Below are 56,847 nucleotides of genomic sequence, written 5' to 3' on the forward strand. Positions count from 1 at the left end.
CAAACGCCCCTAAGCGGCAATCTGACGTTCAATCGTCGGGCATGACCAGAAGGTCGATGCCCTCCTCTTTCACGTCACCTTGCTCGCTCTGGGTCGTTTTCGCTGACGTATGCTCGACCTGCAACGTAATTCAGCCCCAAGTAAAAAGGCCGAAGCCCTCATCCGGGGCTTCGGCCTTTATTTTTGCAGCGTCCAAGCGCAGTTTATCGATTCTCAATTAACCCGATATTCTTGAGCTCGATGGAGATGAGGCCGTTGGGCTCATTGACGAACTCGATGTACTCGGAGTTCGAACCCATCTCGGCCGGGAAGCTGATCTCGATGCCCGTGTCGGTACGGATCTTGTGATTGCGCACGGCCGCGCGCTCAACTTGCTTGCGCTCCACGGGAACGCGCTCAGGCACCTTCTCCTCAGTCAGTGCCGCGCGCACGCTCTCCTTGATAACTGGTTCGTCCTCAAAGACCTCATCGACGATATCCCAAGGCGGCAGCTCCTCGTCATCCTCGACTTTCTCGGCAACGGCAGCCTTAACCTTGGCGAGCGCCACGGCCGTGTTGGCACCGTGCTCCTCGGCGACTTCCTCGACCACACGCGTCACGGTGTCGATGACCTCCTTGCCCGATACCCCCGTGTCGCACTGCAGCAGGCCATCGGGAATGAGCATGCGATCCTCGCCGGCAATCTTGCGCTTCTTATCCACATAGCCGATCTCCATGGTGCTTGCACGCACGATTGCATAGCTCGGCACCTTTTGCGAGGGGTTCGGCAGAATGGCGTAGTGGCGCGCGATGTCGTTGCGCACCTCCCCCTCTTCGCGGCCCACTTCGTGCATAAAAGCCTGCTTGGAGCCCAGCAGCATCACGGCAAACCAGCGGGCATCCTCATCGTCGTCAAAATCAGCCACGAGCACGTCGGTGGACTCGGCTTTCTCGGCTTTGGTGAGCTCGGAGGAGATAAACTCCGCAATCTGCTGCGACAGGTCCACGAACTCGCGCTCGCCAAAGAAATAGCCCTTGAGCTCACCACCAAACGCAGAGTTCTCGGCAAACGTGGCGCGTTTGTTGTCGGCCGAGGTACGAGCGCGCCGCAGGTGCGTGGTTACGAAATTACGCACGGTGCGGCTCTCGATATCGAGCTCGCGCTGGCTCATAACGTTGACGGCAGAGTCAAAGTCCAGGATATGCAGAATCGCGTGATTGATTTTCATATACGGCATTCCGTTCTAGATCGATTTCGGCACGAACCAGTATAGCGGTCGATCCCGCCCCAGGCGCATCGAAGATTGGTGCATCGGGGACAGGTTGCTTTGCACCAATGGTTAGCGCAGGAGCTCGGACTGCCAAGCCTCGAGCTGTTCTGCCAAGCTCTTGCCGGCAGCGGGCATGTCGATCTGGGGACGTTTGGGCAGAAGCGCACACTTAAGAATCGCAACGATAGTCTGCGAGACAAAGCGTCGCGTATCCTTGTCAAAGCCTTGCGCAGCCTGGAGCATCACGGGCAGGCTCTCGCGTAGATTCCCAGCGATATCCGCAAACCGCTCAGCACCCGTAGCCTCAAGCACGGAGAACAACGCATCTACAAAACGCTCGCGCTCGTTAGGCGACACCGCAAGCAGCATCTCGCGAATGGAGCCATCAACGTATCGAGCACCGGCGGACAGGCGCTCACAGTACACGAAGTCGCGACCATCAACCACCCAGCTAAAGGGATTATGCTGAAGCAGGCTGAACTCGGTGCTCTCAACGATGGCATAGTCCTCCTGTGTCTCGAACATCATGCCAAAGATCGACGACCGAGGTAGCGTCTTGTCGATTCGACCGGATAGATCGGCGAAGGCGTTGCCGCTCAGAAACTCCTCGACGAAGCCCGGGCCATCATGGGAATACGCCCTTTCGATTCGCTCACGGGCGACATCGGGGCACATCGCCGCACCGTACACCGCAAGGTTTCCACCCTTGGAATGACCTCCGCACAAAAGCGGCCCGTCAATCGCATCCGCCGCCTCGTCTACATAACGCGCCGCGGATTCCTGGGCCGGCACAGGACACCGGAACGCCATGTTAAAGTCCTCTTTCCAGCCCACAATCGTGCTGTCGGTCCCCCGGAAGGCAAGATAGCTAAACCCCGCCGGAAATCGGAACGTCATGGCCGCAAACTGCTCCGTTGTCTCGGCATCACTCACGCTACGATAGCCGCAAACACGAACGCCACGGTAGCGAGGGCTTGCTGCCACAGCCTCCAACAGGGCACGACTCCCCTCCGGATCCCACAGGTCGCCAATCATGTCTTGGTAGCACTCGGCGCGCAGCAGCTCGCGTACGTCTAGGCCCTGCCAGTTCGTCAGCTCCGCCATATCACCCGGCAAACGCAAATAGGACAACCACGCAAAGACCAGGCTATCCACCGCGCAGAACGGCCGTTCCTCAAACGGATCAAACGCCGTCTGGGCATAGGTCAAAAAATTAGGCGAATCCGACATGGCCCTCCCATCAACTATGGTGCATTGGGGTGGTGCAAAGTAACCTGACCCCCATTACAGTCTGAAATAGGCCATCGATAAATTTCGATGGCGAGCATTCGGCGCATTGCCTACGATACGGGCAAGCCCCGAGGGGCCGCCGATCGGGCGCCTCCGGATGGCCGTCTGCCCCTGCCCCGTAGAGGGCCCGGGGGGTGTTGCCACCGGGGGCGCTCGCCGCTCCGGACGACTGATAGGAAACTGCCGGGCGCAAGCGCCACGGCCAGGTAATGTGGGTGTCGCGGGGAGGGGTTCCGATCGGCCTACCGATTGGAGGATACCACCGTGGCACCAACTAGAATGCCGGAAGCCGTCATCGGGCTCGATGTCGGGAAATCGTCTCACTGGGCATGTGTCGCGACCCGAGACGGCGAGGTGCTGCTGAGCGCCCCCGTCGCGAACAGGGAGGGCGACCTGGACTCGCTGTTCGTCCGCTTCCCCGACGCGCTCGTGGTCGTCGACCAGTCGCGCAACATAGGCGCCCTCGCGCTCGCCCGCGCCAGGGCAGCCGGGATGTCGGCGGCGTACCTGCCGGGACTCGCGGCGCACGGGGCCGCCAGGCTCTTCGCCGGCGACGCCAAGACCGACGAGCGAGACGCGATGGTCATCGCGAAGACGGCGCTCGGCATCCCCGACGCGCTCCTGCCGGTCGGGGACCCGGGCCCGACGATCGCGGCGGCGAGGGCGCTGGCTGCCCAGAGGAACTTCCTGACCTGCGAGAACACTAGGAACAAGAACCGGCTGCGCAGCATCCTGCTGGAATCGTGCCCCGACTTCGAGGCGCTGGTCGACCTGTCCGACGGGCCCCAGCTGAGGCTCATGGCATCCCTCGGCGGGGCCTGGTCGGTGGCCGACGCCGGGCCCCGCAGGGCGGCGGCGCTCACGCGCGGGGCGGCGCGCGGCAAGATCGAGGCCCTCGTCCGCTCGACGGCCTCCTCGACAAGGCCGGACGCGGCGGCCGTCGCCGCCGAGGACCGGGCGGTGAAGCTGCTCGCGCGCAGGATATCCGAGAACTCGGCGGAGATCGAGGCGATCACGGCGGAGATCTCCGCCCTGCTCGAGGGCGACGATACCTACCGATGCCTCCTGACGGTGCCGGGCATCGGGCCCAAAACCGCTTCCGAGCTCGCGATCTCCATCGACATCAAAGACTTCCCCAGTCACGACAGACTCGCGTCGTACTGCGGCCTGGCGCCGCGCAACCGCCAGTCGGGAACCTCGATCTCCTCGGTGACGGCATCGCGCCAAGGAAACAAGAGGCTGAAGAACCTGCTCATATTCTCATGCAACTGCCTTACCCGGACAGAGGGGAGATGGGGTGACTACTACACCAGGTGCCGAGAGCGGGGCATGTCGCACGGCAAGGCGCTCAAGGCGCTGGCGCGAAAGAGGCTGAAGGTCATCTACGCGGTCATGCGGGACAGGGTGCCCTACGCAGCCTAGCCGAAGCGCACCGAGCAGATTGGAGCCCACCGGCCGAGAGGCTTGGCGTCAGCATGCCGCGATTCAGTCGCGCGGGCAGCATTTCCCAGTTGACAAAACTATAGGAACACCCCCCTCGCACTAAAAAGGCGCCCGGACCGTGTGGCCCGGACGCCTTTCATTGTAGCCTGTTGCCCAAACGAGCCGAATTTAGCAGGAGAAGTCGACGCTGTCGATGATGTCCTTGAGGGCCTTGGCGGAGGCGGTGAGCTCATGCTGCTCGTCATCGTTCAGCGGCACGGGGACGCGGCAGACGACGCCGTCGCGGCCAACGACCGTCGGCATGGAGATGGCCAGATCGGACAGGCCATACTCGCCCACCATGAGCGAGGAAACGGGCAGAACGGTCTGCTCATCACGCATAACAGCGGTGCAGATGCGCTTAACGGCCATGGCGACGCCGTAGTAGGTGGCGTGCTTCTTCTCGATGATGGTGTAGGCGGAGTTCTTAACGTCCTCGGCGATACGCTTCTCGGCAGCCTCGTGCTCCAGATGACCGTGAAGCTCGCAGAAGGTGTTCAGCGGAACGCCAGCAACCTGAGCGCTGGACCAAGCGACAAACTCGGAGTCGCCGTGCTCGCCCATGACATAGGCCTGGACATCGCGCGGGTCAACCTCGACGTGGGCACCAAGCATCTGCTGCAGACGGCCAGTGTCGAGCACGGTGCCGGAGCCGATGACATGGCCCTCGGGCAGGCCGGACATCTTGATGGCAGCATAGGTCAGAACATCAACCGGGTTGGAGACGATTAGCAGAATGCCGTCGAAGCCGGACTTCTTAATCTCGGGGATAATGGACTTAAAGATGTTAACGTTCTTGTTGACCAGGTCCAGGCGGGTCTCACCGGGCTTCTGGGCAGCGCCAGCGGTGACGACGATCATGGCGGCGTCGGCGACATCGGAATAATCGCCGGCGTAGATCTTCATCGGCTCGGCAAACGTCATGCCGTGCGCGATATCCAGAGCCTCACCCTCGGCGCGGTTCTTGTCCACGTCGATGAGGACCATCTCGGAGAACAGACCGCTCTGCATCAGAGCGAACGCCGAAGACGAACCGACGAAGCCGCAGCCGACAATAGCGACCTTCTTCTCGTTAACCATTAGAAACTCCCATCTCTCTCCACAAACAAGCCGCCCGGGAACGACCCGAGCGGCTTGCCGTAATCCCAATACATCCAATCGGGACTTTGATTATGCTCCTATTCGCAGCCAAAAATCGACCGTTTACCGAAATTGTTTGCAGAATTCGTAAAATAACTGCACGAAATCGGTTTCGAGCTATTGACGAGTCGAAATAGGTTTCTAATACAGGCCCGCCTCGCGAATGGCCTCGACAGCCAAAGCGATCTGATCGGGCGGCAGGACCAGCGCCATGCGCACGTGCCCCTCGCCCGAAGGACCAAAGCTCGCGCCCGGCGTCACCACAACGCCGGCCTTCTCCATGAGCTCCTCGCAAAACGCCATGGAATCGGTGCGACCACCGGGAAGCTTGGCCCACACAAACATAGAGCCATGCGCGTTGGGGCGCTCCCAGCCCAAGCCCTCAAGACCGTCGCACAGGGCGTCGCGGCGCTCCTGGTACTTCAGACGCTGCGCCTCGACTTCATCGCGCGGACCGTTCAGGCAGGCGATGGCGGCCTTCTGGATCGGGAAGAACATGCCAAAGTCGATCTGGCTGCGCAGCTTGGCAAAGGCAGAGACCACGTCCTCTCGGCCGACCAAAAAGCCGATGCGGGCACCGGTGACGTTAAACGACTTGGAAAGCGAGAAGAACTCGACGCCCACCTCGAGCGCACCGGGATACTGCAAGAAGCTGCCGCCGGGCTCGCCGTCAAACACGATGTCGGAGTATGCGTTGTCGTGAACGATGAGCAGGTCGTGCTCGCGGGCAAAAGCGATGATCTCCTCGTAGACCTCGGGCGTGCCCACCGAGCCCACCGGGTTCGCGGGCAGCGACACGATCATATACTTGGCACGATCGGCAACCTCGGGATCGATACCCGCCACATAGGGCAGGTAATTGTGCTCGGCAATCAGCGGATAGTACTCGAGCTTGGCATCGGCGATCTTGGCACCCGCCTCAAAGACCGGGTAGCACGGATCGGGCACCAGGATGGTGTCACCCGGGTCGAGCAGGGCCAGTCCCAAATGACCCACGCCTTCCTGCGTGCCGTTGCACGACTGCACCATGGACGGCGTAATGCCCGAAACGCCAAAGCGACGCTCATAGTAATCGCACACGGCCTGCTTGAGTTCGGGCAGGTCACGCAGGGCATACTTCCACATCTCGGGATCTTGGGCTGCTTGCGTGAGCGCCTCGACCACGTGGTCGTACGGCTTAAAGTCGGGCGTGCCCACGCTCATGTTGTAAATGGTCTTGCCCTGAGCCTTCAGCGCGAGAAGCTTGTTGTTGAGCGAGGCGAAGACCTCCGCGCCAAAGCGGTCGAGACGCTGCGATGCCTGCATGGTGCCACCTTTCGATATGAAAAACGCGGCGCTCCGACAAGAGCGCCGCGCGATACGGGCCATCAGATTGCAAAAGTGTAACGCTTGCAACCCCCGTATTGGTTCAATTTAGCCAACCTTAGTCAATCGGATTGAGCGCGTCGATCTGCGCAAGCCACAAACGTGAGCTGGCGTCACTCGGCATACGCCAATCGCCGCGCGGGCTGAGCGTCACCGAGCCCACCTTGGGACCATCTGGCAGGCAGCTGCGCTTAAACTGTTGGGCAAAGAAGCGACGATAGAACGTACGCAACCACGTGTGGACGGTCTTGGCGTCGTAGACGCCCTCGAAGCTCTTGAGCGCCATGCGGTAGATCTTGCCCGGCTCAAAGCCAAAACGCAGCAGGTAATAGAGGAAGTAATCGTGCAGCTCGTACGGCCCCACCAAATCCTCGGTCTTCTGTGCAATCTCGCCATCGCCCGTGGGCGGCAGAAGCTCGGGGGACACCGGCGTATCGAGGATGTCGAGCAAGACCTCGGCAATACGCCCGCCAAAGACATCGGCGGCATAGCGCACCAAGTGACGCACGAGCGTCTTGGGCACGCTCGCGTTGACGGCGTACATGCTCATGTGGTCGCCGTTATAGGTAGCCCAGCCGAGCGCCAGCTCCGACAGGTCGCCCGTGCCGATGACAAAACCACCAGCCTGGTTGGCCAGATCCATCAGAATCTGCGTACGCTCGCGGGCCTGGCTGTTCTCGTAGGTCACGTCCTGCACGGTCGGATCGTGCTCAATGTCCTTGAAGTGCTGCTCCACAGCCGCGTGGATCGAAACCTCGCGGAAGCTCACACCCAAGTCGCGGGCAAGCGACTCGGCATTGGACTTGGTGCGGTGCGTGGTGCCAAAGCCGGGCATGGACACGGCTGTGATACCGGTGCGCGGCAGCCCCAGTGCATCGAAGGCACGCACGGTCACAAGCAGTGCCAGCGTAGAGTCCAGGCCACCCGAAAGACCGATCACCGCAGCCTTGGTACCCGTATGGGCAAGGCGGGTCTTGAGACCGGCGGTCTGCAGGTCGAGGATGGTCTCGCAGCGCTCTGCCAAGTCGCCGTGGTCGGCCGGCACAAAGGGCGCGCGGGGGAAGACACGGTCAATGTCGAGTGCATCGCGCAGGACAGGCTCGTCTGCCAGCACGCCCTCAAACGAAAACTCAACGGTTGTGGCCTCCGGCGCATCGTCCGTGCGCGTCCACGTCGTCGAGCGACGGCGCTCGGCAACCAGACGGTCGAGGTCGACATCGGCAACCGCTATATCGCAGGTAAGGAGCTTCGTCGCCGCCAGCTTAGAGCCGTTTTCGTAGACGAGGTTCTCGCCCGCAAAGACCATATCGGTCGTGGACTCGCCCTCACTCGCATCCGCGTAGGCATAGGCGCAGTACAGGCGCGCACTCTGATTGGAGATGAGGCTGCGGCGATAGTCTGCCTTACCGATAATCTCGTCCGAGGCCGACGGGTTGAGGATCACCGTCGCACCGGCAAGCGCCATCTCGGTCGAAGGGGGCGCCGGCACCCACAGGTCCTCGCAAACTTCAACGCCCAGCACCAGGTCCTCGGCGCCCTCATCACAGCAGCGGTAGACAAGCCCCGAACCCAGCGGAACCGGACCCTGACCGGCAAACTCGACCCACACAGGATCTGCAGGCGCCGGAGCAAACCAGCGGCGCTCGTAGAACTCGCCATAGTTGGGCAGATACTTCTTGGCCGTGAGGCCCAAAAGCTCGCCCGCGCAGCACACGGCGGCGCAGTTGTAGATATTCTCGGCAACTGCAACGGGAAGACCGATGGTAAAGACAATCGGCAGCTCACGAGTCTCATCGAGGATATGCACCAAAGCAGCCTCGCAGGCATGCAGTAACGTGCGGTTATGGAACAGATCGGCCGCGGTATAGCCGCACAAGTTGAGCTCGGGCAGCACCAGCGCGCGAACGCCGCGCTCAACAGCCGCGCGAACAGCCGCTAACGCAACCTCGGCATTGCCCTCGACATCGGCCACGCGAATCCGCGGCGAAGCCGCCGCCACACGCAAAAAGCCATCGTTCTTAACTTGACCATTTAGAAAATCGTTCATGCGAGCTCCAACATATCCGTTTAGCCGCGGTGAGCGGCGGCGATAAAGTCCGCTTCCATTGTACTGTCAAGTTCAATCAGTGCTGATGGGACGGGCTCATGCTTAAAACTGAAAAAGGGAAGCAAGGGCGACGTTTAGCAGTAGAACGAGATCTCGTCCACAAGGAAAAATGCCTTCCATTTAGAGCAGATCAATTCATGCTGAGCGGCGATAATTTCACAGAGGTCGTCAAGCGTGCTCCGGGGGATTTTCGCTTTGTTATTAGCGACAATGCAACCTCCCCTGCGAGTCAGCCAGATTTTGGCCGAGTTATCTGAAGGTGCCCCCTTGCAAACATGGACATGGATTGGCTCGCCCGCTTCGTTGGACCAAAAGAAGACCCTATAGCCGCCAATAAGAAAAAGGCTAGGCAACTTTAGCTCCTCCGTTTGCGGCGTAGCGATACAGCAGATGGGCGTTATTGCTCAGAAAAGTCTCAAATCCTCGCTTCTCCTCGTCGGTGAAATGCCCCTCCCACATGGTCCAATTGTATGAAGGCAACTCACAACGAGCGGAGTCGAAGCCCTCTGCCGTCGGTCGCTCAAAATGCACGATAACCTTTTCGGTATCGCCATCTGTAATCAGGTCAGAATGAATGACCTCGGTACCGTCTTCGAATGTCATATACGGGTACATCACGTAAACCACCTCGCAATCGTAAGTCCAGTTTAGCATCAAGCTATTTCGCCAAAGACAGCAAGCCCCCCTTGATGAGTTGATGGTATCTGTTACCGACTCCAGCCAGACAACCGATGGCTCGAGGCCGAGCATGGGCGGCAAGGCAAACAGCAATGCGCCGGAAATGGGCACAGCCGACGGCGGCAACAGTAGCTCGAGCGGTTCCGCATCTGGCACGGCATCGGCCAACTAGGTGCCGCATCCCCAGATAGACAATCTGGACAACAGACGTGAACCGGCGACAGAATTTGAAAATCTCTCTTGAAGAATCTCGCTTAAAAACTAAAATGCACTATAAGATGCTCAGATTTAGTTCTCGCAGATTGGACTAGTCCATTGTAGTTTTCCATTAGACAATTCGGCAATTCAATTTAAGCCGTAAAAAGGCTAGTCCATTCGGCACGGCGATAATAGGCCCCCACAGGGAGGTTTTATTATGTCAACTGATGATTTGCGCTCTATTTTGTCTAAATATGGAATCGATGCATCTGATTCTCTCATCAATAGCATTCCTGAAACATCTTATGCCGAGGAGCATAAGGCTGAACAGGATTTGATTCCCATCCGCTACTAACACCGCTGTCCAAGTAGCCATTCATTCGATTTGAGCCTATTGTCGTCGTGCCCCTATTACGGGAAGACACCATGGAAATCACTACATTCATTGATGGACATCCGAAACGCGTCGATGTCCAAAAGCAGGCAAAAGCCTTCTATCTTGGCCCCAATATTTTCATTCGACCATTTGATGACAATAATTCTCTGGTCATAGATTCATGGAACAATATCATCGATATAGCCCCGAAAGATGCAATCGATCCTTCAACGCGCCTATGCAGGATAGCGGGTCGATATTTTCCGAAAACAAATGATTCTAAATCCGAGCTAGAGTCAATTGCTTTCGACTCCGAATACCATGAACTTCAACGCGGAATTAACGTCATATCACTTTGTCCGACCTTCTCTTGTAATTTGGCGTGCACGTATTGCTTCGAACGCGCCTTCGACCTGCAAGAACCACAAAGCGCCGAAAATAACATGTCGTCGATGCTTGAAGAGGCAGCTGTTTTCGTTCAGGAAGCGAAGCGTCTATACCCAAACAACCCAACCGTTATAGAACTATTCGGCGGAGAACCGTTGCAGCACAAGACCAGGAACTTTGTTTCCAATGTCCTCAAACTTGCTCGCGAAGAGAGTGTTGGAGTTTCGATAGTTACGAATGGCTACGACCTCCTCTCGTTTTTAGATCTGTTCGTTTTGTTTAGGGACGTATTGAAGAGCGTTAGCGTCACCCTAGACGGAACGGCACAAATTCACAACACGGCCCGTGTAACTAAAAACGGAAAAGGGTCATTCGAAGCAATTAAACGCTCCGTTGATGCCATGACAGAACTGCGACTCCCCATCCGCGTGTGCAGCAATGTCAGTAAACTTTCAATAGATTCACTTGAACAGCTGATTCTTTTTGTTAAAAACTCTGGATGGACTACATCGCCGTTCTTTCAATTTGAAATTGGACGAGTTTACGACCGATATGCAACAAATAGAAACAACGAAGTCTATGAATACGAGATACAGCGTAAATTAATCGAAATTTTCGAAAACTATCGGCCGAAGTGGTTGATATCGGGATTTATGAAGTCAACCGAATTTCCGTCTAAGATTCTCGGAGTTGACTTTGGACAGAATGAATACGGTAAAGAACGATTCGCATACTGCTGGGCCACCTCAAACATTATTCGCGGATACTACTTAAGCCCCGATATGCAGCGCTATCGTTGCACGACAACAGTCGGAAACCACAAATTCAGGCTTCCTGAAAATGAGCAGTCCGTCAACACGTCACATTCATGGCTCAACCCCATCGAGCATCGTAGTGAGAAGTGCCTGCAATGTCCAATTGGCGGTTACTGCAATGGCGGATGCCAAGTTGAAAGGCACTTCAAATCCGCCGAAGCCATTTGTGACTATGAATTAACTAATTTTCTGAAGTTCGTTGATTGCGTAGCCATACCGCGAATCCACGAGCTGCTTTGCAATCCCTCTGGAGGTTCTCAGCCGTGCCGGTAGTCCTTTGTATCATTGGTATCCTTGCCCAGCAGGGAATGGTCGCTCTTACCACCATCGCCATCGCGAGTGCTGCCTGCGACGTATCCTCAGGCATTGACCCCACTCGCTCGATTATCGTGTTCTGCGTCCTGTTGGCTTCCGTCAGCATCCCCGAGATGTTCATTGAATTCGAAAAAGAACGGTCAAAGTACTGGTTTCTCAATAAGGCCGTAAGTCATGCCGCGACTTCAAACTATGGCGCAACTAGCGCCTTCTTTAACAAGCGCATTAAAACGGAAAAGGAGCCCTATATCGACACGGAGCTCTGGATTGTCATTTCAGATAACGTCGCCTATGCGGCTGATGCATTTACGACCTTAATTAATATCATTTTTAATACAGCGGCGACAGCCAGTGTATTGGACAGCTCCTTTGCCGTGGCAATCGTTTTGTCGGGCGGAATATCTCTATCCACAGCACTGATTTCGTTTCGTTTAGTAAGGAAACCAGCATCAGAATCGCAAATTGCACGGTCGCGCCTTTTTTCTGCAATACGAAAGTGCATCCCGAATTCGTGGATCGGAAACTCCCGTTGCTTTAGAGATTGGAGCACGTATTATCTCGCAAGAGAAAACACCTCGAAGCGGGCACAGATCAGCCTTACGCTCGCTCGAGGTGGACTCTCTACCCTCGCAACAGTGGCAAGCACTATCCCGTTTATCGTTGCGATTTTCCATTACTGTTTGGTCCATGCAGGCAGCCCCGCCCCGCTAACAGCCCTTATAGCCATTCTTCCAAGGCAGGTATCGATTCTTCAAAACATCAACGTGATAGTTGTATATGCAATCCAGCTCTCCGAAAGGACAACGAGGACAGCATTAGTTCGAGACAACCTGATTCTCACCAACGAAGAAAAACGCCAACATGGACTCATTAAGTGGGACAAGCTACGGGTTATCCCAGCAGAAGGGGTAGAGAGCAGCGTTGTTCCCAAGAATATGGCCGATATTGAAACCGCTACTCGAAATTTCTCCCCAGGGAGAACGACGCTACGAGGAGCCAATGGCAGCGGGAAAAGCACACTCTTAGCACTGCTCAAAGAAAGATTGGGAGATAGGGCTTTTCTTCTTCCCGCCCACCCAATGCTTTATTTCACAGAACTTGACACACAAGAGGCATCAAGCGGACAAGCGGTCACTCGAATACTCAAGCTCTTGGAGTCTGGCTATCTAGAAGAGAACTGCAACGTGGTTCTTTTAGATGAGTGGGACGCCAACCTTGACGAAATAGCGCGAGCGGACCAGGACATATTAATCGATGATATTGCCCGATCAAAATGCGTCATCGAAGTGCTCCACAACTCTCGTAAGAACAAATAGGCCGCCTTTGCACACTCTTTTCGTACGTTTCTGGGTCAGATTCCGTGCGAAATTACCGCATATCGAAACGGGCACCGAGCCCAACGCTAAAAAGACAGACGAAACGAAGCCCCATGGCTTTGGTGAGTTGGTGGTGTTGCGGGCGAGTCCATCTTCGGTCCACACGAGATGGGTACCCTTGGGGCTAGACAACCTGTCATAGCACTAAACGAACCGGGAGGACCCCGTATGACATCCAAGTACACCGACGCGCCGCGTACACGCGTCATGACACCGGCCGCGCTCAACAACGGCGTTCACGAAAACCATTCCATCGGACAGACCATGGCCATCGCGCCCAAAAAGGGCCTGTTCGACGACATTTCCATTCCCCAGATCGTCGCCGGCGCCGCAGCCGCCGCCACGAGCGTGGCGCTTGCTTCAAAGATCGGCATTGCCGGCTCGGTGATTGGTGCCGCTGTGAGCTCAGTCATCACTGTTGTGTCCTCGCAGGTCTACCGCCACTTTATCTCCGCCAGCGCCGAAGCAATCAAGGGCACGCACGCCGACGTCGACTACCCCGCCGGCGCCTATGAGCCCGTTGAGCCCAATGTCGAGGAGCACCTAGGTGGCGCCGCGACCACGCAGGAGATGCGCCAGGTTGCGGGACGCGCGACCACGACGCGCGTCGCCCCCAACAGTCTGCGCGCCAAGGCGGCGGCAGAGCGCAGCCAGACACAAAAGAAGGTCATCGTCTTCTCGATCGCCATCGCCATCGTCGCGGTCATCGCCTGCGCCGGCGCCATCCTTATCACCACTGCCGGTGAGGGTCTGGGCGAGCGTCCCGAGCCAATCCTGTCGTCGCGCACGACCGAGAGCGATGCAAATGGCAACACTCAGCCGCAGGATCAGCAGGCACAGACGGACGACACGCAAGACAGTCCTACCTCTGCCAATTCGTCCTCGAACACCCAAAACCAATCGCAGGGCACCGATTCCTCTACGGCCAACAGTGGCACGCCGTCCGGCACGACCGACTCAAGCCAAACGACTGACGGCTCGCAGCCGAGTACGGGCGACCAGACAAGCAGCGACAACACGTCGGGAACGGGCGCAGCAGACAACAGCAACACCAACAGCTCGAGCGGAACCGCGTCCGGCACGGCATCTGACAGCTCGAGCCAAGGCACGGCATCGGGCAACTAAGCACGTTTGTCTCTCATAGATAACCGACCTGTATAACGGGCGCGAACCGGCAACGGTCGCGCCCGTTTGCCTTGGGCGCCGAGGTGGCACGCCCCGTGCGATGGTAAGATGCTTTGGTGTGTAAAGAGGAGATTTGCCATGAGCAAGACAATAGTTAGGCCCACGCTATCGCTGGGCAACCACATCTATCTGTATCGCCTGCTGCGCGACGCAATCGGATGCGGCAAGCAAACGTTTATGACGCAGGTCGAGGAGGCACTCGCCGCTGGTGACATGACTGCTTATGACCTGGGCTTTGAGTCCACGCGCGAGCTGCTCGAGGAGCTCAACGACTGCATTAAGCTGACCGTCTTTAAGGGCGGTCGCCTGTATGCCACCGTCATCGCCAACGAGGCCTGGGATGCCGCCCTTGCCAAGGGCGAGGACAAGCCCAAGGCAGCCAAGGGCGCCAAGCAGTCCTACAAAAAGAAAAAGCGCGGCGAGAAGGACCTCAAGGCAGTGCGTCCCAAGCACGTTAAGCGCCCCGAGCCCGAAGCTATGGTTGAAGCCGCACCGGAACCCGAGCCCGAGACAGAGATCGAAGTCGCTATTGAGGTAACAGCAAAAGCCGAAACCGAAATCGCCGCCACGACCGATCCCGAAGTCATATCCGAGCAGGAAGCCACCGCTGAGCTCAACGAGGCTCCCAAGTCGACAACCGAAGAAGCCGCTGACCAACCCGAGACGCCTGCGTTCCAAAACAGCGATGTCTTTGGCAACGAGGGCGAGGACGATCAGTCCGACGAGCCCGCAGATCAAGACGCTACCGAGTCGGCGCCGGAGCCCGAGACGCCGCAGCCCGCCATCTCGCTCACGGTCGTCTATGACCCCGAGAACGTAAACGCCGGCATAACCACCATGGCATCCACGCCCATCGAGGCAAAGTCGAGCGTCGAGAACGAGAACGCGACGCAGGTTGAGGTTGAAACCGCAGCTGTAATCGCGCCCGTCACCGAGGAGCCCGCAGATTCCACGACCAGGCCGGAAGCGACGCCGGAGCCCGCACCCGTCATCGAGAACGTGCCCGCCGCTGCTTTCGACCAAATTCCCGCACCGGCACCCACAGCGGCCCCAACCCCCGCACCCGTAGCGCCCGCCATCCCCGAGGACTTCCCCATCGATTTCGCAACCGAGGTCTTCTGCCCCGGCCCGCTTCTGCACCAACTGTCGACCTATCTCCCCTACGGCGCCGACACCCTCGGCATTGTCGGCGAGTACTACTGGATCGCCCGCGAACGCGGCACCATCGAGGCCGCGCGAAACCGCGCAATCTTCCCCCTGCGGTACACGCAGGCCGGCGAGCGCCGCGAGGTTGCCGTGCGCATCCGCCGCAACACCACCGGCGGTCTCGGAGCCGCCTGGACCATCGATAAAGTCGAAGAACCCGAGCAGTAACGACAAACGGCTCAAATCCAAATCAGGATTTGAGCCGTTTTTATTTGTTGATGTTGCGTAACCAACAGCGAGCGGGCCGCAAGTGCCCCAGGTTGCCGTGAAAGAGGAGCGACGCGTACTTCGGTACGCGAGCGACGGTTTGAACGGCAAGATGGGGTGCTTGCGGCCCGCGCAGCGTCGAGCAGTTACGCGGTTTGGTAAAACCGCGTAACAAATTAGTCACGCGTCAGCTTGCGGTGAATACGATGCGGCTGGGCTGCGTCCTCGCCCAAGCGCTCGATGCGGTTGGCTTGATAGGCCTCAAAGTTGCCCTCGAACCAATACCAGTTGCCCGGATTCTCGTCGGTGCCCTCCCACGCCAGAATGTGCGTGGCGACGCGGTCCAGGAACATACGGTCGTGGCTAATGACCACCGAGCAGCCCGGGAACTCGAGCAGCGCCGCCTCGAGCGAGGACAGCGTCTCGACGTCGAGGTCGTTCGTGGGCTCGTCGAGGAGCAGCAGGTTGCCGCCCTGCTTGAGCGTAAGCGCCAAGTTCAGACGGTTGCGCTCGCCACCGGAGAGTACGCCAGCGCGCTTCTGCTGGTCCTGGCCCTTAAAGCCAAAGCTCGCCACATAAGCACGGCTCGGAACCTCGGTCTCGCCGACCATCATGTGGTCCAGGCCATCCGAGACGACCTCCCACAAGTTCTTATCGGGGTCGATGCCGGAACGGTTCTGGTCGACATAGGAGATCTTGACGGTCTCACCCACCTCAAGTTCGCCCGAAGTCAGCGGCTCCAGACCCACAATCGTCTTGAACAGCGTGGTCTTGCCCACACCATTGGGGCCGATGACGCCCACGATGCCGTTGCGCGGCAGGGTAAACGAAAGGTCGTCGATGAGCACGCGGCCATCGAACTCCTTGTGCAGATGATGGGCCTCGAGCACCTTGTTGCCCAGACGCGGGCCCACAGGGATGCGGATGTCGGTCCAGTCGAGCTTCTGGCTTGCGCGGGCCTCGGCCTCCATCTCCTCGTAGCGAGCCAGACGGGCCTTGTTCTTGGCCTGGCGAGCCTTGGGCGAGCTGCGTACCCACTCGAGCTCGGCCTCCATGCGCTTGGCGAGCTTGGCGTCACGGTTGCCCTGGGCCTCGATACGCGCGGCCTTGGTCTCCAGATACGTGGAGTAGTTGCCCTTGTAGGGATAAAGGTGACCGCGGTCGACCTCGCAGATCCACTCGGCAACGTTATCCAAGAAGTAGCGATCGTGTGTGACGGCAAGCACCGCGCCCTGGTAGTTGTGCAGGAAGTGCTCGAGCCACAGGATCGACTCGGCGTCCAAGTGGTTCGTGGGCTCGTCGAGCAGCAGCAGATCGGGAGCCTCGAGCAGCAGCTTGCACAGGGCCACGCGGCGACGCTCGCCGCCAGAGAGCACGTTAACCGGCATGTCGGAATCGGGCAGCTGCAGGGCGTCCATGGCCTGGCCGAGCTTGGAATCGATATCCCAGCCGTCGGCGGCATCGATCTCGTCCTGGAGCTTGCCCATCTCGACCATGAGGGCGTCCATGTCGCAGTCCGGGTCGCACATCTCCTCGCCGATCTTATTGAAGCGATCGACCTTGGCGATCATATCGCCAAACGCCATGCGCACGTTCTCGATAACGGTCTTGTCGTCGTCGAGCGGCGGCTCCTGCTGCAGGATGCCCACGGTGTAGCCGGGGGTGAGCTTGGCATCGCCGTTGGAGACCTCCTCGATGCCGGCCATGATCTTGAGCAGGGTCGACTTGCCCATGCCGTTGGGACCCACGACGCCGATCTTGGCACCGGGGTAGAAGCTCAGGGTCACGTCGTCAAGGATTACCTTGTCGCCATGGGCCTTGCGAGCCTGATACATCTGGTAGATAAACTCCGCCATATGTCTGTTCTATCCTTTCTACCTGCTGTTTCCCTATTCTTGATTCGCTTTAGTGGAAACGAAATGAGGGAACGAGCTCTGAAACGTAACGAAAAAGGGGCATGGTTGCCCACACCCCCTAATACTACCTGGGAAAAGTCCCCCGGAACATACTATGAACTGCGTACGCTAGTTTTCCGCAACCTTAACGAGCGGCTCGCTGCGATTTGCGCCACAACAGATACGAGTAGACGTAGACGGCTCCAACCGAACCAAACGCCAGAACCGCAATCACCGTGGCGACGACTTCACTCGAAAGCACGCTGCCTGCCACGCCCATCACAATCAGGCCAATACCCAGCACCATAAAGCAGGCGCCGCCAAAACGCTGCGTACGGCGCCAGTTCTCGGGATCGGCAAGCCCCCAGGGTGTCTTGATACCGAGCGTATAGTTCTGCTTCACACGCGGCAAGTAGTTGCCTACGCCGATGAACAGCAAACCGACAACACCGGAAATCAGCACGTTAACCAAACCGACCGCCGGCACCACGCCCCAAACCGTAAGCTCTCCCAGCCAGCTTATGGCGCACATGAACAAGGTGAAGGCGATTACGAAGCCCTGGTAGAACTTGCCCGAGGTTCGATATGCCTCACCTTTGGGGTCGATGCGCGGCACCACGCAGAACATTGCGAGAAGCGCCAGAGGCAGCACGCCGAGCGCGGAGGCCATCCAGCTAGGACCCCAACCGTCGACGGCGCCGTTCGCGCCCCAGTGCGTGGGAATCTGCGCAGGCAAGCTCGGCATCACTATGAGGTGCGCTACGACATTGGCGACGCACAGAGCGACCAGCGCAATCCACACGCGCGACGATACCCCCGTGGGGTGAATGCCCTTGTTTTCGTTATTCATCCTTATCACCTTCCGTGTTTGTAAAGCTCATAAACCAGCCAATTAAATCCTGCATGACGGTGGTGTTTAAGCTGTATACGATGCTTTGGCCATGGCGCTCGTCGGTCACCAACCCGGCGTTTTTGAGTGTCGCCAAGTGATGGCTCAGCGACGGCTTACTGATGTCAAAATGCTCGGCAAGCTCTCCGGCCGTACAATTGCCCTCGCGCAGTAGTTCCAAAATGCGCCGCCGCGTTGGATCGGCAAGCGCCTTAAAACCCTCTCCTGGCATAAGACCTCCTCTCATCATCTCTCATGACGTGCACACTATACTCAATATTTAGATGTTTGTCTAACCATCTAATCTTGTACTCATAAAAATAGCCGCCTCCGCGTAATGCGAAGACGGCCACTTCTCACGCTACAAACGTGTTTTGGAGTTGGCCAACCCGCTGCAACGGGTGCCATCTGCTTCAATCTTATGCGAACCCCGACCCCATTTCAACAAGCCCAAGGGCTCAAATGGAATCGCGATAACACCTATAATGGCAATAGCTAAAACACGATTCGCTTCCCCATCGGAGGATGTCTATGACCGAAACCGCTGCCGCTCTCGTCGAGACACGCGACACCAAGCTCGAGATCATCATGGGCCACGAGGCACTCGATAGGCTCGCCGATGCTACGGTGCTGGTGCTCGGCTGCGGAGGCGTGGGCTCCAACTGCTGCGAGGCACTCGCCCGCGGCGGCATCGGTCATTTCGTCATTCTGGACAAGGACATCATCGCACCCAGCAATATCAATCGCCAGGCCATCGCCTTTCACAGCACCATCGGCAAGCGCAAAGTGGACGTGATGGATGCCATGATTCGCGATATCAATCCCGCCGCCACCGTTATCAAGCGCACCGAATACCTGCTGAGCGACAACATCGATGATTTCTTCGCGAGCGTTTTGGAGCAGACGGACGGCAAGCTCGACTACGTCGTCGACGCCATCGACACCATCTCGGCCAAGCTCACCATTGCCAAATATGCTCAGGACCACGACATTCGTTTGGTTAGCTCCATGGGCGGGGCCAACAAGCTCCATCCCGAGTGCCTCCGCTTTGCCGACATTTTCGATACGGTACGTGACCCCATGAGCCGCATCATGCGCAAAGAATGCAAGAAGCGCGGAATCAAGAGCCTGCATGTACTGTTTAGCTGCGAGGAATCGGTTAAGACACAGCCCCGCGACCCTTCCAACATCCACGAGCGCACCGAGCTGGGAACCGCCAGCTTTATGCCGCCCATCATGGGCCAGATGATTGCCGGCGAGGTTATCCGCCAGATCAGCGGCCGCGGCACTGAGCGCGTACGCTCCGATGGCCAACGTCTGGACTAGCGGAGCGCACCGAGATGGAACCCCGGTTATTTGATGCACACTGCCATCTTGATTTAATGGCTCACCCGGACGCCGTTGCCGATGAGGCGACGGCGCTGGGCTTGGGTCTATTTGACTGCGGCGTCAATCCGCGCGACTTTTCGGCCGCAAACGAGCGTGCCTGTCGCCAACCAGGCATCATCGCCGGCGTTGGGCTTCACCCCTGGTGGCTCGCCGATGGCCACTGCGGTTTTGTCGAAGTCAATCTGCTTTGCGAAGTTGCTGCCCAAGAACGCTACATCGGCGAAGTCGGACTCGACTTTTCCGCGCGCTTTGCTGGAAGTGAGCCGCTACAAATACAGGCACTTAACCGGCTCTGCGATGCGCTCGTGCAGCATCCTCTTACCGGGCGCGTGATATCAATTCACGCCGTTCGTTCGGCAGGAGCCGTACTGGACGTCCTCGAATCGCATGGGCTACTCATCCCAAACCCCGACTCCCCCGTTATCATCTTCCACTGGTTTAGCGGTACTTCGGACGAACTCGTCCGCGCGCGTAATGCGGGCTGTTATTTTTCCGTCAACGAACGCATGCTCGCATCTAAACGAGGACGCGAATACGTGCGACAAATTCCACTCGATCGTTTACTGCTCGAGACCGATGCACCAGCGGAGGCAAACGCAGAAATAAGCGCACAGTCACTCATCAGATCGCTCGAAAGCGCCTCAGAACACGTCGCCTCGCTCAAAAAATGCGACGCAAAGCAAATTGAGTCGGCGGTTTTAGCGAATGCACACTCTGTTTTTAGCCTTCGCTAACCCCTGTGGTCAAAAAACGTCAAATATGAGTACTGCTAGCGAAATGGATACATTACTCTGAGCTTTCCGACCACCAGAATAATCTACGATTGTCCATTAACTAACACTTTTACAGTCACTCATCCTGCATTTTCGCAATCTTAAACCCCTCCAAACGCTCAAATCACGTCTGAAGGGGTCGATTTTGCTGCGACTAAATTAGTCACAGTACTCATATTTGGCTTTTTTTGACCACCGAGTCACGGGAAGGCACCAATACAGCTCCCCGGGACAGCTCGGCTATTCGACGATTGGTGCTCCGTGGCCCCAAGAACCTTCCATGCCGCACACGGTCGAGGCAAAACCGGCAGCAAAGTCGAGCGCGCGCTCGATGGCCTCGGCGCCGTCCTCACCACGCTTGGCGGAATCGAGATAGCACATCAAAAACGAAGTGAGGAACGAATCGCCCGCTCCCATGGTGTCCTTCATGTCCGTTACCGGTTTAGCCAGCTGGCGGTAATAACGCTCGCCGTCGTAAGCAATGCAGCCCTCGGCGCCCGCCGTAGCCGACACAAAACGCGGACCCAGACCCTTCACCCATGCCAGACGCTCGCGAATCTCGTCCTCACTCGCGGCATCCGCCGCACTAAAGAAAGCAAAATCGACGTAGGGCGCAATCTGCTCGTAGTACTCGTCGGTGGAGTCGTCCGAAAAGTCAAAAGAGACCGTGACGCCCGCAGCCTTCAGCTTGGGCAGCTCGCGCTCGGTAAAGCAATAGTTGCCCGAATGAACCACATCGAACTGCTTCATGTACGAAAGGTCAAAGCGATCGAGGACATAGCGCGCATCGCCACGGATACCGCCCTCGTTGGAGCCAAGGAAGACACGGTCACCGTCAACGACGGTCACGCGAGCCGCTCCGTTCTCGCCAATCATCTGCTCGCACTTGTCAAGCTCAATACCCTCATCCTCGAGGCTTGCAATGACATGCTCGGCAGCGGCGTCATTGCCAAAAATGCCCATGTATGCGGAGCGTGCGGCACCGCATTTCTTGGCATAAACGGCAAAGTTCACCGCGTTGCCGCCAGGATACATGGTGTGGATATGCTCGTAGCGATCGACGACGTTGTCGCCAAATCCGAGCGCGTTAACGTTAAATGCCATGGTATTTACCCTTCTAGTACTCGACGACGCCCATGTAGCGACGGAAATCGGGATCATGGTCAAACACCTTGCCGCGTGCGGCACGCAGCTCGCAGTTCATGGCGTAGAACAGCACCGGGTCCAGATAGGCACGGACGCTCGCCGGCACGGCTTCCATACCGTACTCCTTGGCATCGAGCACCATCAGCGTATCGGTATGCGTCTTAAGGAACGCCAGGGCGCGCTCGTCCATAGCACGGCACTCGCTGGAACCCATCTGCAGGAAGTAAAAAACGCCATCCTGAGTAGCCTCGAAGGGGCCGTGGAAGTACTCGGCAGAGTGGATGTAACTGCAGTGCTGCCACTGCATCTCCATAAGAGAGCAGATAGCGAAACCGTAGGTCTGGCTAAAGTTGGGACCGCTGCCCAGAATATAGAAGAATTCGTGCTCCTGGCAAAGCTTGGCAAAGCGATCGCCCAGCTCGGCATTTACCTTCTCGCGTGCCGGGGGAAGAATCTTATCCATCTCGGCGATACCGGCATACATATCGGCAAGATCGGCGTAGCCCTCCTGCTGATCGAGCAGCTCTGCCGCAAGCGACAGCGAAATGCCAGCGGGGACCTCGGCCTGCGGCACACCCTCGCCCCATGGGTAGACCCACGTGGTCCACTTGCCGGAGTCAATCTTGGATCCAGCGTTGTCGGTCTGGGCGATCACCGTAGCGCCGGCAGCAAGGGCAATCTCGCAGCCCTCGACGACCTCCGGGGTGTTGCCGCTGTGACTGCAGGCAATGACCAGGGACTTCTCGCCCAGACGACGCGGACGCATGATATCGAACTCGCGAGCCGTATAGATATACGAAGTGAAGGCGGTTGCCTCGCGCTGCAGAAGCTCATGAGCCGGGATCAAATCGATCATGGAGCCACCGCAAGCAATCCAGTAGACGCTGTCGAACTTGCCCTTCTCGGCAATTGCCTCTTTGATCAGATCGTGTGCGTTCATATCCAGTTCCTTTCTTGTTTGGCCCGCAATCAATGACGTTGGTTGCGTGGCCGATGGTTGTTTTAGTCAATCAGATATTTTTCGAATGCGGCCATGCTCTTGGCATCTGCCGCCGCCGGGTCATCGTAGTAACGACCGTCCGTGATTTCCTGGCCCAGCATGCCGTCGAAACCATGGGCGTTGAGTGTGGCGACGAAGGCGTCCATATCGTGCTTGCCATCGCCCCACACCAGATGGCCATACGGGTCACCGTCGATAAAGTGCATCTCGTGAATTGCCCCATCACCAAAGGCGGCAAACCAGTCCTCGAGCGTCTCGCCTGCAACGCCCATCGCGGTTGTATCAACCATGGGCTGTAAGTACGGGCTCGCGACCTCGTCAATCATGCGCTTCGCATCGGAAACCGTCGTCACAAGGTTGCTCTCCTCGGGACGCAGGCTTTCCATCGTAAGCACCAGACCGTGCTCGCCGGCATACTCCGCCAGAATGGACAAGTGCTCGCGGCTGCGCTTCCAGGCTTCCTCGCGGTCCTCGTCCCAGTCGCCCCAGCCCGAGTTGACGGACATACGGTCGCACCCAAGTACCTCGGCAAGCTCAATGCCGTGTTTAAAGTACGCCAGGCTGCGCTGTTCATGCAGCGGCTTGCGTGCGCAGTACTGCCAAGGATAGACAACATTCTCGGGGCACAGAGTACGATACCTAAGCCCACGGTCTGCAGCCTTTTTCGCCAGAACCTCAGCCTCAAAGTAGCCCGTATGGTCGAGCGTCACATGCGGCTCCGCACACCATAGCTCAATGGACTCAAAGCCCAAGCGCTGCTGCACATCAAGGAAGTAATCGAGCGACCACATGATGTAGTGGATATTCATGCCCGCAATCTGCTCGCGGCGCAGCGTCGGTTTGGATTCAGACATCTTATGCCTCCTTATTTCGATCGAACACGATTTGTCCGTCCGACATCGTCATATCAACCGCAAGATCGCGTGCGTCGCGATAATCGAGGTCGAACACATCCCGATCGAGCACGCAAATATCGGCAAGCTTGCCGACCTCAAGCGTACCCAGCTCGTCTTCGCGCATCAGGTCGTACGCGCCCCCGACAGTCCAAGCGCGCAAAAGCTCGACAAGCGTCAGCACGTTGGCCTCATTCACGGGCAGTCCGTCGTCGAAGTATCCGCCGCACGCACTGTAGATTGACTCGCCCAGGCTCGGGATCAGCAGCGGCAAATCAGTGCCACAGCACACTGTGCATCCGGAATCTTCCATGCCGCGGCGATTCCAGCTGTGCAAAAGTCGCGTCTCGCCAATTTGTCGACGCATCATCGACAGGCAATCCTCGCGCCGGTCCAGCGTCAGAATCTGCGGATAGACCTCGCAAATTCCACCTAACTTGCCAAACTCGACAAGATCGGTCGGATCAGAGTTCTCGAGATCGGTAATCGCATGGCGGCGAAGCATCCGTCCATGCTCGTCTCGAGGCAGCGAGGCATAGAGCGCCACGGTGCGGCGAACGGCGCCATCGCCCTGGCAATGCAAGGAATATCGGAAGCCGTCAGCATCAATTGCACGCAGCTCGTTCTCAATCAGATCCCACTCTGGCTCCTCGACGACCGTCTTGCCGGCAGCGCCCGCATCGGCCGTGTCCTCATAGGGGTCTATCATCTCGGCAAGCCCTGCCCATACGCCGCGATCGGTCATACGGTTGAAGCCGGAAAAACGAACGAACGGTCCCCGGAAGCGCTCTCGCGCCTTGCGGGCATATGCCAGATTTGCACCGGCACCCACCGGCTGCGACATCATGGAGACGCGAACCGTCAGCTCGCCAGATTCCTCACGGCGAGCCATTTCGTCGGCAAAGCCGTAGTAGTCATCAAACGCCATCTCCTTGATGGCGGTAACGCCGCGCTCGTTAAGCATGCTCATGTAGTCCGAATATCCGGCACGCACCTCGGGCAGCGTGAGGAAATCGCTCATCATGCGCCAGATCTTCTCGGCATAGCACGCCTGCGGTGTAAAGCCGTATCGCGCACTGGCGGCAGCATTGAGAACACAGGTCTCCGCGCCCGGTGTAAAGCAGACGACAGGGATATCGCCAAAACACTCGTCAAACACAGCTGCTGTGTTTGCGTTCTCGGCATCCGATGCCAACGTTTCGGGCAGGTTGTGGCCAAAAGCCGCCGCGCAATCCGGATGATCATCTTTCCATGCACGCAAGAGCGACACGGCCTCTTTGGCATCAGCGACGCCGGATAGATCAGACCCCAACGTCCGCAGCGCCCAGCCCGTATAGAAGGTATGCACATCGATCAGGCCAGGCATGACGGTGCGGTCGCCCAGGTCAACTACCTCGTCCGCCTGGGTCAAATACGAAGCTACCTCACACTTGGTGCCAACCGCCTCAATTCGATTGCCACGGACCGCTACGAAACCTTCGAACGGCAGGTCCCCCGTACCGGTAAAGACGCTCTTAGACGTCAGGACCGTTAAACGATCAGACATCACAACCACCTACACCGGAAGCATGCCAGAGATTGCCGTTACGATCAGGCCAAAGACGACCATGAAAATGAAGAACTTCCAAATGGTCTTCCACCATTGACCAAACGAGATCTTTGCCACGGCAAGGCCGGCAACCGTCATGCCCGCCACGGGACTGATGGTGTTGATGGTCTGATTAGCAAACTGGAGCGCGGTAACGGCGGCTTCGGGATTGAGGCCCATAAGCTCGGTCAGCGGACCCATGACGGGCATGGTGAGCGCCGCAAGTCCAGAGCTCGAGGGAACCAGCAAAGAGAGCAGGCCAAGGACGATATACATAAACGTGGTGTAGACGGCGGCAGGTGCACCGGCGAGTGCAGTAGCGAGCGCCTGGAGGATGGTGTCGATGATCATGCCACCCTCTGCGATGACCAAGATACCGCGAGCGATGCCGATGACGATAGCGGCATACGCAAAGTCGGCAATGCCTTTAACGAACTCCTCGGCGATCGTCTGCTGGTCAAGGCCGCCAAGGATACCGGCAAGCAAGCCCATACCAAGGAACACGGCGGAAATCTCATTCATATACCAGCCCTGGGTAACAAGACCCCAGACGATAATGCCCATGCCGAAGGCAAAATCGATAAGCACGAGCTTCTGACGGGTAGTGAACTCTTCCTCGATGGAGGCATCGGTCACGGAAAACTCAACACGCTTGAGCTTGTCGTCCTCGTACGTAATGGACGACTCGGGGTTTTTCTTGACGCGCATGGCGTAGCGCATGGCCCATGCGATACCGACGGCAGTGAAGATGACCCAAGAAACGGCGCGCAGCCACAGTTGCGGATTGCCCTCGATGCCAATGATGCCTTGGGCGATCAAGACGTTAAACGGATCTATGGTCGAGGCACAATATCCCAGGTTGGGACCAAGGAAGCAGATGATGAATGCCGTCATCGAGTCATAACCGATACCCATCATGATGGGAATGAAGATGGCATAGAACGGCAGGGCTTCCTCAGACATACCAAACGTAGTGCCGCAAATGGACAGCAACGTCATCGTGATGGGAATGATGAGGATGTCCTTGTTCTTGAGCTTTTTAATCACACGGCTCATGCCGGCATTCAAAGCGTTGGTCTTGGTGATGACTGCGAACGATCCGCCAATCAATAAGACGAACGCAACGACGTCGGCAGCCTCCTGGATGCCCTTAGTAGGCGCTTGCAGGACCGCAAAGATATCCTGGCCCAGATTGATGGTCTCGCCGGTCTCGGAATCGGTGTAGTTCTTATCGACCTGTTCATAGGTTCCAGCAACGGCGACTTCACGCTCGCCCGCCGCTGTCGAAATCGTCTTGCGCTGATACTGACCAGAAGGAACGATCCAAGTCAGGACCGCAAAGACAACGATCAGCAAGAACATGATCGTATAGACATGCGGTAATTTGAACTTAAAACGCCTGTTTGTCTTCTTCGCCTTCGTATCTGACACAGATACCTCCAAAGAACTCGAGACTGCATCGCATCTCGCTTCAACGCTTGCATAAGGCAAACGTTCTATGACGTTCCATAGATTACCAGCAGCTTTTCCCGTCATCAAGATTATTTCAAACTGATTGCCGTAACGCGGTTGAACGGTTGCGTTCGCGCCGTGAACGGTATGGAAACGCCCGGTGAGATGATCCACCGGGCGTTTCCATTCGCAATGTCCTAAATGTCAAAAATGTAACGAGATCCAACGATCCGCTGACGACCAATGATAAACGGCCTCCGCTGCTCATCGAAAAAGAAGGCATCCATGTAAAACAAGGGTTCGCCAACGGGAACCGCCAACAGCCGAGCGACCTCGGGCGACGCGCACGCGATCTCGAGCGTGCAGGGGTCGGTAAACGCGGGCGTACGGCCCGTCCGGTTGCGCACGAACTCAAAAATGGATTGGTTAGATAGAGGTGCCGTTGATAGATAAGCGTTGTCCTCGTAAACATATATGTTGTTCTCGAGCATGACGGGGACTCCATCGGCAGTACGCACACGCTCAACGCAAATCAAATCAGTTCCAACGGGAACACCAAAGAACTGCGCTTCGGTGGAATCCGCCGGCAGTATCTTTCTCGAAATGACGCGCGCCCCCGGTTCCATTCCGTTAACGCGGCATGCGTCCGAAAAACTCTGAACGTCATCCTTCTGGCGAATCTTGCGCTTAAGCTTGGGGGCATTGACAAACGTGCCTTTCCTCTGTCGCTTCGTTAGATAGCCCTGCTGGACGAGCTCCTCAATAGCGCGTCGCACGGTAACGCGGCCAACTTTATAGTTCTCAGCCAATTCGAATTCGTTGGGTATCCGCGCGCCCGCCTTGTAGGCACCGGAGTTGATTTCGTTTTTAATGATATCAATGACTTGTTGGTACAGCGGTATCGCTGCTTTACCGTCAGTTAGCCCTTCAGTCGATGGCATATACCCTCTCCCAGCACAATTCAGTCTAAAGCGGGCTTTAAGGGCATTCAACAAGCCCTTAAGCCCGCATTAGCATAAAGTATGCTTGCTGCCGCACCAAAATGTCGGGTATTTACTCATCTGACCCGAAAAACGCGCAACTACCGCGCTCCTAAGAAAGCGTGAGCAGCTCCGGCAGCTGGTCGATAATCTTGTCCGCGGCATCCTGGCTAAAGCCAAAGCGCTCTTCGCGCTTGGCAATGACCGTCAGGCCGGCTCGCTTGCCGGCAGTGATGCCAGGCACCGAATCCTCAACGCAGCAGCAGCGATTCGCGGGCAGCCCCAGCAGGTCCAGCGCATGCAGGTAGATGTCGGGTTCGGGCTTGCTCTCCTTAAACTGCTCGCCGCTCACCACATACTCAAAGGCATCCGACAGCCCGCACGCGTTGAGCACTTCCTCGATGCTATCCATGGGAGACGAGCTGGCAAGCGCCACGCGAACGCCGCGGCGCGGCAGCTCTCGAATCGTATCCACGGCGCCTGGGTTAATCAAAGCCTGATAGTCGCGCGGACGCTCACGCGCCCACTCATCCCAACGGGCCAACGCTTCCTCGCCAGTGAAATGCCCCTTACCGGCGCGCTCAAACCAATCGACCAGCATATGCAGGAAGAACTGATGCGAGGTACCGACCTGCCCATTCAACTCCTCTTGAGTCAGGTTAAGCCCAAGCTCCTTGGCAAACGCGGCAGTCTCGCCCAGGTAGTAATACTCGGTATCGACAATGACGCCGTCCATGTCAAAGATAACGGCGTCGAACGGAAATGCGGACACGGCACCCTCCCTAACAAAAGGGCGCCTGTAAGCAGGCGCCCGAACCATGCATTATCGGCGATTCTAGCCCAGCAGCTTATCCAACGCCACCGCAATACCGTCTTCGTTGTTATTGGCGGTCACCATCTGGGCCACAGCCTTAACCTCATCGACGGCGTTGCCCATGGCAACACCGGTGCCGGCCCACTCAATCATGGACTTGTCGTTCTGGCCGTCGCCAAACGAGACGACCTCGCTGGCATCGATGCCGAGCTTGGGCAGAGCACCCTCAAGCGCACGGGCTTTGTCGATACCGGGCGCCGTGTACTCAAAGTACCAGTCGGCCGTAAACATGCCCGAAAGTGTCTGGGTAAAGGGCGCATGCATCTCCTCGTGATGCGCTTGCAGATAGGCCGGGTCGCCTGCCGTCAGCAGCTTGTCTACGGGATAAGCGTCCACGACCTCATGCAGACTCTCCACCTCGCGAATCTTAAGATCGCACGCGTCGCGCTCATACTTGACGATATTCTTCTGCGAGCCGTCAGGCAGCGTGATCATGCAATGGTACGAATCCTCGACATGCAGGTCCCGACCGAGCGAGATCATGGGGATCACGTCAAAATTACGCAGGTGATCAATCAGACGGTGCAGCTCGTCAGCCGGCATGGCCTGGTCAAAAAGGACCTCATCGGTCTGAGCGTCGACCACATGCGCGCCATTAAAGGCAACTAGCAGACCGTCATGGTTTTGAAGATCGAGCTCCTGCGCCAGAGCATGTAGTCCCCATGCGGGACGGCCCGAAGCCAAAATGAGCTTAATGCCCGACTCCTGCGCCGCAAGCAGCTTCTCGCGCGTACGAGGGCTAATCACCTTCTGGTCGTTGGTGAGCGTGCCGTCGATATCCATTGCGATGGCTTTGATTGCCATATATGCCTCCCTGTCATTGAACAACCTTGTCTGAGCCATCATACAGAACACCCATCGCGACTCCGTTTACAACGGGCAAAAAGTCATATTGTCTCGAACATGAACAGCGTGTAACCGTGGGGCGCAATCGCTCCGCCCCCTACGCCGAGCCACCACATACCAAGCTGACGACGCTAAACGTGGCCGCCCCACCGACCTCATTTCATCCCGTAGAAAATAATTTCAAAATTAGTTCTTGCCAAATCAGCAAAACGAACGTACCTTAAAGAGGACCGCTCCGGTGGTCATCGTTTGATTGAGCATATTCAGTTTCAGTTTTCAGCGTGTAAGAGAAGAAGATCGGCAAAGTACAACCCCAAACGCAATGACAACTTAATGAGGTAACTGCCACATGTGAGGCACCCAGGGCATTGCTGTCTCGATTTTGAGCACGATGCCTTCCGCCTTGCATGGGCCGTTCCATCCCGCCCCTGCAGCAACTGCCTCACGGGCTCATTGAAAACCGCATAGCACCCCAACGTCAGCACATCACCCACGGCAAGCACATCACTCACGACAACCAACACATCAACAAACAGCACGAACATCAACCGATTGGAGAAGCTATGACAAACCACCACGCTGAAGACGGCGATAAGAAAAGCATTCTGGATGCCCGCATTGAGCGAGCATATGCAAACGAATATGACGCCGCCTTTGCCGCCGCGACCATAAAGAACTACGCGTCGCTACCGCTCGCGACGATCTTGGCCGACCACCCTCAACTGCTGAAGCGCTGCACAAAGATCATGGGCGACCCCGACATTCGCAAGCTGACAGACCCCTATGCCCCAAAACGCGACAACGATTCGTACGTTCTTACCGTAGGCTGCCTAGCCCATATGCTTACGGCGCTCGACACGAAACTCAAGCTCGAATGGGAACCCGACGAGCGTCATGAACTCGAAAGTAAGCGGAACACCCTGCGCACCGCACTGTTCCTTCCGTTGGACGGCCTCAAGCGCTGCAACGTCGAGCTCAATACACAGGCGCGGCAAAAGCCCGGGACCACGGGGCAGAAAACTCCAAGACCCCATGCGGCCATCGTCGACCGCAACCGATATAACCGCATGACCGCGCACTTTTCCGCCGAGGGAGCAGCCATAAGGACGCTGATCGACCTGCTGTGCCTCCTGAGCATCAACGAGCTATTTGAGGGCTATCTCGCCCTTGTTCCCGCGACGGCACCCAAGTCGGTAGCAAAGATCATCGAGACCTGCAGACGCCAGTTTGAGCGCCATCGCAATGGCAGCGAGATGAACGCCAGCATCGCGCAGTACTACGCGGCTCATTACAAAAATGACGGATGTGCCCCTGTCGAGCATCAGCTGCGGCTCGCCTACACCACGCCCGTCGCAACGCTCCATCGCTTTGGAGCCCTTGGCGCTTGCGAGCTGCACGAACAGGCAGCCTGCCCCACAACCGAGCTCGATCTCAGGCTCGGACGAACCCTGTAGCCCGCCAGCCCCTCCGCGGGCAACAATCCTATTCCACAACACAACCAACAGAAAGGAGTCCTCATGGACACCAATCATTCCCCCATCATCAGCCCCCTCACCATGCGTGAATCCGCCCGAGGTATCACGCTCACCAGCATTTATGATGAGATGCTCGCCCGTCGCGAGCTCTCCGTCATGGGAAACATCGAAACCCCGATGGCCCACGACCTATGCCAGCAAATCCGCCTGCTCGATGCCACCGACCCCAGCCGCCCCATCACCATATTTGTCGCCAGCGCCGGCGGAAGCGTGCGATCGGGTCTTGCGATCTATGACGCCATGCGCCTCGCATCGTGCCCCATCCGCACCGTCTGCCTGGAATTCGCCGCGTCCATGGGCGCCGTGATCTTTATGGGCGGCGACGATCGCCGTATGGCGCCCCATGCAGAGCTCATGATTCACGACCCGCTGATCCCCCAGGGGGCAGGCGGCTCGGCACTTGCGTTGCAGGAAACCAGCCGGCGTCTCATGCAGACCCGCAAGACCCTCACGCAAATCCTCTCGGACCGCAGCGGCCTCACGCCCAAGCGCATCCAGTCCCTCACTGCAAAAGACACCTACCTTTCGGCCGAGCGCGCCGTCGAGCTCGGCTTTGCCCACGAAATCCTCTCGACCACCAAGGAGGTCGCCCATGTCTAACCTCGCCAGCCGTCTCGCCGCATCTGAGTCCGCATCGTCCACCATCCTCGCCAAAGATCGAACGCTTTCCTGCGACACCCGCCAAACGGGACTCAACAACAATGCACTTGTGATCGGCCCCTCGGGAGCTGGCAAGACCCGAAACGTCCTCAAGCCCAACCTGCTGCAAATGAACGCAAGCTACATCGTGCTCGACACCAAAGGCACGCTCTGTCGCGAAGTGGGACCCGTGCTGGCAGCCCACGGTTACCGCGTGCAATGTCTCAACTTCGCCGACCTCAACACCGTCCCGGCCCTTGCGCCCGGCATCGAGCGCTGCGGCTACAACCCCCTGAGGCACATTCGCCGCAAGGCGGACGGCAGGCCCAACCAGCAGGACATCCTCTCGGTGGCAAAGGCCATCTGCCCCATCGAGGACAACAACCAGCCTTTTTGGGATCATGCGGCGGCAAACCTGCTGTCGTGTCTTATCGCCTACGTCACCGAACAGCTACCCGCCGACGAGCAGACGATCAGCTCGGTCATCAAGCTGATCGAGCACCTGCAGGACGGTGCCACGGGTCGATTGTTTGAAGACCTGATCACGACCGGCCCCCAAAGCTATGCCCTCTCGCTATGGCGGCGCTACGCCATTACGCAAAATGCCGAGCGCATGCACGCGAGCATCGTCGGCATCCTTGCCGAAAAGGTCATGTGTCTGGGATTCGACGGTGCGGCACAGCTCTATCGTGAGTGCCATCAGGTAGACTTCGCTTCCATGGGACACGCCCCCTGCGCCCTGTTTGTAACCGTAAGCGATATTGACCGCAATCTCGATCCGCTGACCGGCCTCTTTATTTCGCAGGCGTTTATGGGCCTCATTCGTGAGGCCGATAGGCAGCCCGACGGCAGCCTGCCCGTGCCCGTGCGCTTTATGCTCGATGACTTCGCAAATCTGCAGATCTCCCAGATCGACAACGTGCTCTCGATTATCCGAAGCCGCAACATCTGGGCAACGCTGCTGCTGCAGTCGACCAACCAGCTCGATGCGCTCTATGGCGAGGCACGCGCACGCTCCATCATGGGCAACTGCGACACGCATCTGGTGCTGGCGTTCCAGGATCCCGAGAGTGCCCGGGTGTTTTCCGACCGCGCCGACGCGCTGCCCAGCACGCTCATGGCGACGCCGATCGATCGCTCGTGGCTCTTTGTACGCGGTCGCACTCCCGAACAGGTCGAGCGCTTTAGGCTCGAAGACCATCCGCTCTACGGGGAGCTGCCCGAGGCGCAGCGAGGCCATGCGGAGGCCGAGATCTAGGCGCAGGGTTCTCGCAGCGCGCGGCGCCCCGGCGATGTTCCACAAAGGCCGTGCGCCCCGGGACCACGGCAAAGCAAAGGGGCCCGCATCCGATAGGATACGGGCCCCTGACTATAAGGCGCGATGCGTTAACAGCAGCGACTACTTGCGATGCGCGCGATAGAACTCGATGAGCGCCTGGGTCGAAGCGTCCTGCTCGGCCTTGGCGGCGTCATCGTGGAAGGCAGGGGTAATCTGCTTGGCGAGCTGCTTACCCAGCTCAACGCCCCACTGGTCATAGGAGTCGATGCCCCAGACCGTGCCCTCGACAAACGTGATGTGCTCATACAGGGCGATGAGCTCGCCGAGTGCGAACGGGGTCAGCGTGTCGCCGAAGATCGAGGTCGTCGGACGGTTGCCCTCGAAGCAGCGGGCCGGGACGATCTGCTCGGGCGTGCCCTCGGCACGAACCTCATCGGCCGTCTTGCCAAAGGCGAGCGCCTTGGTCTGGGCCAGGAAGTTGCCCAGGAACAGCTCGTGGACATCCTGGCCGCTGTCGGTTGCGGGGTTGGCAGTGTTGGCGAAAGCGATAAAGTCGGCCGGGACCACCACGGTGCCCTGGTGCAGCAGCTGGTAGAAGGCGTGCTGACCGTTGGTGCCGGGCTCGCCCCAGAAGATCTCACCGGTATCGGAGGTCACGGCGCTGCCGTCCCAGCGGACATGCTTGCCGTTCGACTCCATGGTGAGCTGCTGCAGGTAGGCCGGGAAACGGTGCAGGTACTGGCAGTACGGCAGCACGGCATGGCTCTTGGAACCGAAGAAGTTGACGTACCAGACGTTGAGCAAGCCCATCAGCGCGACGGCGTTGTTCTCGAGCGGCGTGTTGCAGAAGTACTCGTCGATGGCATGGAAGCCCTCGAGGAACTGCTGGAAACGCTCGGGGCCGAGCACGACGATCAGCGACAAGCCCACGGCGGAGTCAACGGAATAGCGACCGCCGACCCAGTTCCAGAAACCGAAGGCGTTGGCCGGGTCGATACCGAAAGCCTCGACCTTCTCGAGTGCGGTGGAAACGGCGACGAAGTGCTTTGCCACGGCCTCGGCGTTCTGCTCATCGGAACCGTCGATGGCGCCCTGAGCCTTGAGCTGCTCGAGCATCCAGGTCTTGACCTCGCGAGCGTTGGTGAGGGTCTCGAGCGTGGTGAAGGTCTTGGAGACGATGATCACGAGCGTGGTCTCGGGATCCAAACCCTTGAGCTTCTCGGCCTGATCGTTGGGGTCGATGTTGGAGATATAGCGGCAGTCGATACCAGCGTCGGCATAGGGACGCAGAGCCTCGTAAGCCATGACCGGGCCCAGGTCGGAGCCGCCGATGCCGATGGACACCAGGTGCTCGATCTTCTTGCCGGTAACGCCCTTCCACTCACCGGAGCGAACGCGCTCGGCGAAGGCATACATGCGGTCGAGGACCTCGTGCACGTCAGCGACGACGTCCTGGCCGTCGACGATGAGCTGGCCCTTCTCGGTTGCCGGGCGGCGCAGTGCGGTGTGCAGGACGGCGCGGTCCTCGGTGGTGTTGATGTGCTCGCCGGAGAACATGGCGTCACGGCGCTCCTCGAGCTTCACCTCGCGGGCAAGATCGCACAGCAGCTTGACGGTCTCATCGGTCACCAGGTTCTTGGACAGGTCGAAGTGCAGGTCACCGGCATCAAAGCTCAGCTTGTTCACGCGCTCCGCATCGGCAGCGAACCATGCCTTAAGGTCGATACCCTCGGCCTCGAGCTTCTCCTGATGGGCCTCGAGCGCCTTCCAAGCGGCGGTCGACGTAGCGTCGATAGGTGCGGCAACAGTTGCCATAAAGTCCTCCTCAACATACGGGCGCATACCTCCATGCGCCCGGATAATCAGATGCCTCTATTCTAGCGCAGGTCAAGACCGTAATCAGCGAGCGTTGCCAATCCGCCCCCAAACGGCGACCGACCAAAAAGGGACAGGTTTATTTTGGCAGGTCAAACGCTTTACCTACCAAAATAAACCTGTCCCTTTATGGCAGATATTAGGCCGCGGCGCACACGCTGCCGAGCAACTCGCGCAGAGGAGACCCAATGCCCTCAAGCAGTTCGGGAGCGATAATGGCAAAAACGGGAACCTCGCCGGCTCCCGCGGCAGCAGGCACCTTGCCCTCCGAGACAATGCAACCGTAGGGAACAAAGCCGTCCTCGCCGGCATCGAGCACGGCCATGCGACGAGCGAGTTCGCGCGCAAAGCCGGCAGTATCGGCATCGCCGATCGCCAGGACAAAGTCCACGCCTTCGTCGGTCGCCAGGGCCACGGCTTCGTCGATCAGCTCGTCTCCCCCGTCACCCTCAACCGAGCCACAGCGAAAAAGCACGCGCTCGAGCAGGGCTCGATCAAGCGAGCCGAGCGCCGCCGTGACAAGTTCATCACGCGTATGTTTGTCACCGCCCAGCACCACCAGCGCCTTGGTGCCTCCGTAGTGAGCGACCAATCGTCCGCACCAGCGAGCCACGTCTCCATCCGCAACAAGGCGCGTCGGCATACCAAACCCATAATTGACCATCTTTTCCACAACCCTTCCGTGCGTATAGGCGGCATCAATCGTTAGGCTCATGCTACGAAGCGAGCTTTTCCGAGCTGTTTCGCGCTCTTTAGGGCTGCGTTAAAAACCCGATGCAGCCGCACGACCATACCTGCCAAAAAGGGACAGGTTTTGACGGTGTCCGGTCGAGCGGGTATTATCGAACATGTATTCGATAAGAACATGTGTTTGATGGAGGGACACGGATGGCGCACGAGCAGCACACCTACATCTGCATCGACCTCAAGACGTTTTATGCCAGCGTCGAGTGCGTGGACCGCGGGCTCGATCCACTCACCACCAACCTGGTCGTTGCCGATGAATCACGCGGACGCACGACCATCTGCCTCGCCATCACACAGGCCATGAAGGACTTAGGTATTCACAACCGCTGCCGCCTATTCGAGATTCCCGACGGCATCGACTACATCAAGGCCGTACCGCGCATGCAGCACTACATGGAGGTGTCGGCGCAGATCTACGGTATCTACCTGGAATACGTCAGTCCGCAAGACGTTCACGTCTACTCAATTGACGAGTGCTTTATCGACGTGACACCCTATCTGGACCTCTATCACACCGATGCGGAAGGCTTCGCCTGCATGTTGCGCGACGAGGTCCTGGCGCGCACCGGCATCACGGCGACGGTCGGCATCGGCCCCAACCTATTCCAGGCCAAAGTTGCACTCGATATCACCGCCAAGCACGTACCCAGCCGCATCGGCATACTCGACGATGAGACCTTTCGCAAGGAAATCTGGCCCCATCGTCCCATCACCGATATCTGGGGCATCGGCCCCGGCGTGGCAGCACGACTCGAAAAATACGGCGTCTACGATCTGATGGGCGTCGCGGCGCTCGACGAAAACCTGCTTTACGACGAGCTCGGCGTCAATGCCGAGTATCTCATCGACCACGCCTTCGGGCGTGAGCCGACAACGATCGCCGATATTCAGGCCTATCGCCCGCAGGCAACCTCAACAACCACGGGGCAAGTGCTATCGAAAGGCTATGCCTATGAGCAGGCCTACACCGTCTTGCGCGAGATGGTCGACAACGCCGTGTTGGACTTGGTCGATAAGCACGTAGTCTGCGACAGCATCTCGCTCTTTGTGGGCTACGCGAGCGAGCGCGCCGACATACGCCGCCTCGACGCCAGTGGTACAGCGCAATATGTGGACGGATGCGGGCACCTGCGCTCGAGCACGTCGAGTATCGAACCCACCGCAACCGCCGGCCCCGAGCTCGCGCCCCGTGCTCCCAAGCCCGTCCAGCGCGATGACGAAAGGCGTCGCCTGGTGCGCGAAGCGCAGGCAATCGATGGCATCTTTGTAGGAGAGCATGGCGGCAAACCGCGCGGTGGCTATGCCGCGCTCTTTGCGCACTCCAACGCCTCGCGAAAGCTACCCGAGCGCACCAATTCGTTTAAGAAGATCATGGGCTATTTCGATGATCTCTGGGCGCAAACCGTCGACCCTAAACGACCGGTCAAGCGCATCAACCTGGGCTTTGGCAATCTTGTGCCCGAGGAATTTGCCACTATCGATCTGTTTAGCGATGTCGAGGCCGATGAGCGCGAGCGCGACCTGGCGCGCGCCGTCCTGGCCGTGAAAGGCAAGTACGGCAAGAACGCGCTCGTCAAGGGATTAAGCTTTACCGCCGGCGCTACCGCGCGCGAACGCAACGACCAAGTTGGAGGACACCGTGCCTAAACCCAAACAACAGCCCGTGCGCCCGCCGACCGCCTTCGAGCGCCTGGCGGACCCCGAGGGCAGACGCCGCGCCGCCGACCCCAACCTCACAGCCAACGGTGCCGTGCGCGCCAACCGCGCCGCACAGTTTATGCCCTTTGCCGCCCTCACGGGATACTACGAACTCGTGCGCAAGCAGGAAATCACCGTCGAGCCAAAACGTGAGCTCACGGAAGAAAAAGCCCTCGTGCTTTCTAAAAAGCTCGAGGGTCTCAAACGTGGCGACTTGGTCCGTGTCACCTATTACGATACATACGGCTATCGCAGCCGCACCGGCATCCTCGACGAGGCGCTCCCCGCCTTCAAGCTCCTCAAGCTCCGAGACATCGCCATCGACTTCGACGACATCCAAGACATCGAACTGCGCGGACGAGCCTAGCCAAGGAAGCGCATCCAGGGCGGCGCTTACAGCGTCATGACGTAGTAGCCCGCGTCTTTCACAGCCGTCTCGAGGACACCACGATCAACCGGCTGTTTAGAGCGCACACGTGCCGTGTGATCCGCATACGTCACCGTTGCCCACACGCCATCCAGCGCATTGAGGGCATTGGCCACGTTCTGAGCGCAGCCGTCACAGCTCATGCCGCCGATGAGCAGCTCATCGCTATAGGGATAGTGTGACGCATCGGTATCCACCACAATAACCTTTTTGGCCTTCTTGCCGCTCGCACTATCGCTGCAGCAACTCTTCCCGCGTGTCGAAGCGGCAATGCGACGCAGTCCAAAAAACATGCCGACGGCAATGACGACCAACACGATGAGATTCGCAGGGTTGAGCAAGTCGCTCATGCGTTCCCCTTTCAAGTAGCCTTATCTAGATACCCCCATGGGGTGTCCCCATCTTAACCCAAAATCATGTCCGTTCGGTCAATTAGTTTCCCTCTTCAAACTTTTTTGTTGACCATAGCTTACTTTCGTGTATAAGTTTTCCTTGGCTAACAACTGAGGACCCGAAAGGAGCATCGTGACTCGAACCATTGACATCCCAACATACCAAACGGCTGTCGTGCGAAACTGCTCCCCTACGCTCGCAGGTATCAAGCCGGCTTCGCTCTTTACCTATCCCGGCGTTTACGCCAACCAAAACGGAAAACCCAGCGCCGACCATATCGAAGAGCGACGCTCTCGCCTGCTCTCCGTCATAGCCCAATGCAACCGCGAGCTCCAGCCGCTCGGAATCCATATGAGCGTTTTGGTCTGGCGCCCCTGCGGAGCGCTCATCTATGTGTACCGCCCTGCGGACCTCATGCGATACCTCTCCGACCCCCGCGCCACGACGGCGCTTGTCGCCGAAGGTTACGATGTCCACAACCTGCCCGCATCCCTGGTGCATCTCGCCGCGCGCATCACGCTGGCAAGCAGCAATGCCGCAGAAAGCGCCTATGACGGCAGTGTCTGCGCACTCGCGCGAAATAGGCACTGCGATACGGGGTGCATGTGCGAGTTCCCCCACGAAATTGGCTATTTTTTGGGCTATCCCTACGAAGATGTCCATCAGTTTATCGTCCAGCACGGCGAAAACTATAAGGTCTTTGGCGCCTGGAAGGTATACACAAACGTCGAACAGGCGCTCACGACCTTCGATTCCTATCGTGCATGCACGCAATACCTTACCTACATCTATCAGCAGGGCTGCAGCTTGGCGCAACTTGCCCAGGCAACCCGATAGAACATAGAAGCCGCGGCAAGCTGCCGCACAACTGAAAGGACTCAACATGAGCAAGATCGCCGTCGTCTACTGGAGCGGCACGGGCAACACCGAGGCCATGGCAAACCTCGTCGCCGAAGGCGCCACGTCCGCGGGTGCCGAGGCAGAGGTCATCTCCTGCGCCGACTTCTCCGCAGACAAGGCCGAAGGCTGTGACGCCATCGCCTTCGGCTGCCCCGCCATGGGCTCCGAGGAACTCGAGTACGATGAGTTCCAGCCGATGTGGGACGAGGTCAAGGAGACTCTCGGCGACAAGAAGGTCGTCCTCTTTGGCTCCTATTCATGGGCCGAGGGCGAGTGGATGGACAACTGGAAGGCCGACGCCGACGATGCCGGCGTCAACGTCGTGGACTCCACCATCTGCTACGACGCGCCCGACGACGAGGGCGAGACCGCTTGCAAGGCCCTCGGAGCCGAGCTCGCGTAACGAACCCAGGGCTTCCAAAAGAGCCTGCATCAAAGCACATCCCCATCCCTACAAAAGAGCGGGGGCTGGATTCAAGTCCAGCCCCCGCTCTTTTGTAACGGCAGTTACATCAACCGGCTACGAGATATTGCCCAAGAACGCCTTGGTGCGCTCGCTCTTAGGATGGTCGAAGACCTCGCTCGGCGTACCCTCTTCCACAATGACGCCACCGTCCATAAAGACGACGCGGTCGGCGACATCGCGGGCAAAGCCCATCTCGTGCGTCACGACGATCATGGTCATACCGTCGTGCGCCAGGTCGCGCATGACGCCCAGGACGTCGCGCACGAGCTCAGGGTCGAGCGCCGAGGTGGCCTCGTCAAAGAGCATGACGTGCGGGTTCATCGACAGGGCGCGGGCGATGGCAACGCGCTGCTGCTGGCCGCCCGAAAGCTGACTCGGCATAAAATCGATGCGCTCAGCAAGACCGACCTTGGTCAGCTCCTCGACGGCGATCTTCTCGGCCTCTTCCTTGCTGCGCTTGAGCACCTTTTGTTGCGCAAGCATGACGTTCTTTTTGACCGACAGGTGCGGGAACAAATTGAACTGCTGGAACACCATACCCAGATGCGTACGCACTTTGTTGAGGTCGACACCCTTGGCGCACACATCCACGCCCTCAACGATAATCGAGCCACTCGTGGGATGCTCCAGACGATTGATGCAGCGAAGCATCGTCGACTTGCCCGAGCCCGAGGGGCCCAAGACCACAACGACCTCACCCTTGTGCACATCCAGATCGATATCGCGCAGGACCACGTTGTCGCCAAAGGCCTTCTGGAGGTTCTTGATACTGACGACGACCTCGTTCGAGTTATTGGTTTCGCTCATGATAGGACCTCCTTACAGACCGGCGATGTGATCGGCGGGCGTCGCGACAACCTGTCCGGCGCTCTTGGCGGGACGCTTCTTCTTGGTCTCGGCCGTGCCCAAAAGCCTCGCCTCAAGACCGCTCACCAAGCGAGCGAGCGGCAGGGTGATGACCAGATAGAACAGGGCGGCAACCACGTACGGTGTAATGGAGCCCGTCGTGGCCACGATGGTACGGGCGTTCATGACGATCTCGACCACACCCACGGCGGCAAGCAGCGACGTATCCTTGTAAAGCAAGATAAACTCGCTGGTCAGCGTAGGCAAAACATTACGGAACGTCTGCGGAATCATGACATAGAGCAGCGTCTGGAACGCGTTCATGCCCAGCGAACGCGCAGCCTCGTTTTGGCCCTTGGGGATCGATTGAATACCGGCACGGAAGATCTCGCATAGGTACGCAGACGAGTTCATGGCCATGACGATGACGCCCAAGACATAGTCGTCCACCTTGACGCCGGCCAACGGCAGACCGAAGAACGCGATATAGATCTGCAGGAACGCCGGCGTACCGCGAATGATATTCACATAGATGCCGGCAAGGCAACGCAGGATGCGCGACTTGGAGATGCGCATGAGCGACAAGGCAAAGCCAAAGGGGATTGCCAGCGGAAACGCCACGAGCACGATCGAGAGCGACATGAGGAAGCCCTTAAAGACGATCGGCAGGCTTTGGACCAAAATGACCGGGTTTAAGAACAGGCGCAGAAACATATTGGAGTTCCAGGCCTCGACCCACGGCTGCTCCTTAAGGTCGGCCAGGAAGTTATCGAATGCCGTCACGCCCTTAATCTCGACGGGAGGAATCTTGGAAATCTTCTTGGTCGAACCGTCGGCGAGCGTATAGGTGCCGCTAAAGGCCTCATCGCCGCCCTCGACGGGAAACGTCACACCGTAAACCTCGACACGGAAAAAACCGCCGGCAGGCGCCGTCTCGCCAAAGTCAATCTTGAGCGTCTGGCCGTCAGCCTTGCACGTGGGCTTCATGGGCGTACGATCCATGAGGTCCTCGCCCGAGAGCATCGTCAATCGCGTGTCATCGGTACCAAACGTCGTGCCGTCGACAAACGTCAGCGAAAGACCGCTCAGCTCCTCGTCGGCATCGGCCTGAACTTCCCAAGTGATGCGCGTCTCGGTGCCGCCGACCACAGCGCTGCCCGAACCAGTGTTGGGTCGGGCGGTAATCTTTGCGGTCTCAAGCGCCTGGGCGGTCGTGGGCACGCAGGCCCCCGCGCATACCAGGGCGAGCGCCACAGCCAGGGCACAGGCCAGCTTTTGGAGCATCGAGGGCAGTGGAAAACGCTGCTCCGCGGCCCCTTTGTTCAGTCGAGACAAGGTGGCTCCTATCGTAGAAGTTGCCGGCAAAACGAGACGGAAAAGCTCTCCGTCAAGAGAAGCGCAAAGGCCCTCTCCGCCAAAACGGAAAGGGCCCGCGCGCAATCAAGTAGCTATTTTACTTGATGTTGTACTTAGCCATGAGGGCGTCAACGGTACCGTCATCAGTCAGGTCCTTGATGGCCTGGTTGATGTCGTCCTTGAGCTTGGTGTTGCCCTGGTTGATGGCGATGGCGTACTCCTCGCCGGTGCTGATCTGCTTGATGGTCTGGCAGGTGTTGAACTGCTCGGCGGTCAGCTGGCTGGCAACGGAGCGGTTGGTGACTACGGCGTCGCCCTTATCGGACTGCAGGGCGCTGAAGCACTCGGTAGCGTCCTTGTAGGGGACGATCTTGGCCTTGGGGAAGTTCTCCTGGGCAAAGGCCTCGGCGGTCGAGCCAGACTGGACGATGATGGTAGCGTCAGCGTTGTTGAGCTTCTCGCTGTAGTTGTCGGCCGTGATGTCGGTGTTATCGACCTTGGTCACGATAGCCTGATCGTCCATGTAATAGGAATCAGAGAAAGTGACTTCCTTCTCACGCTCGGGCGTGTCGGTGATAGCCGCGATGGAAACGTCATACTTGGCGCCCGAAGCGACGCCCGGAACCAGCGTGTCAAAGTCATTGTTGACATACTCGACATCCAGGCCCAGCTTGTCGCCGATAGCCTTGATGAGCTCAAGGTCAAAGCCCTGATAATCGCCGTTGTCATCCTTGTACTCAAACGGAGCGTACTCGGCAGAGGTGCCGACGGTCAGTGTACCGTCCTTGACGAGCGCGTACTCCTTGGAGCCGTCGACCTTCTCGACCTTAGCGTCGTCAGAGCTGCTGGAACCGGCATCAGAACCAGAGGTGGCGTTGGACGAGCCGCAGCCCGTCAGTGCGAGGGCGAGCGCCATGGCGCCTGTGGCGGCAAATGCGCCAAGCTTCTTCAGCTTCATAATCAGTCTCCTTCCGGTGACCTCGTTTGATTCAGAGGTCTGCAAAAACTGTTGGCTATTATGCACCCGGAATTACGAATCTGCAATGAGAAAACTGATTGAAACAAACCCATAACGTGAATGGAACACTCCACTTTGTAACAGTCATTACTGCTGCAATGACCTTAATAGTCTAATTTCAGCTGCATAACCTGCAAGTTCGTTCGGAGTCTCCAAAATAAACGGCAGCGAACGCAAACGGCCATTCGATACAATATTCTGCATAACCTGCATACCGCCACCAAATTCCTCGCTGCCAAGGTATCCCTTGCCGATGCACTCGTGACGATCTTTATGGGCGCCACAAGGGTTCTTCGAATCGTTGATGTGTACGGCATGTAAGCGATCGATACCCACCACGCGGTCGAACTCGTCGAGTACGTCGTCCAGTTCATGGATGATGTCGTAGCCGGCATCGCTCACATGGCAGGTGTCCAAACAAACGCCCAGCTTTTCGGACAGCTCTGGGCGCTTGGCGGCAACGCCCTCGATAATGCACGCCAGTTCTTCAAAGCTACGGCCCACCTCGGTGCCCTTTCCTGCCATGGTCTCGAGTAATACCGTCGTCTGCTGCCCCTCAAACATCACCTGGCACAGCGTGTCGACAATCATCTGAATGCCGACGTCGGAGCCCTGTCCCACATGCGCACCGGGATGGAAGTTGTAGTAGTTGCCGGGCAGCGCTTCCAGACGCTGCAAATCTTCCGCCATAGCCTCCAAGGCAAACTCGCGCGCCCGCTCCTTAGCGGAGCAGGGGTTATAGGTATACGGGGCATGCGCCACCAGCGGTCCAAAGTCGTTTTGCGCCATAAGCTCGCGCAGAGCCGCCACGTCATCCATGTCAAGGTCTTTTGCCTTGCCACCGCGCGGGTTGCGCGTAAAGAATGCAAAGGTATTGGCGCCAATGGACAACGCCGTCTCCCCCATTGCCCGATAGCCCTTCGTCGTCGAAAGATGGCACCCAATCGTCAGCATCTCCAGCTCCCTCTTCATCAGTTGCGGTGAAATACGGTCTATTGGTGCCCTATTTTGGCGCAAGCAGACCGTATTCCACCGCAAGTTATAAAAGGGGCATCAGGAGCAAAGGCCTCCAGGCATTCCAAGCGCTGGCGCCATGCCCCCACGCCCTAAAGTTTCAAGCGAATCGCATCGATGATGTGCGCACAGCGCTGTGTGGCGGCTAGGGACATGATGGGGCTTTCGAGTTTCCCCGCCTGAATGAGCTGCGTCGCATGCGACGCCTCACCGTAAAAATCATCGACCTCAAATGGTGCATCGATTTCGAGTATCCGACCGTCGGAATACTTCACATGAGCGAGCTCGGGGCGATGGAGCCGCTCGATTTCCAACGAGCCCCGCTCACAGGCAATCGTTAAGCGGCTTTCATATGTTGCTTTGCCGTCGCACACCATATGAATGGGTATACCGTCGACGCTCATATGGATCTCGTCGGCCCAATCGACGCGGCCGCCCGATACGTCACGCCAGCGAACTTCACGAGACGAAACCTCGCAAGCGCCCGCGAGCAAATCCTCAAACCAACCGACTGCATAGCAGCCCATGTCATATAGACAGCCGCCCTGCAACGGATCAAGCAGATAGTCTGAAGGAGACTCGCCGTAATCGAGCTTTTGCACGCTTTCAATCGAGACAATACGGCCAAGCTCACCCGACGCAAGCAAGTCCTTCACGCGAGTGCGCATCGGGCAAAACCGATTCTTCATCGCCTCCATAAACAGCACGCCGCGCTCGCGAGAGGTGGAGGCAATCGAGAGAGCCTCTTCCTCACTCAAAACGGCCGGCTTTTCGCACAGCACGGCCTTTCCGGCGCACAGCGCGCGACAGGCCCAACGCGTATGCATGCCATGCGGAAGAGCCAAGTAAATTGCGTCGACATCGGGGTCGGCAATCAGCGCGTCATAAGCCGCATCGCCGTTATCGTCGACCGAGGCATGGCCATGCGCAGCATCAATCGAAAACGCTCGGCAAAATTCCTCGACATGTGCAGGAGTGCGGCCGGCCGCAGCCACCAGCCGTGCCCCGTCGACCTTCTTGAGCGACGATGCAAATCGATGAGAAATGTGCCCAGCGCCCAAAATGCCCCAACGAACCTCACGCGAATCATCCCATGAATCCCGATGGCCCACGACAGCCCCCTTCAGTTGCGGTGGAATAGTCCCTGTTTAAGCCCTATTCTGCCGCAAGCAGGAACTATTCCAGCGCAAGTTATAAAAGGGTCACGAGGAGCGCGTTTTGCCGAAGGCCTTAAGCACTGCCGTCACGGGGCCAGGCTGGAAACGTCGGCGCACGTCATCGAGACGCTCGGGGATATCGATATGCTGTGGGCAGTGGCGCGCGCATTTGCCGCACTTGACGCAATTGCTCACCAGCTTGGCCTCGCTTGTGCGCACCGCGCTCGCCGTAAAGTACTGCGATAGACCCGTAAACCAGCTGTGCGCATAGCTTGCGTTGTAGGCGGCAAAACATCCAGGGATATTGATTCCTTTAGGGCACGGCATGCAATAGCCGCATCCCGTGCAGGGCACGCGATTCGATTTTTCAAACTCATCCAGCACGTGCGCGATCGTGTCGAGCTGGTTGGCAGTCATCGAATCCGGCAGGGCCCGATCGGCCAACACCGCGTTCTCATCCACCTGCGCGATATCGGTCATACCCGAAAGCAGCATCGTCACCTGAGGATGATTCCAGACCCACGAAAGACCCCAGGCGGCAGGAGTGCGCAAATGCGTGTCACGGGCACTATCGAGCACAGCGCGGGCCCGTGGCGGCAGCTTGCCCGCTAAACGCCCGCCCAGCAGTGGCTCCATCACAAACACCGCGAGGCCTCGCTCGGCGGCGGCCATGAGCCCCGCTGTTCCCGCCTGATATCGCTCTCCAGCGTAATTGTACTGGATCTGGCAAAAGTCCCACTCATATGCATCGAGCATCGTCAGGAAATCCGCCGCGCTGCCGTGGTACGAAAAACCAATCTGGCGAATGCGCCCCGCCGCCTTTTGACGCGCGATCCAGTCCTCGATGCCCAACGCCACCACACGTTCCCACTGGGCGGGCGAGGTAATGTTGTGCATAAGGTAATAGTCGATACGGTCGGTCCGCAGGCGGCGCAGTTGCTCGTCGAAGAACCGGTCGAAATCCTCCGCGCATTTGCACGAAGCATGCGGCAGCTTGGTTGCGAGCAAAACCTGGTCGCGCAAGCCCAGGCGCTCAAGCGACGCACCCACACAAGCCTCGTTGCCGGGATAGAGATAGGCCGTGTCCAGGTAGTTAATCCCCTGCTCCACCGCACGGGAGATGATGGCGTCGGCTGTCTTCGCATCCGGGCGTCCCGGCGCACCGGGAAACCTCATGCAGCCCAGCCCCAACGCCGAGATACGGTTGCCGCTTTTGGGGTCAACGCGATATTGCACGGCCCCTCCCCTCCCATCGAAGCCCTAATGAGGCGAAACACAACGGCCACGCCATCGAAACACATTGGAATCGCAATCGAGAACGTATCGTAACGTAGTAGAAATCGAGCCGTCACGGCGCCGCTTTAACATCAGCAAAAAGCCCGATGAAAGGAGCCCGCCATGCCCGCGCTCGACCTTTGGAACCTCGCCTCCCAGCTCAAGACCACCGATTATCGCTGGGTCGACCTCACCCACACGCTCTCGTGCGACACCCCGCACTGGTTTGGCTTTAAGCCGTTCGAGTCCACCAAGCTCTTCGATTATCTGCCCGACACGCCCGGGAACATGCTCGCGCCCATGCGCTGCTTTCAGTATTCGGTCGCCTCGCAATACGGCACCCACGTCGATGCACCGCGGCATTTCCATGTTGAGGGTCGTTCCCTTGGAGAGATTGAACCCATCGAGTTTATGCATCCGCTCTGCGTGATCGACAAGCACGAGGAGTGCGCCGCAAATCCCGACTTTATCCTGACCATCGAGGACCTCAAAGCCTGGGAGGACGAGCACGGTCGTATTCCCGAGGACGCTTTCGTCGCCTTCCGCTCCGACTGGTCCAAGCTCGCCGATCTGGAAAACAAGGACGAGGACGGCCAGCCCCACTACCCCGGCTGGGACCTCGATGCTATCAAATGGCTTGTAGAGGAACGCAATATCGGCGCCATCGGACACGAGTCCGCAGATACCGATCCGGCGACCATCACCACACGCGAGGACGCCTACCCCTATCCCGGCGAGCAATACATCCTCTCGGTCGACCGCTATCAGATCGAGGTCATGGACCATCTGGACGAGCTTCCCGCCACAGGCGCCGTCATCTTCTGCACCTTCCCTAAGGTCCGTGATGGTGTTGGATATCCTGCACGCGTTTTTGCCATCTGCCCCGCGGCATAAGTTCCCATGCGTTTGTTCTTCTAAATTCCGCCTCCGGTGCACGCTACATGCTCCAGCGGCATACAATCCACCAGGCGCCCCGCACGCGGGCGCCTTTTTGTGAGGAGATGATTCACATGCAGATCAACAAGGTCGCCTTTATCGGCAAGGGCGGCGTCGGCCTGCTCTACGGCAGCATGATTGCCAAGGCCCTCGGCAATGACGCCGTCGAATACGTTATGGATGACGCCCGTTTTGAGCGTCACGCGGGCGATGCGCTCACCGTCAACGGAAAGCCTTGCGATCTCACGTCCGTCCGCGCCAGCGAGGCGACGCCCGCCGATCTGGTCATCCTGACAGTCAAGACCACCGGTCTCGATCAGGCACTCAAGACCATGGAGCGCATCGTGGGCCCCAATACGCTCATTGCCTCGCTGTGTAACGGCATCACCAGCGAGCAAAAAATCGCTGAGCGCTTTGGCTGGGAGCACACCGTCCTCGGAATCTGCCAGGGCATGGACGCGGTATTCCTCAACGGCGAGCTCACTTTTACCAATACCGGCGAGATTCGCTTTGGCGCGGCCGCCGGCACCGACCCCGCGACCGTCGCCGCCATCGACGAACTCTACACGCGCTGTGGCATCGCCCACACCGTCGAGGCCGACATCGCACACCGCATGTGGGCCAAGCTCATGCTCAACGACGGCATCAACCAGACCTGCATGGCCTACGGCGGCACGTACGGAAGCGCCACGGAGCAGGGCTCCGAGCAGCGTCGCTGCTTTGTTTCCGCCATGCGCGAGACGCTTGCGGTCGCCAACGCCGAAGGCATCGAGCTAACCGAGGCGGATCTGACGCAGATGGTGCACCTCATCGAGGGACTCGATCCCGCCGGTATGCCGTCGATGGCACAAGACCGCGTCGCGCGACGCAAAACCGAAGTCGATGAGTTCGCGGGCGCCATCTGCCATCTGGCAGCCAAACACGATATCCAGGCGCCGCAGAACGAATGGCTCTATCAGCGTATTCGCGATATCGAGGCAAGCTGGTAGCGCCCGACTCGCCACACCAACAGACGCAACAGTAAAGCCGCCGCAAGGAGCACTCCCTTACGGCGGCTTTCATCTTCATCTATAACCAGCAGTCGGCGTCCCAACAGCTAGAGCTGCGACTCCGGAGCCTCGTCCTCGTCATCGCGGCAAAGAACTACACCAGCGCTGCCCAACAATGCAGCGGCGATCAGCGCACCGACCACGATAGGAGCAGCCCCGCATGACCCCTGTATGCCCGCGACGAGCGCGGCCGTAGGGCCAAGACAGCCAAGCATCAGTGCGATGGCGGCAACGGCGATATCTCGAGCGTTCACAAGACCACTTCCTCCAAGAGAAAGACCTTACTTCTCATGAACTAGTGTGCCCTGCATCCATATGCGCGGCGTACCGCCACGGTAAACGCTCTGTTAGCTCAAGCGCACAGAAAAGACGGGGGTCTTTACGTTTGCTCGAAAGCAACGCAGAGACCCCCGTCCGTCATACGACTATAGGCTTATGGCTCATTACCAACCGGTGTAGTAGTCGGTGGTTCCGGCAGCGCAGCCAGAGTCATAGACCTTGCAATCGCCCTTGGAGCCCGTAAAGGTCGAGCCCTGGGCCATATCGCCCGCGGCAACAACGTAATAGCCGTCGGAATCGCGCCAGAAGCCCTCAGAATCCTGAGTCCATTCGCCCGTGCGATAGTGATAAAGCACATTGCTGCTGTAATAGGTCTCGCGGCGCCCGTTGTAGTTATTGACACCCGCAGAGCGCGTCAGGCCCGATCCGTTCGCGTAGGACGCGGCAGACGCGTAGGACGGAGTGTAACCGGCGTTGTAGTACGAAGCTTGGACGGCCTCGGCAGCCTCCGCCTCGGCGGCAGCCTCGAGCGCTTCGCGCTTGGCATCCTCAAGCGCAGTGCGCAGCTCATCGAGCTCGGTCGACTTGGCGTCGACCTCCCCCATCGTCAACAGGCTACCCGCGCCGTCGATGCAACCCTGCAGCACAGCGCGCTCGTCATCGGTGGCATAGTCACCGTACATGTTCATGATGATCTGAGCGCGCATCTCCAGGGAATCGCGCTTGGCCTCCATCGAGGCGTTCCACTCCTGCATGGAACCATAACCATCGCCGCGATAGTCAACGGGCTGTACCAGCGTCGTCTCGGACGGCGTAGATCCAACCGTATCGGACAGTGTTGCGGCGTGGGCATCAGTTGCACCGGCGCCCGCCAAAAGTGCCACGGTCAGAGCGGCGGAAAGGGCGGCGGCTTTCGGTTTTCGTGAATCGATCCTCATGTAGTTGGAAACCTCCGTAGTGCGTTTTTGCTGCGTTTGAGCTGCGTGTGATTCGATCGCGCTGCATAGTACCCCGAGCAAATCGCGACCTGCGGTTTTACTCAAAAGGCGCACGTCAATTGCGTAAAACTCACATCCTCTCAACAGGAGTTTTCCACAACTCAAATGCATAAAGCGTGTCAAAAACCCTGTTTTTGCACCCGCTCTATGCAAAAAAGGCGCCTGTGCAACCATTGTTCGCACAGGCGCCTTGAGCAGGCATTTTATGCAGTTATACCTATCGAGTCGCAAGGGGTCCTTGCACAAGTCGCCTTACTCGTCCAGCGCGGCGAAGGCCTGCTTCAGATCCCAAATGATATCCTCGACGTTCTCGGTACCGATGGAAAGACGGATCGTGGAGGGCGTGATGTTCTGCTCGGCGAGCTCCTCGGCAGAGAGCTGGGAGTGCGTGGTGGTAGCCGGGTGCACGACGAGCGACTTGACGTCGGCCACGTTGGCGAGCAGCGAGAACACCTGCAGATGATCGATGAACTTCCAGGCGGCCTCCTGGCCACCCTTAATCTCAAAGGTAAAGATCGAGGCACCGCCGTTGGGGAAGTACTTCTGATAGAGCTCGTGATCGGGGTGCTCAGACAGGCTCGGGTGGTTCACCTTGGCGACATGGCTGTCACCAGCCAGGAACTCAACGACCTTCTTGGTGTTCTCGACATGACGGTCAACGCGCAGCGACAGAGTCTCGGTGCCCTGGAGCAGGATCCAGGCGTTGAACGGGCTGATGCAGGCGCCCTCGTCACGCAGCAAGATAGCGCGGACATAGGTTGCGAAGGCGGCGGGACCGGCAGCCTCGGCAAACGAGACGCCATGGTAGGAGGGGTTGGGCTCGGCGATCTGCGCATACTTGCCGCTCGCCTTCCAATCGAAGTTACCGCCGTCGACGATCACACCGCCCAGCGAGGTGCCGTGGCCGCCGATGAACTTGGTTGCGGAGTGAACGACGATGTTGGCACCATGCTCCAGCGGACGGAACAGATACGGGGTGCCGAAGGTGTTGTCGACGACAACCGGCAGACCGTGCTTCTTGGCGATCTCGGAGATGGCGTCGATGTTGGGGATGTCGGAGTTGGGGTTGCCGAGCGTCTCGAGATAGATGACCGTGGTGTTGTCCCTGATGGCACCCTCAACCTCTTCCAGGTTATGGGCATCGACAAACGTGGTCTCGACGCCAAACTGGGAGAGCGTATGCTCCAGCAGGTTGTAGGAACCGCCGTAGATGGTCTTCTGGGCGACCACGTGGTCACCGGCCTGGGCGAGAGCCTGCAGGGTATAGGTGATGGCAGCGGCACCGGAGGCGACGGCAAGACCTGCCACGCCACCCTCGAGTGCGGCGATACGGTCCTCGAAGACGCCCTGGGTGGAGTTGGTCAGACGGCCGTAGATGTTGCCGGCGTCGGCAAGACCAAAGCGGTCGGCGGCGTGCTGGGAATTGCGGAACACATAGCTCGTGGTCTGGTAGATAGGCACGGCACGGGAGTCGGATGCAGGATCGGCACTCTCCTGGCCAACGTGCAGCTGCAGGGTATCGAAACCAAAGGTGTGCTCGGGGTTGTTGATGAACTGGCTCATGATGATCTCCTTGATCGAACAAAAGTAAATAAAAAGAGAGAAGTAAGTCGCTGTCTCCTGATCACGCCGACGGGCGCAAACAGGAGCCCGGCATTCGTCTTGGTAAGCAATTCATATGCAGGCCTCCTTTCGCATCCCGGTTCCGTGGTCGGTTTAATTACCTACCGCCTTTGTGTGTTTTGAATAGTACGGGCATTGTTTCGCTCGGTCAATCACTTAAAAGCGCTAACTTGTTATCTGTTTTATAGATAACTATCGAAAGGACGGGCGCCGATGACCCTCCAGCAGCTTCGCTTTTTGATCGCCGTGGCAGAGTCCGGTTCGATCAACGCCGCAGCTCAGCGCCTCTATACCGCACAGTCCAATATCTCCAACGCCGTCAAAAGCCTGGAACAGGAACTTCATATCGAAATCTTTACGCGCTCTAGCCGCGGTGTTGCACTCACCAACGACGGCACCGAGCTTTTGGGTTATGCACGCCAGGTCGTAGAGCAGGCCGACATGCTTGAGGCCCGCTACGAGGACGGCGGTACCCCGCAAGCCCGCCTCGCCATTTCCGCCCAGCACTACGCCTTTTCGGTCGAGGCCTTTGTCAACGTAGTCGAGCGCTGCCGCGACAGCAAGTTCGAGTTCATCATGCGCGAGACCACCACATCGCAGATCATCGATGACGTCCGCGCATTTCGCAGCGATATCGGCATTCTGTATCTGGATGACTTTAACGCCCGGGTTCTGCAGAAGGCCTTCGCCGATGCCCGCGCAAGCTTCCATCCCCTCTTCGACGCGACGGTCCACGTCTTCGTTAGCGAGCGCCACCCGCTCGCACGCCGCCCGCAGCTGTCCCTTGCCGACCTTACACCCTATACGCGCTACAGCTTTGAGCAGGGAACCTCGAACTCCTTCTATTACGCCGAGGAACCTTTTAGCTATATCCCTTGCGACCGCAACATACGAATCTCGGACCGCGGAACACTTACTAACTTACTTATCACGTCGAACGGTTACACCCTGTCGACCGGTGTCCTTTCCAATGAAATGCAGTGGGGTATGGCATCGATCCCGTTAGCAGACGCCCCAACGATGCACGTAGGATATATCATGCACGACGAGCGCAAGCCCTCTCCTCTCTTGCGGCAATACCTCGACGAGCTCAACCGCATCATCCATGCCGACCAGCTGTCGGAAGACGGGGTAGAAATCGTAGATTGCTAGCCCGCGGCGGGCATGGCGCTACAATGGTCACTCACACGAAACGTACCCAACGAAAGGAAGCCCGTGAAGGTCATCATCTATACCGACGGCTCTGCCCGATCAAATCCGGGACGCGGCGGCTACGGCGCCGTACTCAAATACACCAACCCCGCCGGCAAGACCTTCACCTCCGAGCTTTCGCGCGGCTACGCCAAGACCACCAACAACCGCATGGAGCTCATGGCGGTCATCGTGGCGCTCGAGGCACTCAACCGCCCCTGCGAGGTCGAGGTCCATTCCGATTCGCAATACGTCGTCAACGCCTTTAACAAGCACTGGATCGACGGCTGGAAAAAGCGCGGATGGAAAACCGCCAACAAGCAGCCCGTCAAAAACCGCGACCTATGGGAGCGCCTGCTTGCCGCAAAGAGTAAGCATAAGGTGGAATTCATCTGGGTTAAGGGGCATGCCGGCCACGAGCTCAATGAGCGCTGCGACGAACTCGCCACCACCGCGGCCGACGGAGCCAATCTCGATATCGACACCGGCTTTAGCGAAAGCGACCTGTAGCGGCGTTTTCGCACGCTATTTCCTGCCCCCTCGCGCTACACTCATCCTGTAAACCGAACGGCACGAGGGGGACACATGCTGCGTATAGCGACCATCGGCACATCCATGATTACCGACGACTTTATCCAGGTCGTCAACGCCAACGACCAGACTACATTCGTAGGCACGCTCTCGCGCGATGCAGATCGCGGCGCCGCCTTTACCGCCGAACACAGCGGCGAACGCAACTTCACCGCGCTTGACGAGCTTGCGTCCGCCGACGACGTCGACGCCGTCTATATCGGCAGCCCCAATGCGCTCCACTACGAGCAGGCGCTCGCCTGCATCGCCGGCGGCAAGCACGTTATCGTCGAGAAGCCCTTCTGCGCCACCGAGGCGCAGGCACTCGAGGTCTTTCGCGCTGCCGAGGCAGCAGGCGTCGTGGCTCTCGAGGCCATGCGCCCGCTCCATGACCCCGCTTTCCACGTCGTTGAGGACGCTCTGGGCGAAATTGCGCCCATTCGCCGCGCCTCGCTGCGCTTTGGCAAGTATTCCTCACGCTACAACGAAATCCTCGCTGGACGCGCCACCAATATCTTCGACTGCCACATGGCCTCGGGTTCCCTCATGGACATCGGCGTCTATACCGTCGAGCCCATGGTCGAGATCTTCGGCATGCCCTCCGGTCTCACCAGCATGGCCACGCTGCTCGACCCCTCAACGCAAGAGCTCACCCATGGCCCCATCGACGGTTGCGGTTCCATTCTCGCCAGCTATGGCGGTGGCCGTATCTCCGTCGAGCTCGCGCACTCCAAAATTACGAATGACCTGCTGCCCTCGCAGATCGAAGGCGAGCGTGGCACTATCCAGATCGACCATCTGTCCACGCCCCGCAACGTCCGCATCGACTATCGCGGCGACGTCGTACGCGGCTCGGCGACCGAGGCGCCGCGCGAACAGGACGACAACGGCCGCGCGCTCGACCTTCCCAAGTCAAGCAACACCATGGAATACGAACTCGCAGACTTTATCACCGCCATCGGAGGCATCGATAACGTTAAGGAAGAGATCTGGGAGACCCCGGCGGGACGCCATGATCTCGGCCACTACCGCGATGTCACGCTCGTCTCGCTGCGCATCATGGATGCCGTGCGTCAGCAGGCCGGCATTACCTTCCCCGCCGATTCAGTCAAGCAGGCATAGCGATGGGCCTCTTCGATACGTTCTTCTCCAGCGTCACCGGCGGCAGTCGAGAGCCTCAAAAACCATCAAACGTCGAGTTCGAGCTGCGCCGCAGGCTTACCGTACTCGCAAGCGACGAGGCCACTCAAGACACTCCCCTGCGCTATTTCCTGCGCTGGGCGGGGCAAGTCCAAGGCGTTGGTTTTCGCTTTACCAACACCAACCTCGCGCAGGCACGCGCACTCACCGGCTGGGTGCGTAACATGGAAGACGGCTCAGTCGAGATGGAGATACAGGGAGCTCCGGCAAACATCCTATCTCATCTCGAGGCGCTTCATGCCTCCTACGAGCGCATGGGAACGCGTTTTCGCCTCGTAGACGCCCAGGTCCGAGCCCCACTTACCAATGAAGACGGCTTCAGTCCTCATTATTAGTATTGTGTGCTAAATAAGGTATCATTTACCTACGACCGTTAATAGAAAAGAGGCGAGGCGCATGGCGGTGCAAAGAAGGAATACCAGGCAGCGAAAGCTGGTTCTTGACGCCGTGCGCCAAAGCTATAACCATCCCACCGCTGACGAAATCTACAACGTCGTGCGCGCGCAGGATGACAAAATCAGCCGCGGTACGGTCTACCGCAACCTCAATCTCTTGGCCGACGCCGGCGAGATCCTCTCAATCAAGACGCCGGGCGGCAGCCGCTTCGATCGCACGATCGAGCCGCATGCGCATATCATCTGCACCTCGTGCAGCCGCGTCATCGATGTGCCGCTCCCCTTCGACGCCCAGCTCGACGCAAAGGCGTCCGAGCAAATCGGCTGGAACGTCACGTCGCACTACACCATCTTCGAGGGCCTCTGCCCCAACTGTAGGTAGATTTTGGGACATGCCTACTCAGCAAGTAGACGACGCAACTCTTCTTCGACCGTGCGCACGTAGCGGACACGGTCATTGACACCGCGCATGCTGGGATTGCAGCTCTCCATCAGATAGGGATGGCCCACCACGTTAAGCATGTCGTGATCGTTTTCGTTATCGCCAAACGCCATCATCTCATCGGGCGAAATACCCAGGGCACGACCGTAATCGGCAAGCGCGGAGCCCTTGCCCGAACCGAAACCGATAAAGTCCGTCCATTCGGTTCCCGACGTCATCACGTCAACACGGTCGCTAAAGAGGCGCTCGAAATACTCCAGGGCCGCCAGCTGATCCACCTCGGGCGTCTGGAAGGCAATCTTAATGACGTCCTCGTCGATGTCCTCGGGGCGGTCGACCACCGCCACATCGCAGTGGACCTCATAGCGCAAATGATCGACGAACGCATCGTTGCCGCTCATGGTGTAGAGGCGCCCCTCACACGAAAGGGTTACGTCGGCATGGGGATAGGCGACCACGGCATTCGCGATATCCATAGCAAGGCTACGCTCCATGGAACGCTTGACAACGGCATGCCCCTCGCTCATCACCAGGGCTCCGTTTTCGCATACATAGGCGAGCTCATCGGCCACCGGGGCAAACAGATAGCGCAAGCTCGCATATTGACGGCCGCTCGCCGGCATAAACACAATACCGCGACGATGCAGCTCATTAATGAGCTCAAAGGCCGCGGGACGCGGCTCACGCTCCCCCGGATGCAGCAACGTGCCATCCAAATCGCAGGCGATCAGCTTGATTCCCTCAAGACCCATATGCTTCCCCCAAAGCCTCTCATCAACAGCAAGACGGACTTTGAATGGCAATCCCTCAAAGCCCGTCTTGCGCATACGCGCGCTTAGCCGCGCGTCTTTTTTACGATCGTAAAGTCTGAAGCCATACTCACAACAACATCCGCCGCGCTCGATGCAAAGCGTCGACTGGCATCGAGCTCGCGTGCGACCACCGAGAGCCGAACGCCCCCAATGCCCCGGAGCATACGACCCAAAACCGGTTGCACCGGCGTATACATGCGCACGGTATGCTCGTCCGAGTCACCCCGGAAGAGCGGCGCATGCATGTTGCCGATCTCCCAGCACGCATGTGCGAGCACAATCGGATCCATGCGGTCGACTTCGACCAAATAGACCTCGGCGCTGCGCAGGCGTACGACAACCGCTACGGGCACCGTGCCCGTGCGGTCGACAGCGAGCACGTCACCGTCGGCAAGACGCTCGCCATCAGTGGCATCCAGCCGGGCATTCACCGTGCGCCCCAGCTCCGTCACGCCCACAAACAGGCGCGCATCAGCCTGGTCCCAATCGAGTAGCAGCTCGTCAACCTCAAAGACGCCACCCAGCTCCCGACGAAGCAGGAGTTCATAGGACGGGTCGTTGAGATTTCCCAAGCGCTCCGTAGCTACCAGGTCCACGGACATCAACTAGTCCTCGACCTCAACGAGCTCGATATCAAAGTTGAGATCCTTGCCGGCAAGCTCGTGGTTGGCATCGAGCGTCACGGCCTCGGACGTCACATCGATGACGACAGCGGGGACAGGCATGCCGCTCGGCGTGGACAGGAAGAGCTTCATGCCCTTCTCGATCTGCTCGATGTTGGGAACCTGCTCGGCCGGGAAGGTCAGGACCATCTCGGGGTTGTGCTCGCCGTAGGCATCGGCAGCAGGAATGTGCACGGACTTCTTCTCGCCCACCTGCATATCGATAACGGCGGCGTCGAAGCCCTTGATCATCTGACCGGCACCGCAGGTGAACTCCAGCGGCTCACCGCGATCGTAGGAGCTATCGAACTGCGTGCCGTCATCGAGCGTGCCACGATAATGGGTCTTGACCTTCTTGCCCTGGTTGGACATGGTAACCTCCGTGATAAGGGCGGCGCACAACGCGGGCCGCCGTGAACATATGGCGCTAACTATACCCTAGTCATACAATTCATTGACAGTTTGCAAAGAAACGCTGCAACCGGAGGAACCATGGCATATCCCGTATTTGACCTACACTGCGACACCGCCGGCCGTATCGGCTGGGCCACACTCGATCTTGACCTGCGCTTTACCGCCGGCACCGACGGTTATTTCCCCGGCGACGAAACGCATCCGCAGGATTTCGACCTTATCGAGGGCAACGCCTGCGCCATCTCGCTCGCAAAGATCGGCAACACGCCGTGGGCGCAGTGCTTCGCTACGTTTGTCCCCGACGAGATTCCCACCGCCCACGCCGCGCGCTTCCAGGCGCAGATCATGGCGCATATGAGCGGCCAGGCAATGCTCAACCACGACCGCATGGTCAACGTGCGCAGCGCCGCTGATATTCGCCCTGCGCTCAAAGACGGCAAGGTCGCCTGCATCCACACCATCGAAAACGCCACGTTCTTTGCCGAGGACCCCGCGCTGATCGAGGTGCTCAAGAGCTTGGGCGTGCTTATGTCGTCACTCAGCTGGAAC

General features: G+C 58.4%; 56 protein-coding genes (1 of these 56 only partly in view). 23 read left to right on the forward strand and 33 right to left on the reverse strand.

The annotated features are described in order from the left end of the window. Positions 1-203 precede the first annotated feature (203 nt). Together I2D41_RS02995 and I2D41_RS03000 are read right to left on the reverse strand one after the other, a co-directional pair. Entirely contained in the window at positions 204-1,208 is a 1,005-nt protein-coding gene (locus I2D41_RS02995) for a nucleoid-associated protein (protein WP_195363496.1), read from the reverse strand. Between the two features lie 111 nt (positions 1,209-1,319). Beyond that, positions 1,320-2,480 carry a DUF2974 domain-containing protein gene (locus I2D41_RS03000; RefSeq protein WP_006234342.1) on the reverse strand — a complete coding sequence of 387 codons (1,161 nt, stop codon included), beginning with the start codon at positions 2,478-2,480 and terminating at the stop codon, positions 1,320-1,322. Between the two features lie 324 nt (positions 2,481-2,804). On the opposite strand from I2D41_RS03000, the gene I2D41_RS03005 reads away from it, so the two are divergent. Beyond that, positions 2,805-3,962 (forward strand): IS110 family RNA-guided transposase, encoded by a 1,158-nt coding sequence (locus I2D41_RS03005; RefSeq protein ID WP_271741633.1) that lies wholly within the window; start codon positions 2,805-2,807, stop codon positions 3,960-3,962. 189 nt (positions 3,963-4,151) lie between these two features. Here the strand turns inward: I2D41_RS03005 and I2D41_RS03010 are convergent, their stop codons facing one another. From I2D41_RS03010 to I2D41_RS10005, 5 genes are all read right to left on the reverse strand, one after another. Next, entirely contained in the window at positions 4,152-5,102 is a 951-nt protein-coding gene (locus tag I2D41_RS03010; RefSeq protein ID WP_006234343.1) for an L-lactate dehydrogenase, read from the reverse strand. 201 nt (positions 5,103-5,303) lie between these two features. Further along, positions 5,304-6,467, reverse strand: coding sequence for a pyridoxal phosphate-dependent aminotransferase (locus I2D41_RS03015; protein ID WP_195363497.1), 1,164 nt, complete (start codon positions 6,465-6,467; stop codon positions 5,304-5,306). Positions 6,468-6,585: 118 nt separating this feature from the next. After that, positions 6,586-8,574, reverse strand: a complete 1,989-nt coding sequence (locus tag I2D41_RS03020) for an NAD(+) synthase (RefSeq protein ID WP_195363498.1) — start codon at positions 8,572-8,574, stop codon at positions 6,586-6,588. A gap of 134 nt (positions 8,575-8,708) precedes the next feature. Next, positions 8,709-8,987 (reverse strand): DUF4160 domain-containing protein, encoded by a 279-nt coding sequence (locus I2D41_RS10215; RefSeq protein WP_117635420.1) that lies wholly within the window; start codon positions 8,985-8,987, stop codon positions 8,709-8,711. Further along, positions 8,980-9,480 (reverse strand): hypothetical protein, encoded by a 501-nt coding sequence (locus I2D41_RS10005; protein ID WP_229042074.1) that lies wholly within the window; start codon positions 9,478-9,480, stop codon positions 8,980-8,982. The genes I2D41_RS10215 and I2D41_RS10005 overlap by 8 nt, the downstream gene beginning before the upstream one ends. Before the next feature lie 247 nt (positions 9,481-9,727). On the opposite strand from I2D41_RS10005, the gene I2D41_RS03035 reads away from it, so the two are divergent. The 5 genes from I2D41_RS03035 (at position 9,728) to I2D41_RS03055 (ending at position 15,338) form a co-directional block, all read left to right on the forward strand. Further along, entirely contained in the window at positions 9,728-9,865 is a 138-nt protein-coding gene (locus I2D41_RS03035; protein ID WP_195363499.1) for a hypothetical protein, read from the forward strand. A gap of 71 nt (positions 9,866-9,936) precedes the next feature. Beyond that, positions 9,937-11,361 carry a radical SAM protein gene (locus I2D41_RS03040; RefSeq protein ID WP_195363500.1) on the forward strand — a complete coding sequence of 475 codons (1,425 nt, stop codon included), beginning with the start codon at positions 9,937-9,939 and terminating at the stop codon, positions 11,359-11,361. Continuing rightward, positions 11,352-12,719, forward strand: a complete 1,368-nt coding sequence (locus tag I2D41_RS03045) for an ATP-binding cassette domain-containing protein (protein ID WP_195363501.1) — start codon at positions 11,352-11,354, stop codon at positions 12,717-12,719. The genes I2D41_RS03040 and I2D41_RS03045 overlap by 10 nt, the downstream gene beginning before the upstream one ends. A gap of 228 nt (positions 12,720-12,947) precedes the next feature. Beyond that, positions 12,948-13,904 carry a hypothetical protein gene (locus I2D41_RS03050; RefSeq protein WP_195363502.1) on the forward strand — a complete coding sequence of 319 codons (957 nt, stop codon included), beginning with the start codon at positions 12,948-12,950 and terminating at the stop codon, positions 13,902-13,904. Positions 13,905-14,042: 138 nt separating this feature from the next. Further along, the gene (locus I2D41_RS03055; RefSeq protein ID WP_195363503.1) at positions 14,043-15,338 is read left to right on the forward strand and encodes a hypothetical protein; all 1,296 of its coding nucleotides are present in this window, start codon (positions 14,043-14,045) and stop codon (positions 15,336-15,338) included. A gap of 215 nt (positions 15,339-15,553) precedes the next feature. On the opposite strand, the gene ettA is transcribed toward I2D41_RS03055, so the two are convergent. The 3 genes from ettA to I2D41_RS03070 form a co-directional block, all read right to left on the reverse strand. Then, on the reverse strand, positions 15,554-17,233 hold the full coding sequence (gene ettA, locus I2D41_RS03060; protein WP_195363504.1) for an energy-dependent translational throttle protein EttA: 1,680 nt from the start codon (positions 17,231-17,233) through the stop codon (positions 15,554-15,556). 184 nt (positions 17,234-17,417) lie between these two features. Further along, entirely contained in the window at positions 17,418-18,122 is a 705-nt protein-coding gene (locus I2D41_RS03065; protein WP_195363505.1) for an SdpI family protein, read from the reverse strand. Next, the gene (locus I2D41_RS03070; protein ID WP_195363506.1) at positions 18,115-18,393 is read right to left on the reverse strand and encodes an autorepressor SdpR family transcription factor; all 279 of its coding nucleotides are present in this window, start codon (positions 18,391-18,393) and stop codon (positions 18,115-18,117) included. Before I2D41_RS03070 ends, I2D41_RS03065 begins: the two co-directional genes overlap by 8 nt. Positions 18,394-18,692: 299 nt before the next feature. Between I2D41_RS03070 and I2D41_RS03075 the strand changes: the two genes are divergently transcribed. Next, positions 18,693-19,487: a tRNA threonylcarbamoyladenosine dehydratase gene (locus tag I2D41_RS03075; protein WP_195363507.1), complete on the forward strand. Its 795-nt coding sequence runs from the start codon at positions 18,693-18,695 to the stop codon at positions 19,485-19,487. 14 nt (positions 19,488-19,501) lie between these two features. Further along, positions 19,502-20,284 (forward strand): TatD family hydrolase, encoded by a 783-nt coding sequence (locus I2D41_RS03080; RefSeq protein ID WP_195363508.1) that lies wholly within the window; start codon positions 19,502-19,504, stop codon positions 20,282-20,284. A 279-nt stretch (positions 20,285-20,563) separates the two neighbouring features. Here the strand turns inward: I2D41_RS03080 and I2D41_RS03085 are convergent, their stop codons facing one another. From I2D41_RS03085 to I2D41_RS03120, 8 genes are all read right to left on the reverse strand, one after another. Next, positions 20,564-21,427: a PfkB family carbohydrate kinase gene (locus tag I2D41_RS03085; protein WP_035138847.1), complete on the reverse strand. Its 864-nt coding sequence runs from the start codon at positions 21,425-21,427 to the stop codon at positions 20,564-20,566. A gap of 13 nt (positions 21,428-21,440) precedes the next feature. After that, a complete protein-coding gene (locus tag I2D41_RS03090) occupies positions 21,441-22,409 on the reverse strand; it encodes an SIS domain-containing protein (RefSeq protein ID WP_148345615.1) in 969 nt (322 codons plus the stop codon). Between the two features lie 62 nt (positions 22,410-22,471). Continuing rightward, positions 22,472-23,323 (reverse strand): sugar phosphate isomerase/epimerase family protein, encoded by an 852-nt coding sequence (locus tag I2D41_RS03095; RefSeq protein ID WP_148345616.1) that lies wholly within the window; start codon positions 23,321-23,323, stop codon positions 22,472-22,474. A gap of 1 nt (position 23,324) precedes the next feature. Beyond that, on the reverse strand, positions 23,325-24,908 hold the full coding sequence (locus I2D41_RS03100) for an amidohydrolase (RefSeq protein WP_148345617.1): 1,584 nt from the start codon (positions 24,906-24,908) through the stop codon (positions 23,325-23,327). A 9-nt stretch (positions 24,909-24,917) separates the two neighbouring features. After that, positions 24,918-26,381, reverse strand: coding sequence for a YfcC family protein (locus tag I2D41_RS03105; RefSeq protein WP_148345618.1), 1,464 nt, complete (start codon positions 26,379-26,381; stop codon positions 24,918-24,920). Positions 26,382-26,599: 218 nt separating this feature from the next. Beyond that, positions 26,600-27,394: a GntR family transcriptional regulator gene (locus I2D41_RS03110; protein WP_229042075.1), complete on the reverse strand. Its 795-nt coding sequence runs from the start codon at positions 27,392-27,394 to the stop codon at positions 26,600-26,602. Positions 27,395-27,494: 100 nt separating this feature from the next. Continuing rightward, positions 27,495-28,154, reverse strand: a complete 660-nt coding sequence (locus tag I2D41_RS03115) for an HAD family hydrolase (RefSeq protein WP_324249159.1) — start codon at positions 28,152-28,154, stop codon at positions 27,495-27,497. 63 nt (positions 28,155-28,217) lie between these two features. Beyond that, the gene (locus tag I2D41_RS03120; protein ID WP_195363510.1) at positions 28,218-29,060 is read right to left on the reverse strand and encodes a Cof-type HAD-IIB family hydrolase; all 843 of its coding nucleotides are present in this window, start codon (positions 29,058-29,060) and stop codon (positions 28,218-28,220) included. Between the two features lie 605 nt (positions 29,061-29,665). On the opposite strand from I2D41_RS03120, the gene I2D41_RS03125 reads away from it, so the two are divergent. The 3 genes from I2D41_RS03125 to I2D41_RS03135 all read left to right on the forward strand — a co-directional run bounded on the left by I2D41_RS03125 (position 29,666) and on the right by I2D41_RS03135 (position 32,534). Beyond that, the gene (locus tag I2D41_RS03125; RefSeq protein ID WP_195363511.1) at positions 29,666-30,556 is read left to right on the forward strand and encodes a hypothetical protein; all 891 of its coding nucleotides are present in this window, start codon (positions 29,666-29,668) and stop codon (positions 30,554-30,556) included. Positions 30,557-30,619: 63 nt separating this feature from the next. Beyond that, a complete protein-coding gene (locus I2D41_RS03130) occupies positions 30,620-31,237 on the forward strand; it encodes an ATP-dependent Clp protease proteolytic subunit (protein ID WP_022094432.1) in 618 nt (205 codons plus the stop codon). Next, positions 31,230-32,534 (forward strand): type IV secretory system conjugative DNA transfer family protein, encoded by a 1,305-nt coding sequence (locus I2D41_RS03135; RefSeq protein ID WP_195363512.1) that lies wholly within the window; start codon positions 31,230-31,232, stop codon positions 32,532-32,534. The genes I2D41_RS03130 and I2D41_RS03135 overlap by 8 nt, the downstream gene beginning before the upstream one ends. Before the next feature lie 141 nt (positions 32,535-32,675). Here the strand turns inward: I2D41_RS03135 and pgi are convergent, their stop codons facing one another. Both pgi and I2D41_RS03145 read right to left on the reverse strand, forming a co-directional pair. Further along, on the reverse strand, positions 32,676-34,370 hold the full coding sequence (gene pgi, locus I2D41_RS03140) for a glucose-6-phosphate isomerase (RefSeq protein WP_089573015.1): 1,695 nt from the start codon (positions 34,368-34,370) through the stop codon (positions 32,676-32,678). Between the two features lie 199 nt (positions 34,371-34,569). After that, entirely contained in the window at positions 34,570-35,094 is a 525-nt protein-coding gene (locus I2D41_RS03145) for an iron-containing alcohol dehydrogenase (protein ID WP_229042079.1), read from the reverse strand. Positions 35,095-35,318: 224 nt separating this feature from the next. Between I2D41_RS03145 and I2D41_RS03150 the strand changes: the two genes are divergently transcribed. Both I2D41_RS03150 and I2D41_RS03155 read left to right on the forward strand, forming a co-directional pair. Then, positions 35,319-36,824 carry a Y-family DNA polymerase gene (locus I2D41_RS03150; protein ID WP_195363514.1) on the forward strand — a complete coding sequence of 502 codons (1,506 nt, stop codon included), beginning with the start codon at positions 35,319-35,321 and terminating at the stop codon, positions 36,822-36,824. Beyond that, positions 36,817-37,242, forward strand: coding sequence for a hypothetical protein (locus I2D41_RS03155; RefSeq protein ID WP_233540402.1), 426 nt, complete (start codon positions 36,817-36,819; stop codon positions 37,240-37,242). Before I2D41_RS03150 ends, I2D41_RS03155 begins: the two co-directional genes overlap by 8 nt. 26 nt (positions 37,243-37,268) lie before the next feature. Here I2D41_RS03155 and I2D41_RS03160 read toward each other — a convergent pair whose 3' ends face one another. Continuing rightward, positions 37,269-37,652 (reverse strand): heavy-metal-associated domain-containing protein, encoded by a 384-nt coding sequence (locus I2D41_RS03160; protein ID WP_195363515.1) that lies wholly within the window; start codon positions 37,650-37,652, stop codon positions 37,269-37,271. A 175-nt stretch (positions 37,653-37,827) separates the two neighbouring features. Between I2D41_RS03160 and I2D41_RS03165 the strand changes: the two genes are divergently transcribed. Beyond that, on the forward strand, positions 37,828-38,532 hold the full coding sequence (locus I2D41_RS03165) for a DUF3793 family protein (protein WP_195363516.1): 705 nt from the start codon (positions 37,828-37,830) through the stop codon (positions 38,530-38,532). 46 nt (positions 38,533-38,578) lie between these two features. Continuing rightward, positions 38,579-38,998: a flavodoxin gene (locus I2D41_RS03170; protein ID WP_195363517.1), complete on the forward strand. Its 420-nt coding sequence runs from the start codon at positions 38,579-38,581 to the stop codon at positions 38,996-38,998. A 117-nt stretch (positions 38,999-39,115) separates the two neighbouring features. On the opposite strand, the gene I2D41_RS03175 is transcribed toward I2D41_RS03170, so the two are convergent. The 6 genes from I2D41_RS03175 to I2D41_RS03200 form a co-directional block, all read right to left on the reverse strand. Continuing rightward, positions 39,116-39,868: an amino acid ABC transporter ATP-binding protein gene (locus tag I2D41_RS03175; RefSeq protein ID WP_117770154.1), complete on the reverse strand. Its 753-nt coding sequence runs from the start codon at positions 39,866-39,868 to the stop codon at positions 39,116-39,118. A 12-nt stretch (positions 39,869-39,880) separates the two neighbouring features. Beyond that, positions 39,881-41,242: an ABC transporter permease subunit gene (locus tag I2D41_RS03180; protein ID WP_229042076.1), complete on the reverse strand. Its 1,362-nt coding sequence runs from the start codon at positions 41,240-41,242 to the stop codon at positions 39,881-39,883. A gap of 118 nt (positions 41,243-41,360) precedes the next feature. Beyond that, positions 41,361-42,221 (reverse strand): ABC transporter substrate-binding protein, encoded by an 861-nt coding sequence (locus tag I2D41_RS03185; RefSeq protein ID WP_099431468.1) that lies wholly within the window; start codon positions 42,219-42,221, stop codon positions 41,361-41,363. A 147-nt stretch (positions 42,222-42,368) separates the two neighbouring features. Further along, positions 42,369-43,235, reverse strand: coding sequence for a deoxyribonuclease IV (locus tag I2D41_RS03190; protein ID WP_195363518.1), 867 nt, complete (start codon positions 43,233-43,235; stop codon positions 42,369-42,371). Positions 43,236-43,387: 152 nt separating this feature from the next. Further along, positions 43,388-44,407 carry a Gfo/Idh/MocA family protein gene (locus I2D41_RS03195; RefSeq protein ID WP_195363519.1) on the reverse strand — a complete coding sequence of 340 codons (1,020 nt, stop codon included), beginning with the start codon at positions 44,405-44,407 and terminating at the stop codon, positions 43,388-43,390. Between the two features lie 90 nt (positions 44,408-44,497). Beyond that, positions 44,498-45,688 carry an aldo/keto reductase gene (locus tag I2D41_RS03200; RefSeq protein WP_195363520.1) on the reverse strand — a complete coding sequence of 397 codons (1,191 nt, stop codon included), beginning with the start codon at positions 45,686-45,688 and terminating at the stop codon, positions 44,498-44,500. 162 nt (positions 45,689-45,850) lie between these two features. On the opposite strand from I2D41_RS03200, the gene I2D41_RS03205 reads away from it, so the two are divergent. Both I2D41_RS03205 and I2D41_RS03210 read left to right on the forward strand, forming a co-directional pair. Then, positions 45,851-46,621, forward strand: coding sequence for a cyclase family protein (locus I2D41_RS03205; protein WP_195363521.1), 771 nt, complete (start codon positions 45,851-45,853; stop codon positions 46,619-46,621). Positions 46,622-46,737: 116 nt separating this feature from the next. Then, positions 46,738-47,652, forward strand: a complete 915-nt coding sequence (locus tag I2D41_RS03210) for a ketopantoate reductase family protein (protein ID WP_229042077.1) — start codon at positions 46,738-46,740, stop codon at positions 47,650-47,652. A gap of 107 nt (positions 47,653-47,759) precedes the next feature. Here the strand turns inward: I2D41_RS03210 and I2D41_RS03215 are convergent, their stop codons facing one another. The 3 genes from I2D41_RS03215 to I2D41_RS03225 all read right to left on the reverse strand — a co-directional run bounded on the left by I2D41_RS03215 (position 47,760) and on the right by I2D41_RS03225 (position 50,552). Beyond that, positions 47,760-47,966, reverse strand: coding sequence for a hypothetical protein (locus I2D41_RS03215; RefSeq protein ID WP_195363523.1), 207 nt, complete (start codon positions 47,964-47,966; stop codon positions 47,760-47,762). A gap of 189 nt (positions 47,967-48,155) precedes the next feature. Further along, positions 48,156-48,929 (reverse strand): hypothetical protein, encoded by a 774-nt coding sequence (locus I2D41_RS03220; RefSeq protein ID WP_195363524.1) that lies wholly within the window; start codon positions 48,927-48,929, stop codon positions 48,156-48,158. Between the two features lie 312 nt (positions 48,930-49,241). Further along, positions 49,242-50,552, reverse strand: coding sequence for an O-acetylhomoserine aminocarboxypropyltransferase/cysteine synthase family protein (locus tag I2D41_RS03225; RefSeq protein ID WP_195363525.1), 1,311 nt, complete (start codon positions 50,550-50,552; stop codon positions 49,242-49,244). Between the two features lie 273 nt (positions 50,553-50,825). Here I2D41_RS03225 and I2D41_RS03230 point away from each other — a divergent pair, with 273 nt between their 5' ends. The 5 genes from I2D41_RS03230 to I2D41_RS03250 all read left to right on the forward strand — a co-directional run bounded on the left by I2D41_RS03230 (position 50,826) and on the right by I2D41_RS03250 (position 54,350). Next, complete coding sequence (locus I2D41_RS03230) at positions 50,826-51,764, forward strand: LysR family transcriptional regulator (RefSeq protein WP_195363526.1); 939 nt, start codon at positions 50,826-50,828, stop codon at positions 51,762-51,764. A 12-nt stretch (positions 51,765-51,776) separates the two neighbouring features. Continuing rightward, positions 51,777-52,313 carry a ribonuclease HI gene (rnhA, locus tag I2D41_RS03235; protein WP_195363527.1) on the forward strand — a complete coding sequence of 179 codons (537 nt, stop codon included), beginning with the start codon at positions 51,777-51,779 and terminating at the stop codon, positions 52,311-52,313. A 75-nt stretch (positions 52,314-52,388) separates the two neighbouring features. Then, a complete protein-coding gene (locus I2D41_RS03240) occupies positions 52,389-53,495 on the forward strand; it encodes a Gfo/Idh/MocA family protein (RefSeq protein ID WP_195363528.1) in 1,107 nt (368 codons plus the stop codon). Between the two features lie 2 nt (positions 53,496-53,497). Next, entirely contained in the window at positions 53,498-53,908 is a 411-nt protein-coding gene (locus I2D41_RS03245; RefSeq protein ID WP_195363529.1) for an acylphosphatase, read from the forward strand. Positions 53,909-53,969: 61 nt separating this feature from the next. Continuing rightward, positions 53,970-54,350, forward strand: coding sequence for a Fur family transcriptional regulator (locus tag I2D41_RS03250; RefSeq protein WP_195363530.1), 381 nt, complete (start codon positions 53,970-53,972; stop codon positions 54,348-54,350). 14 nt (positions 54,351-54,364) lie between these two features. On the opposite strand, the gene I2D41_RS03255 is transcribed toward I2D41_RS03250, so the two are convergent. From I2D41_RS03255 to I2D41_RS03265, 3 genes are all read right to left on the reverse strand, one after another. Beyond that, positions 54,365-55,162, reverse strand: a complete 798-nt coding sequence (locus tag I2D41_RS03255; protein WP_195363531.1) for an HAD-IIB family hydrolase — start codon at positions 55,160-55,162, stop codon at positions 54,365-54,367. Positions 55,163-55,245: 83 nt separating this feature from the next. After that, positions 55,246-55,824, reverse strand: coding sequence for an urease accessory protein UreE (locus I2D41_RS03260; RefSeq protein WP_006234402.1), 579 nt, complete (start codon positions 55,822-55,824; stop codon positions 55,246-55,248). 3 nt (positions 55,825-55,827) lie between these two features. After that, complete coding sequence (locus I2D41_RS03265) at positions 55,828-56,256, reverse strand: FKBP-type peptidyl-prolyl cis-trans isomerase (protein ID WP_006234403.1); 429 nt, start codon at positions 56,254-56,256, stop codon at positions 55,828-55,830. 120 nt (positions 56,257-56,376) lie between these two features. Between I2D41_RS03265 and I2D41_RS03270 the strand changes: the two genes are divergently transcribed. Continuing rightward, positions 56,377-56,847 carry the 5' portion of a dipeptidase gene (locus tag I2D41_RS03270; RefSeq protein ID WP_195363532.1) on the forward strand. 543 nt of this gene lie beyond the right edge of the window, so only the first 471 of its 1,014 coding nucleotides appear in the window; it begins with the start codon at positions 56,377-56,379; its stop codon lies beyond the right edge, outside the window.

This window comes from Collinsella aerofaciens (genome assembly GCF_015552075.1).
GTDB classification, from domain to species: domain Bacteria; phylum Actinomycetota; class Coriobacteriia; order Coriobacteriales; family Coriobacteriaceae; genus Collinsella; species Collinsella aerofaciens_Y.

Excerpts from the sequence above, each read along its gene's own strand:
- I2D41_RS03020 (WP_195363498.1), bottom strand. The coding sequence starts at position 8,574 with ATGAACGATTTTCTAAATGGTCAAGTTAAGAACGATGGCTTTTTGCGT.
- I2D41_RS03010 (WP_006234343.1), bottom strand. The coding sequence starts at position 5,102 with ATGGTTAACGAGAAGAAGGTCGCTATTGTCGGCTGCGGCTTCGTCGGT.
- I2D41_RS03120 (WP_195363510.1), bottom strand. The coding sequence starts at position 29,060 with ATGGCAATCAAAGCCATCGCAATGGATATCGACGGCACGCTCACCAAC.
- I2D41_RS03055 (WP_195363503.1), top strand. The coding sequence starts at position 14,043 with ATGAGCAAGACAATAGTTAGGCCCACGCTATCGCTGGGCAACCACATC.
- I2D41_RS03205 (WP_195363521.1), top strand. The coding sequence starts at position 45,851 with ATGCCCGCGCTCGACCTTTGGAACCTCGCCTCCCAGCTCAAGACCACC.
- I2D41_RS03170 (WP_195363517.1), top strand. The coding sequence starts at position 38,579 with ATGAGCAAGATCGCCGTCGTCTACTGGAGCGGCACGGGCAACACCGAG.
- I2D41_RS03190 (WP_195363518.1), bottom strand. The coding sequence starts at position 43,235 with ATGCTGACGATTGGGTGCCATCTTTCGACGACGAAGGGCTATCGGGCA.
- I2D41_RS03145 (WP_229042079.1), bottom strand. The coding sequence starts at position 35,094 with ATGGTCAATTATGGGTTTGGTATGCCGACGCGCCTTGTTGCGGATGGA.
- I2D41_RS03090 (WP_148345615.1), bottom strand. The coding sequence starts at position 22,409 with ATGAACGCACACGATCTGATCAAAGAGGCAATTGCCGAGAAGGGCAAG.
- I2D41_RS03130 (WP_022094432.1), top strand. The coding sequence starts at position 30,620 with ATGGACACCAATCATTCCCCCATCATCAGCCCCCTCACCATGCGTGAA.
- rnhA (WP_195363527.1), top strand. The coding sequence starts at position 51,777 with ATGGCGCTACAATGGTCACTCACACGAAACGTACCCAACGAAAGGAAG.
- I2D41_RS03255 (WP_195363531.1), bottom strand. The coding sequence starts at position 55,162 with ATGGGTCTTGAGGGAATCAAGCTGATCGCCTGCGATTTGGATGGCACG.
- I2D41_RS03080 (WP_195363508.1), top strand. The coding sequence starts at position 19,502 with ATGGAACCCCGGTTATTTGATGCACACTGCCATCTTGATTTAATGGCT.
- I2D41_RS03100 (WP_148345617.1), bottom strand. The coding sequence starts at position 24,908 with ATGTCTGATCGTTTAACGGTCCTGACGTCTAAGAGCGTCTTTACCGGT.
- I2D41_RS03040 (WP_195363500.1), top strand. The coding sequence starts at position 9,937 with ATGGAAATCACTACATTCATTGATGGACATCCGAAACGCGTCGATGTC.
- I2D41_RS03250 (WP_195363530.1), top strand. The coding sequence starts at position 53,970 with ATGGCGGTGCAAAGAAGGAATACCAGGCAGCGAAAGCTGGTTCTTGAC.
- I2D41_RS03015 (WP_195363497.1), bottom strand. The coding sequence starts at position 6,467 with ATGCAGGCATCGCAGCGTCTCGACCGCTTTGGCGCGGAGGTCTTCGCC.
- I2D41_RS03260 (WP_006234402.1), bottom strand. The coding sequence starts at position 55,824 with ATGTCCGTGGACCTGGTAGCTACGGAGCGCTTGGGAAATCTCAACGAC.
- I2D41_RS03125 (WP_195363511.1), top strand. The coding sequence starts at position 29,666 with ATGACAAACCACCACGCTGAAGACGGCGATAAGAAAAGCATTCTGGAT.
- I2D41_RS03185 (WP_099431468.1), bottom strand. The coding sequence starts at position 42,221 with ATGAAGCTGAAGAAGCTTGGCGCATTTGCCGCCACAGGCGCCATGGCG.
- I2D41_RS03220 (WP_195363524.1), bottom strand. The coding sequence starts at position 48,929 with ATGAGGATCGATTCACGAAAACCGAAAGCCGCCGCCCTTTCCGCCGCT.
- I2D41_RS03070 (WP_195363506.1), bottom strand. The coding sequence starts at position 18,393 with ATGCCAGGAGAGGGTTTTAAGGCGCTTGCCGATCCAACGCGGCGGCGC.
- I2D41_RS03000 (WP_006234342.1), bottom strand. The coding sequence starts at position 2,480 with ATGTCGGATTCGCCTAATTTTTTGACCTATGCCCAGACGGCGTTTGAT.
- I2D41_RS03150 (WP_195363514.1), top strand. The coding sequence starts at position 35,319 with ATGGCGCACGAGCAGCACACCTACATCTGCATCGACCTCAAGACGTTT.
- I2D41_RS03095 (WP_148345616.1), bottom strand. The coding sequence starts at position 23,323 with ATGTCTGAATCCAAACCGACGCTGCGCCGCGAGCAGATTGCGGGCATG.
- I2D41_RS03085 (WP_035138847.1), bottom strand. The coding sequence starts at position 21,427 with ATGGCATTTAACGTTAACGCGCTCGGATTTGGCGACAACGTCGTCGAT.
- pgi (WP_089573015.1), bottom strand. The coding sequence starts at position 34,370 with ATGGCAACTGTTGCCGCACCTATCGACGCTACGTCGACCGCCGCTTGG.
- I2D41_RS03035 (WP_195363499.1), top strand. The coding sequence starts at position 9,728 with ATGTCAACTGATGATTTGCGCTCTATTTTGTCTAAATATGGAATCGAT.
- I2D41_RS03175 (WP_117770154.1), bottom strand. The coding sequence starts at position 39,868 with ATGAGCGAAACCAATAACTCGAACGAGGTCGTCGTCAGTATCAAGAAC.
- I2D41_RS03160 (WP_195363515.1), bottom strand. The coding sequence starts at position 37,652 with ATGAGCGACTTGCTCAACCCTGCGAATCTCATCGTGTTGGTCGTCATT.
- I2D41_RS03245 (WP_195363529.1), top strand. The coding sequence starts at position 53,498 with ATGGGCCTCTTCGATACGTTCTTCTCCAGCGTCACCGGCGGCAGTCGA.
- I2D41_RS03230 (WP_195363526.1), top strand. The coding sequence starts at position 50,826 with ATGACCCTCCAGCAGCTTCGCTTTTTGATCGCCGTGGCAGAGTCCGGT.
- I2D41_RS03135 (WP_195363512.1), top strand. The coding sequence starts at position 31,230 with ATGTCTAACCTCGCCAGCCGTCTCGCCGCATCTGAGTCCGCATCGTCC.
- ettA (WP_195363504.1), bottom strand. The coding sequence starts at position 17,233 with ATGGCGGAGTTTATCTACCAGATGTATCAGGCTCGCAAGGCCCATGGC.
- I2D41_RS03075 (WP_195363507.1), top strand. The coding sequence starts at position 18,693 with ATGACCGAAACCGCTGCCGCTCTCGTCGAGACACGCGACACCAAGCTC.
- I2D41_RS03265 (WP_006234403.1), bottom strand. The coding sequence starts at position 56,256 with ATGTCCAACCAGGGCAAGAAGGTCAAGACCCATTATCGTGGCACGCTC.
- I2D41_RS03240 (WP_195363528.1), top strand. The coding sequence starts at position 52,389 with ATGCTGCGTATAGCGACCATCGGCACATCCATGATTACCGACGACTTT.
- I2D41_RS03050 (WP_195363502.1), top strand. The coding sequence starts at position 12,948 with ATGACATCCAAGTACACCGACGCGCCGCGTACACGCGTCATGACACCG.
- I2D41_RS03065 (WP_195363505.1), bottom strand. The coding sequence starts at position 18,122 with ATGAATAACGAAAACAAGGGCATTCACCCCACGGGGGTATCGTCGCGC.
- I2D41_RS02995 (WP_195363496.1), bottom strand. The coding sequence starts at position 1,208 with ATGAAAATCAATCACGCGATTCTGCATATCCTGGACTTTGACTCTGCC.
- I2D41_RS03210 (WP_229042077.1), top strand. The coding sequence starts at position 46,738 with ATGCAGATCAACAAGGTCGCCTTTATCGGCAAGGGCGGCGTCGGCCTG.
- I2D41_RS03225 (WP_195363525.1), bottom strand. The coding sequence starts at position 50,552 with ATGAGCCAGTTCATCAACAACCCCGAGCACACCTTTGGTTTCGATACC.